This window comes from Massilia sp. CCM 8734, from assembly GCF_011682155.1.
Classification (GTDB): domain Bacteria; phylum Pseudomonadota; class Gammaproteobacteria; order Burkholderiales; family Burkholderiaceae_D; genus Telluria_A; species Telluria_A rubra.
Genome location: NZ_WHJI01000028.1, coordinates 1 through 55,925 on the forward strand (window position 1 = coordinate 1; position 55,925 = coordinate 55,925).

52 protein-coding genes and 1 pseudogene (1 of these 53 running past the window's edge) are annotated in these 55,925 nt (G+C 63.6%); 30 read left to right on the top strand and 23 right to left on the bottom strand.

Features of this window, described 5'->3' with window-relative positions; all coding sequences use genetic code 11:
- The first annotated feature begins 323 nt into the window (after window positions 1-323).
- The 5 genes from F2P46_RS22875 to F2P46_RS22895 all read left to right on the top strand — a co-directional run bounded on the left by F2P46_RS22875 (window position 324) and on the right by F2P46_RS22895 (window position 5,216).
- Window positions 324-965 carry a TetR/AcrR family transcriptional regulator gene (locus F2P46_RS22875; RefSeq protein WP_166894497.1) on the top strand — a complete coding sequence of 214 codons (642 nt, stop codon included), beginning with the start codon at window positions 324-326 and terminating at the stop codon, window positions 963-965.
- A gap of 173 nt (window positions 966-1,138) precedes the next feature.
- Window positions 1,139-1,792 (top strand): protein-L-isoaspartate O-methyltransferase, encoded by a 654-nt coding sequence (locus tag F2P46_RS22880; protein ID WP_166894499.1) that lies wholly within the window; start codon window positions 1,139-1,141, stop codon window positions 1,790-1,792.
- Window positions 1,793-1,804: 12 nt separating this feature from the next.
- Entirely contained in the window at window positions 1,805-2,128 is a 324-nt protein-coding gene (locus F2P46_RS22885) for a rhodanese-like domain-containing protein (protein WP_166894500.1), read from the top strand.
- 118 nt (window positions 2,129-2,246) lie between these two features.
- Window positions 2,247-3,605, top strand: coding sequence for a TolC family outer membrane protein (locus F2P46_RS22890; protein ID WP_166894503.1), 1,359 nt, complete (start codon window positions 2,247-2,249; stop codon window positions 3,603-3,605).
- Between the two features lie 66 nt (window positions 3,606-3,671).
- A complete protein-coding gene (locus F2P46_RS22895; RefSeq protein WP_166894506.1) occupies window positions 3,672-5,216 on the top strand; it encodes a hypothetical protein in 1,545 nt (514 codons plus the stop codon).
- 28 nt (window positions 5,217-5,244) lie between these two features.
- Here the strand turns inward: F2P46_RS22895 and F2P46_RS22900 are convergent, their stop codons facing one another.
- Window positions 5,245-5,703 (bottom strand): hypothetical protein, encoded by a 459-nt coding sequence (locus tag F2P46_RS22900; protein WP_166894508.1) that lies wholly within the window; start codon window positions 5,701-5,703, stop codon window positions 5,245-5,247.
- Between the two features lie 180 nt (window positions 5,704-5,883).
- Between F2P46_RS22900 and F2P46_RS22905 the strand changes: the two genes are divergently transcribed.
- Window positions 5,884-7,026, top strand: coding sequence for a sensor histidine kinase (locus tag F2P46_RS22905; protein WP_166894510.1), 1,143 nt, complete (start codon window positions 5,884-5,886; stop codon window positions 7,024-7,026).
- Window positions 7,027-7,079: 53 nt separating this feature from the next.
- On the opposite strand, the gene F2P46_RS22910 is transcribed toward F2P46_RS22905, so the two are convergent.
- From F2P46_RS22910 to F2P46_RS37095, 6 genes are all read right to left on the bottom strand, one after another.
- Window positions 7,080-8,213, bottom strand: a complete 1,134-nt coding sequence (locus F2P46_RS22910) for a HAMP domain-containing sensor histidine kinase (protein WP_208296739.1) — start codon at window positions 8,211-8,213, stop codon at window positions 7,080-7,082.
- A gap of 152 nt (window positions 8,214-8,365) precedes the next feature.
- The gene (gene gloA / locus F2P46_RS22915; protein WP_166894512.1) at window positions 8,366-8,779 is read right to left on the bottom strand and encodes a lactoylglutathione lyase; all 414 of its coding nucleotides are present in this window, start codon (window positions 8,777-8,779) and stop codon (window positions 8,366-8,368) included.
- A 257-nt stretch (window positions 8,780-9,036) separates the two neighbouring features.
- Complete coding sequence (locus F2P46_RS22920) at window positions 9,037-11,733, bottom strand: TonB-dependent receptor (RefSeq protein ID WP_166894514.1); 2,697 nt, start codon at window positions 11,731-11,733, stop codon at window positions 9,037-9,039.
- 199 nt (window positions 11,734-11,932) lie between these two features.
- Window positions 11,933-12,361, bottom strand: a complete 429-nt coding sequence (locus tag F2P46_RS22925; RefSeq protein WP_187362516.1) for an OsmC family protein — start codon at window positions 12,359-12,361, stop codon at window positions 11,933-11,935.
- Window positions 12,362-12,470: 109 nt separating this feature from the next.
- On the bottom strand, window positions 12,471-13,703 hold the full coding sequence (locus tag F2P46_RS22930; protein WP_229509419.1) for a sorbosone dehydrogenase family protein: 1,233 nt from the start codon (window positions 13,701-13,703) through the stop codon (window positions 12,471-12,473).
- 77 nt (window positions 13,704-13,780) lie between these two features.
- Window positions 13,781-14,125, bottom strand: coding sequence for a hypothetical protein (locus F2P46_RS37095; RefSeq protein WP_208296740.1), 345 nt, complete (start codon window positions 14,123-14,125; stop codon window positions 13,781-13,783).
- A 302-nt stretch (window positions 14,126-14,427) separates the two neighbouring features.
- Between F2P46_RS37095 and F2P46_RS22940 the strand changes: the two genes are divergently transcribed.
- The 3 genes from F2P46_RS22940 to hemH all read left to right on the top strand — a co-directional run bounded on the left by F2P46_RS22940 (window position 14,428) and on the right by hemH (window position 18,441).
- Window positions 14,428-15,330: an NAD kinase gene (locus tag F2P46_RS22940; protein ID WP_166894518.1), complete on the top strand. Its 903-nt coding sequence runs from the start codon at window positions 14,428-14,430 to the stop codon at window positions 15,328-15,330.
- Between the two features lie 52 nt (window positions 15,331-15,382).
- Window positions 15,383-17,053, top strand: a complete 1,671-nt coding sequence (gene recN, locus F2P46_RS22945) for a DNA repair protein RecN (RefSeq protein WP_166894520.1) — start codon at window positions 15,383-15,385, stop codon at window positions 17,051-17,053.
- 281 nt (window positions 17,054-17,334) lie between these two features.
- Entirely contained in the window at window positions 17,335-18,441 is a 1,107-nt protein-coding gene (hemH, locus tag F2P46_RS22950) for a ferrochelatase (RefSeq protein ID WP_166894522.1), read from the top strand.
- 64 nt (window positions 18,442-18,505) lie between these two features.
- Here the strand turns inward: hemH and F2P46_RS22955 are convergent, their stop codons facing one another.
- The gene (locus tag F2P46_RS22955) at window positions 18,506-18,652 is read right to left on the bottom strand and encodes a hypothetical protein (protein ID WP_166894493.1); all 147 of its coding nucleotides are present in this window, start codon (window positions 18,650-18,652) and stop codon (window positions 18,506-18,508) included.
- Between the two features lie 198 nt (window positions 18,653-18,850).
- Between F2P46_RS22955 and grpE the strand changes: the two genes are divergently transcribed.
- From grpE to can, 4 genes are all read left to right on the top strand, one after another.
- Window positions 18,851-19,387: a nucleotide exchange factor GrpE gene (gene grpE, locus F2P46_RS22960; RefSeq protein WP_166894524.1), complete on the top strand. Its 537-nt coding sequence runs from the start codon at window positions 18,851-18,853 to the stop codon at window positions 19,385-19,387.
- Between the two features lie 91 nt (window positions 19,388-19,478).
- Window positions 19,479-21,419, top strand: coding sequence for a molecular chaperone DnaK (gene dnaK, locus F2P46_RS22965; RefSeq protein ID WP_166894526.1), 1,941 nt, complete (start codon window positions 19,479-19,481; stop codon window positions 21,417-21,419).
- 154 nt (window positions 21,420-21,573) lie between these two features.
- Window positions 21,574-22,707: a molecular chaperone DnaJ gene (gene dnaJ / locus F2P46_RS22970; RefSeq protein WP_166894528.1), complete on the top strand. Its 1,134-nt coding sequence runs from the start codon at window positions 21,574-21,576 to the stop codon at window positions 22,705-22,707.
- A gap of 88 nt (window positions 22,708-22,795) precedes the next feature.
- Window positions 22,796-23,455, top strand: a complete 660-nt coding sequence (gene can, locus F2P46_RS22975; RefSeq protein ID WP_166894530.1) for a carbonate dehydratase — start codon at window positions 22,796-22,798, stop codon at window positions 23,453-23,455.
- Between the two features lie 312 nt (window positions 23,456-23,767).
- Here can and F2P46_RS22980 read toward each other — a convergent pair whose 3' ends face one another.
- Window positions 23,768-24,589, bottom strand: coding sequence for a carbonic anhydrase family protein (locus F2P46_RS22980; RefSeq protein ID WP_229509415.1), 822 nt, complete (start codon window positions 24,587-24,589; stop codon window positions 23,768-23,770).
- 226 nt (window positions 24,590-24,815) lie between these two features.
- On the opposite strand from F2P46_RS22980, the gene F2P46_RS22985 reads away from it, so the two are divergent.
- Window positions 24,816-25,184 (top strand): nucleotide pyrophosphohydrolase, encoded by a 369-nt coding sequence (locus F2P46_RS22985; protein WP_166894532.1) that lies wholly within the window; start codon window positions 24,816-24,818, stop codon window positions 25,182-25,184.
- A 30-nt stretch (window positions 25,185-25,214) separates the two neighbouring features.
- Here F2P46_RS22985 and gabD read toward each other — a convergent pair whose 3' ends face one another.
- On the bottom strand, window positions 25,215-26,669 hold the full coding sequence (gabD, locus tag F2P46_RS22990) for an NADP-dependent succinate-semialdehyde dehydrogenase (protein WP_166894534.1): 1,455 nt from the start codon (window positions 26,667-26,669) through the stop codon (window positions 25,215-25,217).
- Between the two features lie 287 nt (window positions 26,670-26,956).
- On the opposite strand from gabD, the gene F2P46_RS22995 reads away from it, so the two are divergent.
- From F2P46_RS22995 to F2P46_RS37860, 11 genes and pseudogenes are all read left to right on the top strand, one after another.
- Complete coding sequence (locus F2P46_RS22995; protein ID WP_166894536.1) at window positions 26,957-28,249, top strand: PEPxxWA-CTERM sorting domain-containing protein; 1,293 nt, start codon at window positions 26,957-26,959, stop codon at window positions 28,247-28,249.
- A gap of 394 nt (window positions 28,250-28,643) precedes the next feature.
- On the top strand, window positions 28,644-29,399 hold the full coding sequence (locus F2P46_RS23000; protein ID WP_166894538.1) for a gamma-glutamyl-gamma-aminobutyrate hydrolase family protein: 756 nt from the start codon (window positions 28,644-28,646) through the stop codon (window positions 29,397-29,399).
- A 162-nt stretch (window positions 29,400-29,561) separates the two neighbouring features.
- A complete protein-coding gene (locus F2P46_RS23005; RefSeq protein ID WP_166894540.1) occupies window positions 29,562-30,932 on the top strand; it encodes a glutamine synthetase family protein in 1,371 nt (456 codons plus the stop codon).
- Window positions 30,933-31,002: 70 nt separating this feature from the next.
- A complete protein-coding gene (locus tag F2P46_RS23010; protein ID WP_166894542.1) occupies window positions 31,003-32,451 on the top strand; it encodes an aspartate aminotransferase family protein in 1,449 nt (482 codons plus the stop codon).
- A 23-nt stretch (window positions 32,452-32,474) separates the two neighbouring features.
- Window positions 32,475-33,584, top strand: a complete 1,110-nt coding sequence (locus tag F2P46_RS23015; protein ID WP_166894544.1) for a polyamine ABC transporter substrate-binding protein — start codon at window positions 32,475-32,477, stop codon at window positions 33,582-33,584.
- 79 nt (window positions 33,585-33,663) lie between these two features.
- A complete protein-coding gene (locus F2P46_RS23020) occupies window positions 33,664-34,797 on the top strand; it encodes a polyamine ABC transporter ATP-binding protein (RefSeq protein WP_166894546.1) in 1,134 nt (377 codons plus the stop codon).
- Window positions 34,798-34,804: 7 nt separating this feature from the next.
- A complete protein-coding gene (locus F2P46_RS23025; RefSeq protein WP_166894547.1) occupies window positions 34,805-35,710 on the top strand; it encodes an ABC transporter permease subunit in 906 nt (301 codons plus the stop codon).
- On the top strand, window positions 35,707-36,570 hold the full coding sequence (locus F2P46_RS23030) for an ABC transporter permease subunit (protein ID WP_229509416.1): 864 nt from the start codon (window positions 35,707-35,709) through the stop codon (window positions 36,568-36,570). Before F2P46_RS23025 ends, F2P46_RS23030 begins: the two co-directional genes overlap by 4 nt.
- Window positions 36,571-36,643: 73 nt before the next feature.
- Complete coding sequence (locus F2P46_RS23035; protein WP_166894549.1) at window positions 36,644-38,023, top strand: DUF3138 family protein; 1,380 nt, start codon at window positions 36,644-36,646, stop codon at window positions 38,021-38,023.
- A 10-nt stretch (window positions 38,024-38,033) separates the two neighbouring features.
- Complete coding sequence (locus F2P46_RS23040) at window positions 38,034-39,533, top strand: aldehyde dehydrogenase (protein WP_166894551.1); 1,500 nt, start codon at window positions 38,034-38,036, stop codon at window positions 39,531-39,533.
- A pseudogene (locus tag F2P46_RS37860) lies at window positions 39,526-40,074 on the top strand (HAD hydrolase-like protein); the annotation flags it as partial. The gene F2P46_RS23040 and the pseudogene F2P46_RS37860, both read left to right, overlap by 8 nt.
- Window positions 40,075-40,192: 118 nt before the next feature.
- Here F2P46_RS37860 and F2P46_RS37865 read toward each other — a convergent pair.
- The 4 genes from F2P46_RS37865 to F2P46_RS23060 are packed head-to-tail and all read right to left on the bottom strand — an operon-like array spanning window position 40,193 to window position 42,884.
- A complete protein-coding gene (locus F2P46_RS37865; RefSeq protein ID WP_229509417.1) occupies window positions 40,193-41,074 on the bottom strand; it encodes a fatty acid desaturase in 882 nt (293 codons plus the stop codon).
- Between the two features lie 8 nt (window positions 41,075-41,082).
- The gene (locus F2P46_RS23050) at window positions 41,083-41,682 is read right to left on the bottom strand and encodes a hypothetical protein (protein WP_166894553.1); all 600 of its coding nucleotides are present in this window, start codon (window positions 41,680-41,682) and stop codon (window positions 41,083-41,085) included.
- Window positions 41,683-41,688: 6 nt separating this feature from the next.
- Entirely contained in the window at window positions 41,689-42,270 is a 582-nt protein-coding gene (locus F2P46_RS23055) for a hypothetical protein (RefSeq protein ID WP_166894556.1), read from the bottom strand.
- Between the two features lie 32 nt (window positions 42,271-42,302).
- Window positions 42,303-42,884, bottom strand: coding sequence for a hypothetical protein (locus F2P46_RS23060; protein WP_166894558.1), 582 nt, complete (start codon window positions 42,882-42,884; stop codon window positions 42,303-42,305).
- Between the two features lie 194 nt (window positions 42,885-43,078).
- Here F2P46_RS23060 and F2P46_RS23065 point away from each other — a divergent pair, with 194 nt between their 5' ends.
- Both F2P46_RS23065 and F2P46_RS23070 read left to right on the top strand, forming a co-directional pair.
- Window positions 43,079-44,941, top strand: a complete 1,863-nt coding sequence (locus F2P46_RS23065) for a sensor histidine kinase (RefSeq protein WP_166894560.1) — start codon at window positions 43,079-43,081, stop codon at window positions 44,939-44,941.
- Complete coding sequence (locus F2P46_RS23070; RefSeq protein WP_166894562.1) at window positions 44,938-46,281, top strand: sigma-54 dependent transcriptional regulator; 1,344 nt, start codon at window positions 44,938-44,940, stop codon at window positions 46,279-46,281. Before F2P46_RS23065 ends, F2P46_RS23070 begins: the two co-directional genes overlap by 4 nt.
- Before the next feature lie 70 nt (window positions 46,282-46,351).
- On the opposite strand, the gene panB is transcribed toward F2P46_RS23070, so the two are convergent.
- From panB to hda, 6 genes are all read right to left on the bottom strand, one after another.
- Window positions 46,352-47,212, bottom strand: a complete 861-nt coding sequence (panB, locus tag F2P46_RS23075) for a 3-methyl-2-oxobutanoate hydroxymethyltransferase (RefSeq protein ID WP_166894564.1) — start codon at window positions 47,210-47,212, stop codon at window positions 46,352-46,354.
- 174 nt (window positions 47,213-47,386) lie between these two features.
- Complete coding sequence (locus F2P46_RS23080) at window positions 47,387-47,734, bottom strand: DMT family protein (protein ID WP_166894566.1); 348 nt, start codon at window positions 47,732-47,734, stop codon at window positions 47,387-47,389.
- A gap of 1 nt (window position 47,735) precedes the next feature.
- Entirely contained in the window at window positions 47,736-48,209 is a 474-nt protein-coding gene (gene folK / locus F2P46_RS23085; RefSeq protein WP_166894568.1) for a 2-amino-4-hydroxy-6-hydroxymethyldihydropteridine diphosphokinase, read from the bottom strand.
- Window positions 48,206-49,606 (bottom strand): polynucleotide adenylyltransferase PcnB, encoded by a 1,401-nt coding sequence (gene pcnB, locus F2P46_RS23090; RefSeq protein WP_166894570.1) that lies wholly within the window; start codon window positions 49,604-49,606, stop codon window positions 48,206-48,208. The genes folK and pcnB overlap by 4 nt, the downstream gene beginning before the upstream one ends.
- Window positions 49,599-50,273 carry an HAD family hydrolase gene (locus tag F2P46_RS23095; protein ID WP_166894572.1) on the bottom strand — a complete coding sequence of 225 codons (675 nt, stop codon included), beginning with the start codon at window positions 50,271-50,273 and terminating at the stop codon, window positions 49,599-49,601. The genes pcnB and F2P46_RS23095 overlap by 8 nt, the downstream gene beginning before the upstream one ends.
- A complete protein-coding gene (gene hda, locus F2P46_RS23100; protein ID WP_166894574.1) occupies window positions 50,270-50,953 on the bottom strand; it encodes a DnaA regulatory inactivator Hda in 684 nt (227 codons plus the stop codon). Before hda ends, F2P46_RS23095 begins: the two co-directional genes overlap by 4 nt.
- Window positions 50,954-51,213: 260 nt before the next feature.
- Here hda and purM point away from each other — a divergent pair, with 260 nt between their 5' ends.
- The gene (gene purM / locus F2P46_RS23105) at window positions 51,214-52,257 is read left to right on the top strand and encodes a phosphoribosylformylglycinamidine cyclo-ligase (protein WP_166894576.1); all 1,044 of its coding nucleotides are present in this window, start codon (window positions 51,214-51,216) and stop codon (window positions 52,255-52,257) included.
- A 224-nt stretch (window positions 52,258-52,481) separates the two neighbouring features.
- Here the strand turns inward: purM and F2P46_RS23110 are convergent, their stop codons facing one another.
- A complete protein-coding gene (locus tag F2P46_RS23110) occupies window positions 52,482-52,712 on the bottom strand; it encodes a hypothetical protein (RefSeq protein WP_166894495.1) in 231 nt (76 codons plus the stop codon).
- Here F2P46_RS23110 and F2P46_RS37870 point away from each other — a divergent pair.
- Window positions 52,620-52,871, top strand: coding sequence for a hypothetical protein (locus F2P46_RS37870; RefSeq protein ID WP_166894578.1), 252 nt, complete (start codon window positions 52,620-52,622; stop codon window positions 52,869-52,871). The two genes, F2P46_RS23110 and F2P46_RS37870, sit on opposite strands and share 93 nt — an antisense overlap.
- A gap of 24 nt (window positions 52,872-52,895) precedes the next feature.
- Window positions 52,896-53,420, top strand: coding sequence for a DNA-binding protein (locus tag F2P46_RS23120; protein WP_166894580.1), 525 nt, complete (start codon window positions 52,896-52,898; stop codon window positions 53,418-53,420).
- Between the two features lie 21 nt (window positions 53,421-53,441).
- On the opposite strand, the gene F2P46_RS23125 is transcribed toward F2P46_RS23120, so the two are convergent.
- The gene (locus F2P46_RS23125) at window positions 53,442-53,699 is read right to left on the bottom strand and encodes a hypothetical protein (RefSeq protein WP_166894582.1); all 258 of its coding nucleotides are present in this window, start codon (window positions 53,697-53,699) and stop codon (window positions 53,442-53,444) included.
- Between the two features lie 107 nt (window positions 53,700-53,806).
- Window positions 53,807-55,925 carry the 3' portion of an acylase gene (locus tag F2P46_RS23130; RefSeq protein ID WP_166894584.1) on the bottom strand. It continues 311 nt past the right edge of the window, so the window shows 2,119 of its 2,430 coding nt (coding positions 312-2,430); its start codon lies beyond the right edge, outside the window; the stop codon is at window positions 53,807-53,809.

A 55,925-nucleotide genomic window follows, 5' to 3' on the forward strand; every position in this document is an offset into this window, starting at 1 on the left:
TAGCTGCTCTGAGGTAGAATTCATGCCGGGCAAGGTGCGTTCGTGTTGAAATTGTGTTTTATGGATAACTCACATTTTATCAATCACTTACGGCATTCTTGCCCTTTTTTATGCAAAATTCAGGCTAACACTGTGATGGATATCCGTCGACGGACGGCGAGCCGACGCGATTCAAGATTCTATTGTTTCGGGCAATCTCCTCATTCAAGTTTCTATTGTTATGTTCAAGGCTCTATTAGGACGCAACAACGACCGCTAAACTTGACGGGGTGAAACCATCGGTCTATATTAATGACTCGCAAGTAAGTTACGGAATAGACCCCATGCAATGTCCCCTTGAGATGAAGCCGCGCTGGGAACGCCGTAAAGACGCGCGTCCCCAGGAGTTGCTCGCCGCCGCCCTCGACCTGTTCGTCGAGCGCGGCTTCGCGTCCACGCGGCTGGAAGACGTGGCCAAGCGCGCCGGCGTGTCCAAGGGCACCCTGTACCTGTATTTCACCAACAAGGAAGAACTGTTCAAGGCCGTCGTGCGCGACACCATCGTGCCCGCCCTGGGCGCGGCCGAAGACATGATCGCCAGCTTCGACGGCAACAGCGCCGACCTGTTGCGCGCCGTCATGATGGCCTGGTGGGAAAACGCCGGCGCGACCAAGTCGTCCGGCATGATCAAGCTGGTTATGGCCGAATCGAACAACTTCCCCGATATTGCTGTCTTCTACCGCGAAGAAGTCATCCTGCGTGGCAGCAGCATGATCAGCGGCCTGCTTGAGCGCGCCGTCGAACGGGGCGAATTCCGCCCGCTCGACGTGTTCCTCACCACCCAGATCCTGATCGCCCCCATGCTCATGCTGATGCTGTGGAAGCACTCGGTCGGCCCCTGCGACATGTCCGAACTCGACCCGGTCGCCTTCATCGATTCCTTCCTCACCATGACGCTGCACGGCCTGCTGCCGCGCGCGCCGTGAGGGCGTCCCGTAGGGCGCCCAGCGCCCGGGCGCCGATTCGGGAGCTTCATTCCCTCTAAACTGCAGACTGTCGCAATTTCTCGCGATTGGGGGCGTCGGATCGTTAAGATGTGTGTTCCGAGGCCGTTCAACGATAAAATATCGGATTATTACTTTTCCTCACCGAGCACAAGATGAATATCGAACAAGCCCGTTTTAACATGATTGAACAGCAGATCCGCCCCTGGAACGTGCTGGACCAGGACGTGCTCGATCTGCTGGTGGTGGTCAAGCGCGAGGATTTCGTGCCGGCCACCTACAAGACGCTGGCCTTTGTCGATACCGAAATCCCCCTGCCGGGCGGTGAGGCGATGTTCACGCCGAAGATCGAAGCGCGCATCTTGCAAGAGGTAGCGGTCAAGAAGCACGAAAATGTGCTCGAAGTCGGCGCCGGCTCCGGCTACATGGCGGCCCTGCTGGCGCACAAGGCGCGCCACGTCACCACCGTCGAGATCAATCCGGAACTGAAGGAACTGGCCAGCAAGAACCTGGCCAAGGCCGGCGTGAGCAACGTCACGGTCGAACTGGGCAATGGCGCCGAAGGCTGGGACAAGGGCGCGCCGTTCGACGTCATCGTCATCTCGGGCGCGCTGGAATCCCTGCCGGAAGTGTTCTTGAAGCAGGTTAAGGTCGGCGGGCGCATCGCCGCGATCATTGGCCAGGCTCCGGTCATGTCAGCGCAGGTGATCACGCGCGTGTCCGAGACCGCGTACGACACGGTCAAGGTGTTCGAGACCAACGTCAAGATGCTGTCGACGTCGGTCAAGTCCTCGCATTTCACGTTTTAAGGCGGGGCCGGCATGCAGCAAATGACCGCCCCCGAGTTGGCCGCCTGGCTGGCCGACCCCGCGAGAGAGCGCCCGCTTTTGCTGGACGTGCGCGAGAACTGGGAATTTGAAACCTGCCAGATCGAGGGATCGACCCAGATCGCGATGAACACGATTCCGGCGCGCATCGAGGAACTCGACGAAGAAGCCGAGATCGTCTGCATCTGCCACCACGGCGCGCGCAGCATGCAGGTCGCGGCCTTTTTGGAGCGCAACGGTTTTACCAGGGTGACCAACCTGAGCGGTGGCATCCACGCCTGGGCGTTGCAGGTCGACAGCACCATGCCCCGGTATTGATGACGCGGTATTGAGCACGACGATTGATCGCGGATAGCGATCACGCGCGGCGGCGGTGTCGGCCACCACCGGGCTGCAAGTTTTTTTAACTTTTTTGATGACTCCAATGGAGAATGCAATGCAGAAACCCCTCATGGCCGTGCTGATCGCCAGCGCATTTTTTTCCTTGAATGCACAGGCGGCGGACCTGATCCAGGTCTACCAGCAAGCGCTGGCCAATGACGCCGCGTTCGCCAGCGCGCGTGCGGCCCTGGCCGCCGGCATGGAACGGGTTCCGCAAGGCCGTTCGACGCTCCTGCCCACTGTGGGCCTGAACGGCAGCATCGTCAAGAACGATGGCGAATCGACGCCGTGGAATATCGGCCAGACCGTCACCCGTCCCGATGGCGGCAAGACGCTGGTCACCACCGGCGGCGCCAACGAGCGCACTACCACCCACACGCTGTCGCTGACCCAGCCGCTGTTTCGCTGGGCTAACTGGCAAACCTACCAGCAGAGCAAGCTGCAGCAGGCCCAAGCCGAAGCGCAGTTCGCCCAGGCCCAGCAAGACCTGATCACGCGCGTCTCGCAAGCCTACTTCGACGTGCTGGCCGCGCAGGATACGCTGGAACTGAGCCGCGCCCAGAAAACCGCGACCACCGAGCAGCTCGCCTCCGCCAAGCGCAATTTCGAGGTCGGCACCCAGACCATCACCGACACTCACGAAGCCCAGGCCGCCTACGACCTGGTGGTGGCGCAGGAGTTTGCCGCCATCAACGACCTGGAAAACAAGCGCAGCGCGCTGCAGGCGATCATCGGCAGCGCGCCGACCGGCCTGGCCACGCTCAAGCCGGGCGTGCTGCTGGCCGCTCCCGAGCCGGCCGTGATCGATCCGTGGGTGGCCTCGGCCGAAACCCAGAACTATGGCGTCGTCGGCGCCCAGCTCGGCTACGAATTGTCCAAGCGCGAAATCGAGCGCACCCGCGCCGGCCATTATCCGACGCTGGACCTGACCGCCAACATCAGCCGCCAGAACGTGACGGGCCAGACCCAGCAGTCGGGCAGGAGCGACAACAAGGGCATCGGCATCGCCTACAACGTGCCGATCTTCAACGGCTTTGCCGTCACCAGCCGCGTGCGCGAAACCATCGCGCTCGAAGACAAGGCCCGCAACGACCTCGAAGCGACCCGCCGCAACGCCGCCAACGTCGCGCGCCAGGCCTTTTTGGGCGTGAACAGCGGGCTGGCGCAGGTCAGGGCGCTGCAGGCGGCGGAAGTGTCGGGCAATTCGGCGCTCGAATCGAACAAGCTCGGCTACCAGGTCGGCGTGCGCATCAATATCGACGTGCTCAATGCCCAGCGCCAGCTGTATTCGACCCGGCGCGACCTGTCGCGTGCGCGTTACGACACCATCCTCAACGGCCTGCGCCTGAAATCGGCGGCCGGTTCGCTGCGCGAAGCGGACCTGGTGCCGGTCAACGACTTGCTGGTCAAGTAAGCGCGCCGCAGGGCGCGGCAGCGGGGCGGAACGTCGTTCCGCACCCGCCTTTCGCACAGGACACGCATGACCGCACAGGATGTACACGCGCAGCGCCGCGTCGACAACTACGCCGCCCTGGTGCACAGCATCGATGCGCGCTTCAACGCCCTGGCCGGTCCCGTCTTCCGGACCGATGCCGCCGGCCTGTACGACGCTTACCTCGCCTCCTTCACCGATCCCGACGTACGCCAGCAGCACAGCTGCAGCTGCTGCCGCACCTTTATCGAGCGTTTCGGCGGCCTGGCGACGGTGGGCGACGACGGCGCGCTGGTGCCGGCCCTGTGGGATCCGGCCACGGCGCCGGCGCCTTACCGCGCCGTGGTGGCCGCCTTGCAGCAAAGAGTGAGCCAGGCGCGCATCACGATGCTGTTCCTGTCGGAACAGACCATGTATGGCATGCCGGCCAGCGGCCCCTGGCAGCACCTGGCCATTACCCCGGCCACGGTGTTCGAGAGTAGCGGCCTGCACAACGCCTGGCAGACGGCCTGCGCCAGGCGCGAAGCGTTCGCCTCGGTGCGGCGCGCCTTGCGCCAGTACAGCGCGCCGGTCTGTGCGACGGCGCTGCAGTTGCTCAAGGAGAATCTTCTGGACAACCCGGCGGCGGTGCTCGGCCAGGCCCAATTCCTGGTCGACCTGCATGCCGCGCACGCCGCCGGCCAGCAGCAACAGGACAATCTGCGCTACCGCATGGTGGCACGGGCGCCGATGGGTTTTTGCCATCCGCGCTCGAGCATGATCGCCACCTTGCTCGACGATATCGTCGCTGGCAAGCCGGTCGGGGAGGCTGCCGCCAGCTGGAACGCGAAGATGGATGGCTTGCGCTATCAGCGCCCGCAGGTGGCGCCGACACCGGGGGCCATCAAGGCGGCCAGGATTGCCTTTGCGAAGCTGGGCGCGTTTCCCGCGCTGCAACGCCGCTTCGCCACCATGGACGACATCCAGGAAGCCGTATGGCGGCCGCACCCGCACTACGCCGCCCGCGGCCGCGCCAGCGCCGCGCAGCACGGGCCGCACAGCATGACGCTCGACACCTTCCGCCGCACCGTGTTGCCGACGGCCGAGCGCATCGAAATGGCGGCGCTGGAAGGCCGGCAACCGTTCGTCGCGCTCACCTCGGCAGTGCATGCGGATGCCCGCCCGATCATGCAGTGGGATACGCTTGATCAGCGCAATCCGGTCGCCTGGTATTGCTACAACCGGTGCTCGCTGGCCAGCGAATTCAACCTCACGGGCAGCTTTTACGAGGTCATGGCCGTCATCCTGCCGCCCTGGGCATGGGCAGGGCGCAGCCATCCGCAGTATGGCGAACACCTGGCGTTCCTGCTCGAGGATGCGCGCGACCTGTGCGGATGCGAGGGCCATTCCGCGCTGTTTCCGGTGAACCTGAAAAGCGAGCTGCGCGAATTGCGCTCCACCATCGAAGCGTACAGCCAGGAGAACGCACTGGCAGGCCTGGGAAAAAATAGCGTGGCCGGCCTGGCGCTGACCAAGGGCCATCCGTGCAAGTTCGACCTGCGCGTGACAATCGACGGGCAGGTCGGCACGTACCGGATCGCGCGCTGGGACTGAGCCTGCGCCAGCGCGCCGGCCGGCCGCCTCAGGCCTCGCTCTGCGGCAGCGGGAACTCGAAGCAGATCGACCGCACCGGCATGCTGGCGTGCGCCGCCGTATCCCATTTTTTGCTGTAGTCGGCCGTGTCGGCCAGGCCGTCGACGACGACGGTGATTTCGGACGCGTGCCCGCCTTTGAACATGTCCAGCAGCGAGGCGAAGCGCTCGGGCGACTGATGGATGTCGATCACGCACAGCGACTTGTCGCCGACCGCCGTGTACTTGACCCAGCCGGGCGGCTCGGTGGAAGGCAGGTGGGCCGGATTGTGGCGCCGGATCGTCATGCTCCAGGCCGCATGGTTGATCATGAAGGAATCCGAGGCATACATGTTGGGGCCGCCCGTCAGCTCCAGTTGCAGTGCAATCACAGGATCGAGCTCGACGATGCCCTCCTGGCGCAACACGTGGTAGCTCAACCTGCTTTCGAACACTAACTCGGCCGTCATTGCGTCTCCTCTTGAACATGCATCCGGCCATCTTACTCGTTCCTGTTTCCCGCTGTAAGCAACAGTGTGAATAAGCCACACGCGGCGCCCGGGCCGGTCCATCGGTTCCCGTGCGCGGGACGGCGGCCATCGGAAAGCGTAGACTGATGGGAATGCTCTTTTGCGCTCCGTCAGGATCTTATGCGCCTTTCCAAATTCATCAGCGAACATACCGAAGTGATCTTGCAGGAGTGGGAAGATTTCGCCGGCTCCGTGCATGCGCTCACATCGGCCACCAAGGCGCAGTTGCGCGACCATGCCAAAGCCATCCTGGCGGCGATTTGCCTCGACCTCGATACCTACCAGAGCGTGCAGCAAGGGATCGACAAGTCGAAGGGAAATGCGCCTGACGTCGCCGACCAAACAGCGGCCGAGGCGCACGCCGGCGACCGGCTGCAGGCCGGTTTTACGGTCGAGGAACTGATGGCCGAATACCGGGCCTTGCGCGCCAGCGTGCTCAGGCTCTGGCAAAGCCGGGTCAAACATGCCGATGCGTCGGACCTGCAAGACATGCTGCGCTTTAACGAGGCCATCGATCAATCGCTGACCGAATCGCTGGCGCGCTTTTCCGCCATGGTGCGCGATTCCCAGAACGTCTTCCTCGCCATTCTCGGCCACGATGTGCGCAATCCGCTGGGGGCGATCAGCATGGGAACCCAGCTGATCCTGCAAGACACAGCCCTGGCGCCGCGCCACCTGAAGGTGGCGGCGCAAGTGTTGCGCAGCACGCAAAGGGTGAGCGATATCGTCTCCGACCTGCTCGACTATTCCACCAGCCACCTGGGGGGAGGCATTCCGGTCACGCCGGCGCAGTACGAGTTGTCGGCGGAATGCCGCTCCGTCGTGCAAGAGATGAAGCTGTTTCATCAGGAACGCGAGTTCAGGGTCGAGGTCGAGGACGACATCGAGGTATTTTGGGACCGCGCGCGCATGAGCCAGGCCCTGTCGAACCTGCTGGCCAACGCGGTGCAGCATGGCGCGGCGGCCAGTCCGGTCTGGGTGACGGTCAGCCGCCAGGGGAGCGATGTGCTGCTGGTGGTGCAGAACGAAGGCGAGATCATTTCGCCGCGCAGGCTGCGGGTCATGTTCGATCCCGCGAAAAGCTTTGCCATCAAGAGCACCAGCGAACGCAGCGCCAGCCAGATCGGCAATCTGGGCCTCGGTCTCTACATCACGCACGAGATCGTTCTAGCCCATGGCGGCAAGATCTGGGTGAGCTCGACCGAACTCGAAGGGACCACCATCAAGGTGCAGATTCCCTCGGCCGGCAAGGCGACGGTGTAGGTCCCGCTGGCGCGGGCTTGCACCGGGGCCATGCGGCCGCGCGCGGCACGCCATTACGTCGGCATGCTGTTGCGCGGCAGGCTGATGGTAAACACGCAGCCGATGCCGTTCAGGTTATGAACGGTCAGGGTGCCGCCATTCGAGGCCACCGTCTGTTTTGCGATGGTCAGGCCGAGGCCGATGCCGGTACGGTTGGCGCCGGACTGGGAAAACGGCAGGAACATGGTTTCTTCCACCCCGGGAGCCAGGCCGCCACAATGATCCTTGACATCGATCAGGATGCGGCCGCCCTGCGCATACGCGGTCAGCAACACTTCGGTGCCTGGCGCGGTGAATTTGAAGGCGTTCTGCACCAGGTTGGCCACCGCCGCCATGAGCAGCTCGCGCATGCCGCGCACGGCCAGTTCGGGCTCGACCGGAAGGATGCGGAAGGTGCAGCCATACATGACGGCCGACAGCGCGGCGGCGTCGTGAATCTCCTGGATAAACTTGGCCAGGGAAAAGGCGTCCAGGCTTTCCTCGCGCATCCCCAGCACGCGCACATCCTCGATCGAATTGGCGATCATCTTGTCCAGGCTCATCAGGCTGCGCTCGAGAATCGATCCGGTGGCGCCGGCCAGGTTGAGATTGCCCGCTTTTGCCGCGGCGAAGGCCAGCGAGGCGGTGCCCAGCAGATTGCGCAGTTCGTGGGCGAAAAAGCCCATTTGCCGGTTGCTGTGATCGGTATTGCGGGCGTCGTTGAGGCCGTCGCGTTGATAGCTGAATTCCGATACGGCGTCGGAAATGGCGTTGTCCAGGCAGCGGTTCAGGGTACGGAATTCATCGACCGCAAACGGCGCGTCGCGCTCGAAGGCCAGGTCGGTAATTGATTGGCACAGGTCGCCGTAGTCGTGCACCACCTGGTCGATCGACAGGCCCAGTTCCAGCAAATCCTTGCCGTGCTGGGCGGCCGATACGCTCACTTCGGACAGGGCCACACCGCCACCCGCCGGCCCGGAAATGAGTTCGCTCAGGTGCCGTTCGGACGACTGTTCGACGCGCAAGGTCCTGATCAATTGATCGAGAAACATGGGAACGCCGTTTTGCAGTTGCGTTTCCGTCGCTGAACGGCCGGGACGGTTCCCGACCTTGGCGCGGCAACGCGCCGCCAGTTCGTCCCGATGATTCGACAAAAATTCGTGCAACATGACTGTGCTCCATTCCGTACCTGGCTCAGGTAAGCGCCCATATGCGAAGCAATCTTGACGAACTTTTATCGTACAACGAAAACTACCCCGTTTCCATATACTCTAGGTAGCTACTTTCCTGTAACCATATTTGGATGGCGGCGAGGGCCGGCTTACTCGTTCAAGCCGTTCGCGCGCACGCCACCCTTGCGTTCGATCAGTTCGATCTTGTAGCCGTCCGGATCGGTCACGAAAGCGATCACGGTGCTGCCGCCCTTGACCGGTCCTGGCTCGCGCGTGACGTTGCCGCCGTTGGCGCGCGCCGCCTCGCAGGCGGCCACGATGTCGTCGGCCGAAATGGCGATGTGGCCGTAGGCGTTGCCCAGCTCATATTTGTCAACGCCCCAGTTGTAGGTCAGTTCCAGCTCCGCATGGTCCGGATTGCTGCCGTAGCCTACGAACGCCAGCGTGTACTTGTACTCCGGGTTCTCGCTGGTGCGCAGCAAGGTCATGCCCAGCACTTTGGTGTAAAAATCGATCGAGCGCTGCAGGTCGCCGACCCGTAACATGGTGTGCAAAATCCGCATCGTAGTCCTTGGTAATCGAATCAAGCCACGATTCTAAGCGCTCCACCGATTCTCTGCCGGCCGCGTCCGCGTATCAAGCTCAGGCGTTAATGTCGCTAACTTACGCTCCGTCATTCCTGCCATTGGCAGAAATGACTTCCCGCGCAGGAGGCTGTCTCAAAACACTAAAATCACCGCTAGGCGGTAGACTCTTATCCGTCATTCCCGCCAAGGGGGCCGCCCAGGCCGGGAATGACGGCTAAGTGTCTCGGCAAAAATCAGGAACCGAAGTGGTAATTGAACTCCAGCCAGATCTGGCGTCCGACCGGGCTGAAATTGCCGGTTGGGTAGTTCGGCCAGCCGTCGGTGGTGTCGCGCTTGATGCGGTTGTTGACGTTGTTGATCGCCACCGAGACCGTCGCGCGCGGGGTCACCTTGTACACGCTCGACAGGTTGACCAGGGTGGTCGGGGACAGGAATGCGGTCTGCCCCGCATTCGGCACCTTGCCAAAGCGCTGGGCGAACACGGTGTTCGACCAGTTGCCCAGGTTCCAGTTCAGGCTGACGTTGAGCTTGTCGCGCCAGTCGGAGTTGCTCAGTTCGTCCAACTCATCGACCAGTTCGTCGCCGGCAAACTGGCGCGAATTCTTGCTCAGGGACTTGGAGTAATTGCCCTTGAGCGTGAACTTGCCCCAGCTCTCAGTGCGCAGGGCGTAGCGCGCGCTCAGGTCGATCCCGTCGGCGTCCTGGTAGGCGGCGTTGATCGGGTTGACCCGGATTTCGCGGATCTCGCCCGGCTTGTTGAGCGCAGTCAATGGATTACGCGTGATGCGGTTGAGGGTGTCAAGACAGCTTGGCGACGTCAGGTCGCCCTTGACGCGGCAGGCCGCTTCGTCGCGCAGCAAGTTATCGGCGTTCAGGTTGGTGACCAGGTCGTCGATCTTGATGTTCCAGTAGTCGACCGAGACGTCGAAGTCCGCGCTCGGCGACCAGACCGCGCCCAGGCCGTACGATTTGCCTTTTTCGGAACGCAGGTCCTTGCTGCCGGTCTGCACGTAATCGCTGCCCGGCGACACGCTGGCGAACTCGCAGGTCTCGATCGGCTGGCCGGCCTGGGCGCAGCGGTAGTGATCGGTGGTCGAGGAGTAATAGCCGACGCCGCGTGCCTTGAAGATGTAGTTCATGTCGGGCGCGCGGAAGCTGGTGGCGTAATTGCCACGCACCAGCAGCGCCTTGGCCGGACGCCATTCCGCGCCCACGTTGTAGGTCAGCTTGCCTTCGTTGCGGCCGGCGTAGTTGTAGCGGTCGTAGCGGCCGGCCAGGGTCGAGTTCAGGTCGGCCAGCAGCGGCACGCTCGCTTCCACGCCCAGCGCGTAGCGGCGGCGCGAGCCTTCGGTGATATCGCTTTTGGCCAGGGTGTTGAAGACGCCCTGGTTGATGCGCGCATCCGGCTTGTTGGCAAAGCGCTGGTGGCCCGCCTCGGCAATCGTGGCCAGCTTGACCGGGCCGGCCGGCAGTGTGAACAGCTCGCCTGTGGCGACCAGGCTCAGGGTCTGGTTGCGCGAGGTGTCGTCGCTGTCGGCCTGGCCGGTGATGCTGTTGAACTCCTCTGGCGTGAGGCGCTGGGTCAGGCGTGCCTGGTTCGGTGCGTAGATGGCGATACCGTCCTCATCCACACCCAGTTTCGGTCCCAGGAAAAAGCTGTCGATGTTCGCCAGCGCGCGCTGCACATGGTTTTCGCTCTTGTAGAACGAGGCGCTGTAGCCGGCTTCATAGCGCCAGCCGGTCGCGCCGATGTCGCCCTTGGCGCCCAGGCTGACCGAGCTGGCCAGGTCGTCCCAGGTACGGTTGTAGCGCTCCACGCCGCCCATTTCCTCTGGCGAGATGTACTTGGTCCAGGCTTCGTATACGCCGGTATTTTTGTTGAAGAAGTAGCTGTTGTCGGCCGAGGACGAGGTCCAGGTCGGGCCGCGCGTGTTGTTGGCGGTCTTGTTCTGGCCCACCAGGAATTCGGCGAACAGCTCGGTCGTCGGCGAGAGCGCATAGTTCGCGCTGCCGAACAGATTGGTGCTGCGGTTCTTGGTCTGGGTGGTCCAGTAGGTCGGGCTGACCTTGTTGCTGGCGCAGTAGCTGCCTTTGGCGACGGTGTTCTTGAACTGGCTGCCGCCGAACAGGTCGCCCAGCGCGCTGCAGGTGTCGCCGAGGTCAACATATTTGCCGTTGTTGACGTTCTTGCGCGACAAGGTATTGGTCGGCGTGCCCTGGCGCACGGCCATGAAGTCGCGTTGCTTGCTCCACAGCGGTTCGCGGTCCAGCACTTCGAGGCTGAACACGGTGTTGAGCTGGTCGAAACTCTGTCCGCCGCTCACTTGCAGGCGGCTGTCGCCAGCGCCGCCGCGCGAGGTGGTGCCGCGCTTGAGGTTGACGTCGATGCCCTCGGCACGCTTTTTGAGGATGATGTTGACGACGCCTGCGATCGCATCCGAGCCGTACACGGCGGAGGCGCCGCCGCTCAGGATTTCCACCCGTTCCACGATGCTCGACGGAATATTGGCCAGGTTGGTGAAGTTGATCGCGCCTTCGTACGCGGTCGGGAAGTCGGCCAGGCGGCGGCCGTTGAGCAAGATCAATGTGTGGTTCGGACCGAGCCCGCGCAGGCTGATGGTATTGGCCGACGGCGTGAAGGTGTTGCCGGAGTCGGCGCCGGTGGTGACGCCGCTGTTCTGGGCCTGGTTGTTGAGGGCGTCGAACAGGTTCTTGTAACCTTGCTTGGTGATTTCTTCGCCGGTGATGACCACCACGGCGGACGGGCCTTCGAGGCTGGCGCGTGGAATGCGCGAGCCGGTGACCACGACCGAGGTGGGCGGGAACTGGGCGCCGGCCGTTGCGGTTTGCGCATGGGCTTGCTGCACCGGACCGCAGAGCAAGGTGATCGCCGCCGCCAGGGGCGTCAATGTCAAATTCGTGATTTTCATTGAGGTGCTTTATGGTAGTTAAAAATCAATGATACCAAGAAGCAAGCATGCGAAGAACGATTGTTTTTGTGTTTGTATATGCGCAAATGCACAGCGATGGTGCAGGCAGTGCGCAGGGGGAATAAGGTGAGGCGGGGAGTGATGCGGCGCCGTCATTCCCGCCGGGGTTCGCCCTGGCGCGGGAATGACGGGAATACCATTATTCTTCCAGGCGCGCGTCGAGCGTGATCGTCGCGTTCAGCAGCTTCGATACGGGGCAGTTGTTTTTCGCGCGCAGGACCGCCGCTTCAAACGCTTCCTGATTGGCGCCCGGAATGGTCGCCACCAGATTCAGGTGCACGGCCGAAATGGTGAAGCCGTCATCGGTCTTGTCCAGGGTCACGGTTGCCGTGGTCGCCAGTTTTTGCGCGGTCATGCCCGCTTCGCCCAGCTGTCCCGACAAGGCCATGGTGAAGCAGCCCGCATGCGCGGCGCCGATCAGCTCTTCCGGATTGGTGCCCGGGCCATTCTCGAAACGGGTGTTGAACCCGTACTGGGTATTGTCGAGCGCGCCGCTTTGGGTGGAAATATTGCCTTTGCCATCTTTGATGCCGCCACTCCAGACAGCACTTCCTGAACGTTTGATCATGGTGGTTCTCCTTCGATCTGTTTGAATTCAATCAAGCCATCATGCGCTGCCGGCCACGGTCCATCTGTTCGCCAGCGCACGATGCGGATGCGGAAATGCTGCGCCGCAGCTATTTGCCGGTCGGCGTGATGCGCCAGACCGTGTTGCCGACATCGTCGGCGACCAGGATGCCGCCACCCTGATCCACCGCCACGCCCACCGGACGCCCGTAAGCGTGGCCGTCGGCGCTTAAAAAGCCGGTCAGCACGTCTTGCGGCGGTCCGTTCGGCTTGCCATCGGTGAATGGCACGTAGATCAGCTTGTAACCGGAAAAGGGCTTGCGGTTCCACGAGCCATGCTGGCCGATCAGCGCGCCATTCTTGAACGCCGGCATCAGGTCGGCGTTGTAGAACGCCAGCCCGAGCGAGGCCGTGTGCGCGCCCAGCGCGTAATCGGGCGTGAGCGCCTTGGCCACCAGCTCGGGACGCGCCGGTTCGACCCGCGCGTCGACATGCTGGCCGTAGTAACTGTATGGCCAGCCGTAGAAGCCGCCATCTTTCACCGAGGTCATGTAATCCGGCACGAGGTCGTTGCCGAGTTCGTCGCGTTCATTGACGCTGGTCCACAGCGCCCCGCTTTGCGGCTGGAAGCCCATGCCGACCGGATTGCGCAAGCCGCTCGCGAACACGCGCGACTTGCCGTCGGCCGGGTTGAATTCCCAGATCGCGGCGCGGCCTTCCTCCTTGTCGAGCCCGTTTTCACCGGCGTTGCTGTTCGAGCCGACCGAGATATACAGGCGGGCGCCGTCGGGACTGGCCACGACGTTCTTGGTCCAGTGATGATTGATCCCGGCCGGCAAGTCCATCACCTTCACGCCACGGGCGGCGATGTGGGTTTGCCCTTCCTGGTAAGGGAAGCGCAGCAGCGCGTCGGCGTTGGCGACGTACAAGTCGTTGCCCACCAGCGCCATCCCGAACGGCGAGAACAGGCCGTCGAGAAACACCGAGCGGCTCGCCGCCTCGCCGTTGGGGCCGGCGCCGCGCAGCAGGGTGATGCGATTGGCCGACGGCACCGCCGCACCGGCCTTTTTCATCGCGTGCTTCATCACCATGCCGCGCAGGCTGAAGCCTTCGTCGGGCTGGGGCGGTCTATTCGTTTCGGCCACCAGCACGTCGCCGTTGGGCAGCACGTACAGCCAGCGCGGATGTTCCAGCCCGCTGGCGTAGGCCGCCACCGCCAGGCCCTGCGCCACGGCCGGTTTCGCGCCCTTGGGCCAGGGGTCGGCCGGGGCGATGTTCATGGTCGGCAGCATCGAGCGCGAGGGCGCCGGCAAGGCCGGATTCGGGCCGAAGCCCGCCGGCATGGCCTGGCCGTGGGCGCTCAGGGCGGCGCCGGCCAGGCCGATGGCCAGGCCGACTGGCAGGAGCAGGCGCGCACGCCTCATGCCTTGTCCTTGCCCTCTTGCTTGCCCTCGTGCTTGCCCTCGTCCTCGCCCTTGCTCAGGTCGGACGGTTCGTGATGGCGCATGCCGCTGCCGGCGTCGGCCTTGGGCCGGGCCTGGCCGGAACCGCTGGTGGGGGCGACTTCCTCGACGCCGCGCATGCCGTGCATGTCGGTATCGACCAGGCCCTGGGCCAGGTCGTCGGCGGCCTGCTTCATGACGCCGCGCGGTTCCTTGTCGTGGCCGTCCGGCGACTCGTCGCGCTCGTGCGGCAGGCGCTTGGCGTCGTCATCCTGGATCTTGGCGTCGGTGTTGATTTTGCGGTCGTGTGTTTCGGCTACCATGGTACGGCTCCCTGTGGGTGAACTCATTGTGCAAATGGTATCGCTTCGCAGGGGAAGTGGCCGTTCAATTGACTACTACCGTCGCTCCCGCCTGCGCGGGAGCGACGGTAGTGGTGCGGTGCCATGTTTTGGAGAAAGCCAGCTTGCACTTCCCTGCACGCGCGACTTGCCCGCGCGCCCAGTCGCACTTATACTGCGCCACTGTGAATGCATACAGTAGTGCCGCCGATGGCCCTTGTATGGCATCAGCAGGCATTATGGGGTAATCTCCTGCGTGTCGCCCCTCAACCGCCGAGAAGTCTATGCCCGCTACGCCTCAATTGCAAAAAACCATCGCGCTGGTCGTGCGGCCGAACACGGTCGGCATCGACGAGCCGGTCGGCCGCCTGCTGGCCTTTTTGCAGGGCGCCGGCTACCGCGTGGTGCTGGAAAGCGAAACCGCGGCCCATCTCGGCCTGCCCGGCATCGAGGCGATGAGCGTGGGCGGCATCGGCGCGGCGGCCTGCGCCGTCATCGTCATGGGCGGCGACGGCACCATGCTCGGCATCGCGCGCCAGCTCGCGCCCTTCGATGTGCCGCTGATCGGCATCAACCAGGGGCGCCTCGGCTTCATGACCGATATTCCCATCGAGCGCATGATCCCGGTCGTCGGCGACATTCTCAGCGGCAAGGCGCGCGCCGAAAAACGCACCCTGCTGGAGGGGCGCGTCCTGCGCGACGGCGCCATGATCGCCTGCGGGCTGGCGGTCAATGATGTGGTGGTGGCGCGCGGCGCCGGCGCCGGCATGGTCGAGCTGAAAGTGGCGGTGGACGGCAATTTCATGTACAACCAGCGCTCCGACGGCCTGATCATCTCCACCCCCACCGGATCAAGCGCGTACGCGCTCTCGGCCGGCGGCCCGCTGCTGCATCCGAGCCTGGGCGGCATCGTGCTGGTGCCGATCGCCCCGCACGCCTTGTCGAACCGGCCGATCGTGGTGCCCGACAGCAGCGAAATCGTGATCGAGATCGTCGGCGGGCGCGACACCAGCGTCAACTTCGACATGCAGACCTTCGCCAGCCTCGCGCATGGCGACCGGATCGTCATCTCGCGTTCGCCCAACCACATCACCTTCCTGCATCCGGAAGGCTGGAGCTATTACGACACCCTGCGCGAAAAATTGCACTGGAACGAATATCCGTCGGGCGAGGGCAAGCTGCGCTAAGGCGCTGTCCCGCACGCCATTCCCCATTCGAATACTGGACTGACACACCTTCATGCTGCGTACCCTTACCATCCGTGATTTCGTCATTGTCGATACCATCGAACTTGAATTTTCCAGCGGTTTTTCCGTCTTCACCGGCGAAACCGGGGCCGGCAAGTCGATCCTGATCGACGCGCTGCAGCTGGCGCTGGGCGGGCGCGGCGACGCCAGCGTGGTGCGCGAGGGCGCGGCCAAAGCCGACATCACGGCCGATTTTTCGGTCAGCGCCGCCGCACCAGCTTGTGAATGGCTGGAGCACAACGAATTCGCCGTCGAGGAGGGCGGGGCGCTGCTGCGCCGTGTGATCGACAACGCCGGCCGCTCCAAGGCATTTATCAACGGCATCGCCGCCACCGCCGCCCAGTTGCGCGACCTGGGCGACATGCTGGTCGATATCCACGGCCAGCACGCGCATCAGTCGCTGCTCAAAAGCGACGCCCAGCGCGCGCTGCTCGATAACCAGGCCGCCTTCAAGGATGCCGGCGCCGACGCCGATGCGCGCGCCGTGGCGGCCTCCCACAAGGCCTGGCGCGCCCTGGCCCGCCAGCGCGAGGAATTCGAAACCAACGCCAAGAACGTGCTGATCGAGCGCGAACGGCTCGAATGGCAGGTGGCCGAGCTGCAAAAGCTGGCCGTCAAACCGGGTGAATGGAGCGAGATCACCAACGAGCACAGCCGCCTGTCGCACGCCGCCAGCCTGCTCGAAGGCGCGCAGGAAGCGCTGGCCGCGATTTCCGAATCGGACCATCCGATCCTGTCGCAATTGTCGTCGCTTAACCAGAAGCTGGGCAAGCTGGTCGCGGTCGATGCGCAAATGCAGACCGTGCTCGACTGCATGGAACCGGCCCGCATCCAGTTGCAGGAAGCGGTGTACGCGCTCAATAACTACCTGGACAAGGTCGACCTCGATCCCGAGCGCCTGCGCACGGTGGACGCGCGCATGGAAGCGATCCATACCACGGCGCGCAAGTTCCGCGTGACCCCGGATGCGTTGCCGGAGGAGTTTGCCAGCCTGTCGGAGCGCCTCAAGCAACTGGCCGACGCCAGCGACCTGGATGGCCTGCGCCAGCAGGAAGAGAGAATCAAGGACAGCTATATGGCGGCGGCGGCGCGCCTGTCGGCCACGCGCACCAAGGCGGCGCGGCTGCTCGGTACGCAGGTGACGGCGGCCATGCAGGAGCTGAACATGACCGGCGGCAGTTTCGTGGTGGGATTGAATGCCTGCGAGCCGACCAGCAATGGGGTCGAGCAGGTGGAGTTTCTGGTGGCCGGTCACGCCGGCGTGGCGCCGCGTCCGCTGGCCAAGGTGGCCTCGGGCGGCGAGCTGGCGCGCATTGCGCTGGCCATTTCGGTGATTACCTCGAACGCCACGACCACGCCGACCCTGATTTTCGACGAGGTCGACAGCGGGATCGGCGGCGCCGTGGCCGAAGTGGTGGGGCGTTTGCTCAAGCGGCTGGGGCAGGAACGGCAAGTGCTGTGCGTGACCCACTTGCCGCAGGTGGCCAGCCAGGCCAACCAGCATTTCCAGGTGGCCAAGGGGACCACGGGGGAGGGCAAGACCGTGTCGCACATCGATGTGCTGGACAACAAGGCGCGGGTGGAGGAAGTGGCGCGCATGCTGGGTGGGGTGGAGATTACGGCGACCACGCGCAAGCATGCGCGCGAGTTGCTGGCGTTGTAAGGTCCGATGTACGACTTATTGCCGGTTGCGGACCGCGACTGCCGACTTTTGACCGCTGGCTGTCTAGCCGTCTAGCCGTCGTTCCCGCGCAGGCGGGAACCCAAGGCACCTTCGCTAAGCGGCGATGCCTTGGGTCCCCGCCTTCGCGGGGACGACGGAACTGATGCCGGTGGTCCTACCGGGTCACACCGTCTTAAAACCGGTTCAAAACACGTAAATAATGCTGGGTTTTAACCCGCAACCCTATAATATCGGCTCTCCCGCTCACGATCGCCGACCCCATGTCCTTCCGCAAAGAACCCCCCTTCACCCACGGCACGCCGACCCGCAACGCCGTGGTGCTGGTCAACCTGGGCACGCCGGACGCCCCGACCACCCCGGCCGTGCGGCGCTACCTGAAGGAATTCCTGTCCGACCCGCGCGTGGTCGAAATTCCGCGCGCTATCTGGTGGATGATCTTGCACCTCATCATACTGCCATTTCGCTCCAGCAAATCGGCCGCGAAATACGCGTCGATCTGGACCAAGGAAGGTTCCCCCCTCAAAGTCCACACCCGGAAGCAAGCCATCTTGCTGCGCGGCCTGCTGGGCGAGCGCGGTCATGATTCGGTGAACGTGGTGATGGCGATGCGCTACGGCTCGCCCTCGCTGCCGGAAGTGCTGGACCAGCTCAAGGCCGAGAACTGCGAGCGCGTCGCCATCCTGCCGGCCTACCCGCAGTACTCGGGCACCACCACCGGCTCGATCAGCGACGCCGTGTTCGCCCACTACGCGGGTGTGCGCAACGTGCCGGAACTGCGCATGATCAAGCACTACCACGACCACGATGGCTACATCGACGCCCTGCGCGATAGCGTGCTGGCGCACTGGAAAATCAACGGCCGTGGCGACAAGCTGGTGATGAGCTTCCACGGCGTGCCGAAACGCACCCTGATGCTGGGCGACCCTTACCACTGCGAATGCTACAAGACGGCGCGCCTGCTGGCGACCAAGCTGGGTCTGTCGTCCGAGCAATACCTGGTCACCTTCCAGTCGCGCTTCGGCAAGGCCGAGTGGCTGCAGCCGTACACGGCGCCGACCCTGGTGCAGATGGCGAAAGATGGCCTCAAGCGCGTCGACCTGATCTGCCCGGGTTTTACCAGCGACTGCCTGGAAACGCTGGAAGAGATCGCGATGGAAGCGAAGCACGACTTCGAAACCGCCGGCGGGCGCGAATTTCACTACATCGCCTGCCTGAACGAGTCGCCCAAATGGATCGCCGGCCTGGCCGACATCGCCGAGCAGCACATGCTGGGCTGGGATACCAAGACCACGCCGGCCCAGCGCGAGGCTGAAAAGCAGGATAAGGAAACGGGCCGCCGCAACGCCGTCAAACTGGGCGCAAGCTGACCTTCCGCCGTGCCTACCGCCGTGCCTACCGCCGTGCGGATTGACAGGCGCTATTTGCCGCCTGTTAAAATAGCGTTCCTTGCACACTCAGCTCTGCGTAGCAGATCCAGGCCAGCGCGAGCACGGTGTAGGCAACAACGCTGACGGCAATCAACGGCAACTTCATGTCGAACTCCCTGAAACAGCCCTCGCGCGGGCGATGCACGCGCATGCAGACTGGATGTCTTCATGGTAGTCCGGGCCGTCATGAAAAGTATCTCCTCATTGGTAAGATTTGTAACATTGCACAAAAAAGCAACGCTGTAGGATTCCCCTTGAAAATGTAGGTTATAGCCCCATCTGGGTGCCTATGTGGCTAGCAAGACACGTCAAACAATTAGTTAAGTCATTGATTCCAGGAGCTTTTCCGATGCAAGAGCAAGAAAATCCAGAAGTCTCGCAACCGTCCGACGAATCGGTTCAGGCCTCCGCGCCCGCCAATGGCGAACGCAGCCTCGAAGAGCAGCTCAGCGCCACCGAAGCCAAGCTGGCCGAGATGCACGACGCTTTCATGCGGGCCAAGGCCGAAGGCGAGAACATCCGCCGCCGCGCCCAGGAAGACGTCAACAAGGCGCATAAATTCGCTATCGAAAGCTTCGCCGAGGCCATGGTGCCGGTGCGCGACAGCCTCGAAATGGCGCTCAAGGTCGAGTCGCCATCGCTCGAGTCGCTGAAAGAAGGCGTCGAAATGACCCTCAAGCAGCTCACCTCGGCGTTCGAGAAAAACAAGCTGGTCGAGGTGATGCCGGCCCAGGGCGACAAGCTCGATCCGATGAAGCACCAGGCCGTCGCCGTGGTGCCGGCCGAGCAGGAAGCGAACACCGTGGTCAGCGTGCTGCAAAAAGGCTATATGATCGCCGACCGCTTGTTGCGTCCCGCCATCGTTACCGCAGCGCAAGCAAAATAAATACGGTGTGCTCTCTTGCAAGGTCTTGAAAGCACGCAGTTTTTCCACATATTCAAGTCATCTGAAACTAAGTAATTAAAAGGAAAAAATCATGGGCAGAATTATCGGTATTGACCTTGGCACGACGAACTCTTGCGTTGCCATCATGGAAAACGGTCAGCCAAAGGTAATCGAGAACGCAGAAGGCGCGCGTACGACGCCTTCCATTATTGCTTACCAAGAAGATGGCGAAATCCTCGTCGGCGCACCGGCCAAGCGCCAGGCCGTCACCAACCCGAAGAACACGCTGTTCGCGGTCAAGCGCCTGATCGGCCGTAAGTTCGACGAAAAAGAAGTGCAGAAAGATATCGGCCTGATGCCGTATTCGATCATCAAAGCCGACAACGGCGATGCATGGATCGGCGTGCGCGACAAAAAACTGGCGGCTCAGCAAATTTCCGCTGAAGTCCTGCGCAAAATGAAAAAAACCGCCGAAGATTACCTCGGCGAAGAAGTGACCGAAGCGGTCATCACCGTGCCTGCCTACTTCAACGATTCGCAGCGCCAGGCGACCAAAGACGCCGGCCGTATCGCTGGCCTCGATGTCAAGCGCATCATCAACGAGCCAACCGCGGCGGCGCTGGCGTTCGGCCTCGACAAAACCGACAAGGGCGACCGCAAGATCGCCGTGTATGACCTGGGCGGCGGCACGTTCGACGTCTCGATCATCGAAATCGCCGACGTCGATGGCGAAAAGCAGTTCGAAGTGCTGTCCACTAACGGCGACACCTTCCTCGGCGGCGAAGACTTCGACCAGCGCATCATCGATTACATCATCGACGAATTCAAGAAGATCAACGGCCTGGACCTGAAAAAAGATCCGATCGCCCTGCAGCGCATCAAGGCGTCGGCCGAGCGCGCGAAGATCGAACTGTCGTCGTCGCAGCAAACCGAAATCAACGAGCCGTACATCGCCATGGCGAACGGCGCGCCGGTCCACCTGAACCTGAAAATGACCCGCGCCAAGCTCGAGTCGCTGGTTGAGGAACTGATCGCGGCCACCATGGAGCCATGCAAGATGGCGATCAAGGATGCCGGCGTCAAAGTGTCCGACATCGACGACATCATCCTGGTCGGCGGCATGACCCGTATGCCGAAGGTGCAGGAAAAGGTCAAGGAATTCTTCGGCAAAGAGCCACGCAAGGACGTCAATCCGGATGAAGCCGTCGCTGTCGGCGCCGCCATCCAGGGCGCCGTGCTGTCGGGCGAGCGCAAGGACTTGCTGCTGCTGGACGTGACCCCGCTGTCGCTGGGTATCGAAACCATGGGCGGCGTGATGACCAAGATGATCCACAAGAACACCACGATCCCCACCAAGTTCAGCCAGGTGTTTTCGACCGCCGAAGACAACCAGCCTGCGGTGACGATCAAGGTGTTCCAGGGCGAGCGTGAAATCGCGGCCGGCAACAAGGGCCTGGGCGAATTCAACCTCGAAGGCATCCCGCCGGCATCGCGCGGCACGCCGCAGATCGAAGTGACCTTCGACATCGACGCCAACGGCATTTTGCACGTCGGCGCCAAGGACAAGGCCACCGGCAAGGAAAACAAGATCACGATCAAGGCCAACTCCGGCCTGACCGAGGCGGAAATCCAGAAAATGGTGAAAGACGCCGAAGTCAACGCCGAAGAAGACAAGAAGGTCAAGGAGCTGGCTGAATCGCGCAACCAGGCCGATAACCTGGTGCACTCGACCCGCAAGTCGCTGACCGAATACGGCGACAAGCTCGACGCTGGCGAGAAAGAAGCCATCGACACGGCGATCACCGACGTCGAAGGCGCGATCAAGTCCGGCGACAAGGCCGAGATCGACGCCAAGATCGAAAAACTGTCGGCTGCGTCGCAGAAGCTGGGCGAGAAGATGTATGCCGACCAGCAGGCGCAGCAAGCTGCCGGCGGCGCTGACGCCGGCCAGCAGGCAGGCGGCGCCGAGGGTAAACCTGCCCAGGACGACGTCATCGACGCCGACTTCAAGGAAGTCAAAGACGCCAAGTAATTGATGCCGGAGCAAGGTGCGGGCCGCCCACAAGCGGTGCGCACCGGTTAGAGGCGCTCCGGACAGAGCAAAGGCGACGACAAGCCGAGCCCTCCCGCGGCTCGGTTTTTTGCATAAACAGTAGCGTAGTAGCTAGACAGCAAGGTGCCGACAAATGGCAAAGCGTGATTTTTACCAGATCCTCGGGGTCGCCAAGAATGCTTCTGAAGAAGAAATCAAGAAGTCGTATCGCAAGCTTGCGATGAAATACCATCCGGACCGCAATCCGGACAGTAAGGAATCGGAAGAGAAGTTCAAGGAAGTCAAAGAAGCGTACGAAATGCTGACCAATCCGGAGAAGCGCGAAGCGTACGACCGCTATGGTCACGCCGGTGTCGATCCGAACATGGGTGGTGGCGGCGGCGGCGGTTTTGGCGGCGCCGGCGGCTTCCCGGACAGCTTCGGCGATATCTTCGGCGACATTTTCGGCGGCGGCGGTCGTGGGCGCAGTGCCGGTCCGCAAGTGTACCGGGGCGCCGACATGCGCATGGGCTTCGAGATCACGCTGGAGCAGGCGGCGCATGGCCACACCCAGGAATTGCGCATCCCGAGCTGGGACAAGTGCGAAACCTGCCACGGCAGCGGCGCCAAGCCGGGCACCTCGCCGGTCACTTGCACCCAGTGCGGCGGCCACGGCCAGACGCGCGTGCAGCAAGGCTTCTTCAGCATCCAGCAGACCTGCTCGCGTTGCCAGGGCAGCGGCAAGATCATTGCCGAACCGTGCGCTCCGTGCGGCGGCGAAGGCATGATCAAGCGCCAGAAGATCCAGGAAGTGAGTATTCCTGCCGGTATCGAAAGCGGCGTGAGCATCCGTTACAAGGGGCTCGGCCAACCGGGCACCAACGGCGGGCCACCGGGCGACCTGTTGATCGAAGTGCGGGTCAAACCGCACTCGGTGTTCAATCGCGAAGGCGATGACCTGCATTGCGAAATGCCGATCTCGTTCGTGAAGGCCACCCTTGGCGGCGAGATCGAAGTGCCTACCCTGTCCGGGAAGGTCTCGTTCACGATTCCTGAAGGCACCCAATCGGGCCGCACTTTCCGCCTGAAAGCGAAGGGCATCAAGGGCATGCGTTCCGGCTATCCGGGCGACCTGTTCTGCCACGTGGCGGTCGAAACGCCGGTCAAGCTGACCGACAAGCAAAAAGACCTGCTGCGCGAATTCGAGCGCCTGACGGTCGAAGGCGGCGGCAAGCACAGCCCGCAGAGCAAGGGCTGGATGGACAAGGTGAAAGATTTTTTCGAATAAGGCGGGCCTAGTTGCGCCTATTCATCCGAACCGCTGAACTTGGCCCATGGCTCTGTCAGCGGTTTTTTTTCGAACAGACAGGACTGACATGACTCAAGCACAATACGATATCGACGCGCTCTTCAAACGCAACCGTGACTGGGCTGCGGCGATGGTTGCCAAGGATGAGAACTTCTTCAAGGCATTGACCGCCCAGCAGTCGCCCGAGTATCTGTGGATCGGCTGTTCCGACAGCCGGGTGCCCGCCAACGAGTTGCTGGGACTGGCGCCGGGCGAACTGTTCGTCCACCGCAATATCGCCAACGTGGTCGTGCATTCGGACTTGAACTGCCTGACGGTGTTGCAGTTCGCCATCGACGTGCTCAAGGTCAAGCACGTCATCATTTGCGGGCACTATGGCTGCTCAGGCGTACACGCGGCCATGATCAACAAGCGCGTGGGCCTGGCCGACAACTGGCTGCGCCACGTGCAGGATGTGCAGCAAAAGCACGAGAAATACCTGGGCGACGTGTTGCCGTCGCGCGCCCGCGCCGACCGCTTGTGCGAGCTGAACGTGACCGAGCAGGTGGTCAACACGGCGCAGACCACGGTGGTGCAGGATGCCTGGGAACGCGGCCAGCCGCTGACGGTGCATGGCTGGGTGTACGGCCTGCACGACGGCTTGCTGCGCGACCTGGGAATGAGCGTCAGCGGCGCCGATGAGTTGGCGCCGAAAGTGGCGGCGCGCCTGTTGGAGTATCAGGAATAGCCGGAATTGGCCCTGTGATCGTCGCCCCCGCGCAGGAGGCTGTCTCAAAAGGGACGCGTTCAACGACTGCCACCTCCAGCACCGTCATTCCCGCGCAGGCGGGAATCCCATTCCGTGGCATAGCAGCGAACTTGGATTCCCGCCAAGGGGGCCGCCCAGGCCGGGAATGACGGATAAGAGTCTACCGCCTAGCGGTGATTTTAGCGTTTTGAGACAGCCTCGCAGGCGGGGACCCAAGGTGGTTCTTTCGCCTGTAACCGGGCATACAAAATTGGACCCCCCCGCCTGCGCGGGGGCGACGGTTTTGCGGTTTTAGTTGCTTTCCTTGATCACACGCCCGTTCAGGTGCTGGACCGGACGGGCGTTGTGCTTGTACAGCTTGTGAAACTGGGCCAGCTGCGCCTTCGACATTTCCACCGGCGTTTTCAGCACGAACCAGTTGGCTTCTTCGCTGCATGGCGGCGTGGTCAGCGAGCCGGGGAAGTTGTAGTAACCCTGGGTCGGCGGCAAAATGCCCATCATGTCGATGGTCACGCCATCGACCGCCTGCTCGACTTCGGCTTCCTTCGGCAGATTGTTGAAAATGTTGGTCAGTGCCGGGTTTTCCTTGCCCAGCTTGAACAATACCGCCACCACGGCCAGCTTGTTGTCGGCATTCTTGTGCACGAGGTGCAATCCCAAGGGATACTGCTTGCCGTTGATGCGCTCTTCGCTCGGCGTATGGAAATGGAATTGCAGCAATTCATGGCGCACGCCACTGATCGACATCCCGCTGCCCGGCGCATAATTGACCTGCACCGTGTGCCCGTTATCGATGATTTTCAGCGGCGACGGCTGGTACTCGAACACAATCGGATCGAGCTGGGATTTGGTGGTGGCGTCGGTGCGGATATCGATCGGCGACTGCGCGTGGCCGGTCTTGCAGATAACATAGTCGGACTTGAGGCCGCCCCATTTGGCCGGCCCGGTGGTGCCGTTATACGTCCACTCGTGTTGGGCATGCCTGGCATGCGCGGCTGGCGCCGCTGTTGGTGCGGCTGCTGGCGCTTGCGCCCCGGCCGGCGCCTGGGCGTGCGCCGGCAGCGGCAGGATGGCGGCCAGCGCCAGCGAAACGACGGTCATACGTAAAAACATGTGAGTTCCTTTGATCGAATGGGATACCGTATGGAGTGGCGTCGCGGCGGGGACATGGCTGCACAAACTGCACAGGGACGCGTCGTGGCGCTCGCTCTGTCCGGCAATAATATCTTGTCTTAGCGCAAGTAAATACAGCAAAGCTCGCGCTTGCTGCAAAGACGCAACACAAATGCTGGCGCAGCTCCGCTGACCCAAGTGTGGAAAATACTAATGGAGTAAAAATTTGAATCAGGAAAATGATCGGCTGGAAACCATTCGCACCCTGGTGCGCACCTTCGTCGAGGAGCGCGACTGGGGCCAGTTCCACACGCCCAAGAATTTATCGTCGGCGCTGTCGGTGGAAGCGGCCGAGCTGCTGGAACATTTCCAGTGGCTCAAGACCGGGACGCAGGAAGAATTGGGGGCGGACAAACTTGTGCAGGTGCGCCACGAAATGGCCGACGTGCTGGTCTACCTGGTGCTGTTGGCGGACCAGCTCGATATCGACCTGGGCGCGGCGGTGCAGGAAAAGATGGTGCTCAACCGGGCCAAATACCCGGCCGACAAGGTGCGCGGCGATGCCCGCAAATACCACGAATACCCGCCGGACTGAGCCGGCGGGCTTGCTTGACCAGACTGTGAGTTACAGCCCGCCCATGCAGATGTACTTGATCACCAGATAGTCGTCGATGCCATAGCGCGAGCCTTCGCGTCCCAGTCCCGATTGCTTGACGCCGCCGAACGGCGCCACCTCGGTCGACATCAGGCCGGTATTGACGCCGACCATGCCCGTTTCCAGGGCATCGGCCACGCGCCACACGCGCCCGATGTCGCGCGAGTAAAAATACGCCGCCAGCCCGAATTCGGTGTCGTTGGCCATGGCGATGACATCTTCCTCGGTATCGAAGCGGAACAGGGGCGCGAGCGGGCCGAAGGTTTCTTCGGTGGCCACCTGCATCTTGGATGTCACGTCGGCCAGCACGGTCGGCTCGAAAAAGCTGTGTCCCAGGGCGTGGCGCTTGCCGCCGGTCAGCAGGCGCGCGCCTTTCGACAGGGCGTCGGCGATGTGCTCCTCGACCTTGACGACGGCCTTTTCCTCGATCAGCGGGCCTTGGGTCACGCCCACATCCTGGCCGTTGCCGACTTTCAGTTTGGCCACCGCCGCCACCAGTTTTTCGGCGAAGCGCTCGTACACGCCATCCTGCACATACAGGCGGTTGGCGCACACGCAGGTCTGGCCGGCGTTGCGGTACTTGGACGCGATCGCCCCTTCCACCGCCGCATCGAGGTCGGCGTCGTCGAACACGATGAAAGGCGCGTTGCCGCCCAACTCCAGCGACAGCTTCTTGATGGTCGGCGCGCACTGCTCCATCAGCACGCGGCCGACCTGGGTCGAGCCGGTGAAGGTGAGTTTGCGCACCAGCGGATTGCCGGTCATTTCGGCGCCGATCGCTTTTGAATCGCCCGTGATGACGCTGAACACGCCCTTGGGCACGCCCGCGCGCTCGGCCAGTTCGGCCAGCGCCAGGGCCGAGAACGGGGTCAGCTCGGCCGGCTTGACCACCATCGGGCAGCCGGCCGCCAGCGCGGGGCCGACCTTGCGCGTGATCATCGCCGCCGGAAAATTCCACGGCGTAATCGCCGCGCATACGCCGATCGGCTCCTTGGTCACCACCAGGCGACGGTCGGGCCAGGGCGACTGCAGGGTGTCGCCCTCGATCCGCTTGCCTTCCTCGGCGAACCACTCGATGAACGACGCCGCGTAGGCGATTTCGCCTTTCGATTCGGAGAGCGGCTTGCCTTGTTCGGCGGTCATGATCAGGGCCAGGTCGTCGGCGTTCTCGATCATCAGGTCGTTCCATTTGCGCAGAATGACGCTGCGTTCGCGCGCGCTCTTCTTGCGCCAGGCCGGCCAGGCCGCGTTGGCCGCGCCAATCGCGCGCGCGGCGTCATCCTTGCCCATGCGCGGCACCGTGCCGAGGGTTTCGCCGGTGGCCGGATTGGTCACGGTGATGGTGGCCGCGTTGCCCGCATCGCACCATTCGCCGTCGATAAAACATTGCTGCCGCAGCAGCGCAGGGTCTTTGAGATTCAACATAACAGGGCTTTCGTGATCGGGCTTGGCGCGAGGCCGGGCAATCATCTTAGCGTTTTTTGCAACTGGTTGCCGGGCAGCGGAGCGCGCGTGCTGCGATGCTTGCCACCAAGCAGCATTCGGTCGCTGCCGTCTTGATCGCGCGCAGGCCGACTGCATTCTGCGGGGAACTTTTTGTGATGCCACAAACCCGGACGCCGCGCCGCGACCATCCTGAACGTTGGCGGCGCCGCTTCCGGCGTTGCCCGCTGTCCCTGTGGGAACCGTCACCGCTCACGATGAGGTGCCTTATGCGTCAAGCTGTCCGCTTTCTTCCCACATTGGTGCTGTGCGCCGCCTGCCTGCCGGCGCTGGCCGCGCCAGCGCCGCGCTACAGCATCACCACCATCCTGGCCGGCCAGTTCGACTATGTCGAAGCGACCGGCATCAACAACCGTGGCGACGTGGTCGGTGGCGCCTACGTGACCGGCCAGGAGTGGCGCGGCTACCTGTTCGCCGACGGGCGCACGACGCAGCTGGGCAGCCTGGGCGGCCAGTACACGCGCGTACAGGCGATCAACGAGGCGCGCCAGATCGTGGGCGAATCGCGCACGCCGGGCGGCATCAGCCACGCCGTCATGTTCAGCGGCGCCACGGTGACCAACCTGACGCCGTGGGCGCTCAGGGACAGCGCCGCCTCCGCCATCAACAACGCCGGCACGGCGGTTGGCGCGATTCCCTGCGACTGCCTGGAGTTCCACGCCGCCCGCTTCACGCGCGGCGGCGGCGTGTCCGACCTGGGCACGCTGGGCGGCAAGTCGAGTAACGCCGACGGCATCAACAACGCCGGGCAGATCGTCGGCTGGGCCGCGCTGGCCGGTCCCTACACCCCGCGCGCCTTCCTGTACGAGAAGGGCAAGATGCGCGACCTCGGCACCCTGGGCGGTGAATGGTCGAGCGCGAGCGCGATCAACGAGGCGGGGCATGTCGCCGGCAGTTCTGCGCTGGGCGGGCAAGGGGGAGACCACGCCTTTTTGTACGTGAACGGCGTGATGAGCGACCTGGGCGCCTTGTCCGGCATGGACAGCGCGGCGCGCGGCATGAACAATGCGGGGCAGGTGGTGGGGCTGTCCTACCAGGGCTGGGACATCAACGAGGCGGTGTTGTGGGAGGGCGGGGCGCTGTTCAATCTGAACAGCCTGATCGACCCGGCGTCCGGCTGGCACCTGACCGATGCCGGCGCGATCAACGACCTCGGGCAGATTGCGGCCAGCGGCTGTCATCAGGGGTTGGGCGTATGCGGCATGCTGCGGCTCGATCCGGCCAGCATGCTGCGGCTCGATCCGGCCAGCATGCTGCGGCTCGATCCGGCCAGCATGGCGCCGGTACCGGAACCGTCGACCTGGGCCATGCTGCTGGCCGGGCTGGCGCTGGTGGGCATGCGCGGCCGGCGCCGCAAAGTCCGTCATTCCCGCGCAGGCGGCTGTCTCAAAAGGGAAGCGTTCAACGACTACCACCGCCTCCAGCACCGTCATTCCCGCGCAGGCGGGAATCCAAGTTCGCTGCTATGCCACGGAATGGGATTCCCGCCTGCGCGGGAATGACGGATAAGAGTCTACCGCCTAGCGGTGATTTTAGCGTTTTGAGACAGCCTCGCAGGCGGGAATCCAAGGCATCTTAGCTGAGCGACAGTGCCTTGGATTTCCGCCTGCGCGGGAAGGACGGAACGGCATCGGGGTCTGACCTGAACGGCATCGGGGTCTGGCATCGGGGTCTGACCTCAATTAAGAAACTAGTTACATTTTTGCAATATCAAGGGCGGCGGCGGTTCGTGTTGGCATGTTTGACAACTTGCCGGTAAGCTCTAACCATGGCTTGGCGCATTGATCTGCGCCAAACCTATGTTGTCCATTTGAAATGGATCAAGCAGCACTCGCCATCAGGCCGATTAGCCATTATGATGAACCGGGTGCGTCATTCGTTCCTATACCGACAATCATGCGCCGTCCTATCGTCCTCGTTCCCGCTTGCACGCGCCAGATCGGCCCTCATCCGTATCACGCCGCGCAGCTTAAATATGTCGACGCCGTCGTCCTCGGCGCCGACTGCGCTCCCATGGTCCTGCCCGCGCTCGGCGCCGCGCTCGACCTCGAAGCATCGCTCTCCATATGCGACGGCATCATGCTGACCGGCTCGGCCTCGAACGTGCATCCGAGTTACTACGACCAGGACGTGCGCGACCCGAGCCTGCCGCAGGACCCGGCGCGCGACGCCACCACCTTGCCGCTGATCCGCGCCGCCCTCGAGCGCGGCATTCCCATCATCGCGGTGTGCCGCGGTTTCCAGGAGATGAACGTGGCCCTCGGCGGCAGCCTGTACCAGGCGGTGCAGGAAGTCGAAGGCAAGATGGACCACCGCGAAGACCCGGACGCCTCCATCGAAGACCAGTACGGCCCGGCCCACGATGTGACCGTCACACCCGGCGGCGCCTTCCAGCGCATGCTCGGCGGCTCGACGCGCATCGCCGTCAATTCGCTGCACGGGCAGGGCGTTGACCGGCTCGCACCCGGCATCGCCATCGAAGCGGTCTCGCACGACGGCCTGGTGGAAGCGTTTTCTGTGCCGTCCGCGCCCGGTTTTACCCTGGCCGTGCAGTGGCATCCGGAGTGGCAGATCCTCGACAACCCGGCTTCGATGGCCATGTTCGGCGCCTTCGGCCAGGCTTGCCGCGCTTTCCAGGCGAGGCGCGCATGAATACGCGCAGCGCCAGCCGCTACGAAAAGTGGGCCCTCTGCTGCGTGCCTTAGCGCCGCTTGCCATCCTCGGTTCCACAGCACGCCCGCGGCAACTGCCCGCGCGCGCAATGAGCAAACTACAGAGCGCAAATTACAGAGCGCAAACTACAGAGAGAACATCATGGCAATTCGCGAAAACTTCACCTACACCGACATGGACCTGTGGCTCAACGAGAAACGGGTCACCGAAATCGAATGCCTGATTCCCGACTTGACCGGGGTCGCACGCGGCAAGATCCTCCCGCGCGGTAAATTCACGCAGGAGCGCGGCATGCGCATCCCCGAGGCGGTGCTGGGCATGACCGTAACCGGCAATTACCCGGTCGACGACGAAGCCTACGACCGCGCCATCTCGGCCACCGACCGCGACATGATCCTGAAAGCCGATCCGACCACCATCACCATGGTGCCGTGGGCGGTCGATCCGACCGCGCAGGTGATCCACGACTGCTATTTCGCCGACGGCAAACTGGTCGACTTCGCGCCGCGCACGGTGCTGCGCCGCGTCCTGAAGCTGTACGCCGACAAGGGCTGGAAGCCGGTGGTCGCGCCCGAACTCGAGTTCTACCTGACCGCCAAGAACATCGACCCCGACCTGCCCCTGAAACCGCCGATCGGCCGCAGCGGCCGCGCCGAAACCAGCCGCCAGGTCTACAGCATCGACGCCGTCAACGAGTTCGATCCCCTGTTCGAAGACATCTACGACTACTGCGAACTGATGAACCTCGACGTCGACACCCTGATCCACGAGATCGGCGCCGGCCAGATGGAGATCAACTTCCTGCACGGCGATCCGCTGGGCCTGGCCGACAAGGTGTTCTTCTTCAAGCGCACCCTGCGCGAAGCGGCCCTCAAGCACGACATGTACGCCACCTTCATGGCCAAGCCGATGGCCGGCGAACCCGGTTCGGCCATGCACGTGCACCAGAGCGTGGTCGATACCAAGACCGGGCTGAATATCTTCAGCAGCGAAGACGGCTCGGCCTCGCCCCTGTTCAAGCAGTACATCGGCGGCCTGCAGCGCTACATGCCGTCGGCCATGGCGATCGTCGCGCCGTACGTCAATTCGTACCGCCGCATCGTGCGCCACACCGCCGCCCCGATCAACATCCAGTGGGGCCTGGACAACCGCACGGTGGGCTTTCGCGTGCCGGAATCGGGCGTGCAGGACCGCCGCGTGGAAAACCGCATCATCGGCGCCGACGCCAATCCCTACCTGGCGCTGGCCGTCACCCTGGCCTGCGGCTACCTCGGCATGACCGAGCAGTTGGAACCGACCGCGATGATGAACGGCAGCGCCTACGAAATGCCGTTCGAGCTGCCGCAAGGCCTGCCCGAAGCGCTGCACCTGCTGCGCGCCGAGGACAAGCTGCGCACGGTGCTGGGCGAGCGCTTCATCGATGTGTATGCGGCCATCAAGGACCTCGAACACCAGGAATTCATGACCGTCATCAGTCCGTGGGAACGCGAGCACCTGCTGTTGCACGTGTAAGCATACGCAGCACCGACAACAACGATAACAATAACAATAACAATAACAATAACGATAAACGAGGTCCATCATGACAGCCAACCCCATGGTCCCGAGCGCCGCGCTGGTCGCGTCGGTCAAGGCCGCCACGCACGACGTCTACGACACCGCCGAAATCCAGCGCCAGGACGCGGCGCACTATATGCATCCCTTCACCGACCACAAGGCGCTGGGCGAACGCGGCGCGCGCGTGATGGTGCGCGGCGACGGCATCTACCTGTGGGATTCCGAGGGCAACAAGATCCTCGATGGCATGTCCGGCCTGTGGTGCGTGAATGTCGGCTACGGGCGCACCAGCATCTCGGACGCGGTCTACCGCCAGATGCAGACGCTGCCCTTCTATAACAGCTTCTTCAACACCACCAACGTGCCGGCCACGCGCCTGGCCGCGCTGCTGGTGGAGATTTCGCCGCCCCAGTTCAATCACGTGTTCTTCACCGGCTCCGGCTCGGAAGCGAACGACACCAACCTGCGCATGGTGCGCCGCTACTGGGACCTCAAAGGCCAGCCGCAGCGCCACACCATCATCAGCCGCTACAACGCCTACCACGGCAGCACCGTGGCCGGCGCCGCGCTGGGCGGCATGGCGGGCATGCACGAGCAGGGCGGCATGATCCCGGGGATCGAGCATATCGGCCAGCCGAACTACCTGGAAAACGGCAGCGGCATGACGCTTGATGAATTCGGCATCGTGGCCGCCGGCTGGCTCGAGGCCAAAATCCTCGAGGTCGGCGCCGACAAAGTGGCCGCCTTCATCGGCGAACCGGTGCAGGGCGCCGGCGGCGTGATCATTCCACCGTCCACCTACTGGCCCGAAATCGGCCGCATCTGCGACAAATACGGCGTGCTCTTGATCGCCGACGAAGTCATTTGCGGGTTTGGCCGTCTTGGTACATGGTTTGGCTCCGAGTTGATGCAGATCAAACCTGACTTGATTACGTTCGCGAAGGGTGTGACCTCGGGATATGTTCCTCTGGGTGGCGTGCTGGTCGGTGACCGGGTTGCCAGCGTGCTGATTAACGAAGGCGGCGATTTCAATCACGGTTTTACGTATTCTGGCCATCCGGTGGCGTGTGCCGCGGCGCTCGAAAACATCCGCATCCTGATGGACGAGCGCCTGGTGCAGCAGGTGGCGCAAGACACCGGCCCGTACCTGAAAGAGAAGTTCGAAGCGCTGATGGACCATCCGCTGGTCGGTTACGCCGACACCTGCGGCTTCGTGGCGGGGCTGAACCTGGTGCGCAAGAAGGCCGCGGCGGTGCACGACTGCGAGTACTTCGATCCGGAGCAGGGCGTGGGCATGATCTGCCGCGGCTACATGTTCGCCAACGGGATCATCATGCGCGCCGTGGGCGACCGCATGATCATCGCGCCGCCGCTGGTGATGACGCGCGCGCAGATCGACGAAATGATTTTCAAGATCAGGTACTGCCTCGAGGCCACCCTGATCGACGTGCAGAAGCGGGGCTGGGTAGCTTGAACGAACCTTGATCGGGAGGCAGGATGAAGTCGATACGCCGCATCGCACAGAGCTTCATCCTCGGCCTCGCGGCCGCCGCCAGCGTGGCGGCCGCCGCCCCGCCGGAAGAGAAAGTCCTCAACATCTACAACTGGTCCGACTACATCGCCGACGACACGGTCCGCAACTTCGAAAAAGAAACCGGCATCAAGGTCCGCTACGATGTCTTCGACAGCAACGAAGTCCTGCACGCCAAGCTCACCGCCGGTAAAACCGGCTACGACATCGTGGTCCCCACCGCCCACTGGGCGCGCCTGCAGATCGACGGCGGCCTGCTGCGCCCCCTCGACAAGGCCAGCCTGCCTTACCTGGCCAACCTGGACCCGACACTGCAAGACCTGGTCAAGCGGGTCGACCCGGACAACAAGCACCTGGTGGTCTGGCTGTGGGGTTACACCACGCTCGGCATCAACGTCGACAAGGTCAAGGCGGCGCTGGGGTCTTTACCCATGCCCGACAATGTATGGGACCTGGTGTTCGATCCGCGCTACGCCAGCAAACTGACCTCGTGCGGCATTTCCTTTCTCGACTCGCCGTCCGAAGTGCTGCCCGCCGCGCTGCTCTACATCGGCAAGCCGGCCTACTCGAAGAACAGCGCCGACTACCAGGACGCCGGGCGCATGCTGCAGGCGATCCGGCCGTCGGTAACCCTGTTCAGCTCCTCCGGCTACATCAACGACCTGGCCAACGGCGCCCTGTGCGTCTCGCTCGGCTGGTCGGGCGACATCAACATCGCGCGCCAGCGCGCCATCGACAACAAGAATGGTCACAACATCGTGGCGCTGGTGCCGAAGACGGCCACCCTGATGTTCGACACCATGGCCATTCCGGCCGACGCCCCGCATCCGGGCAACGCCCACCTGTGGATCAACTATATTTTGCGCCCCGAGGTGCACGCGAGCCTGACCAACAAGGTTTTCTACGCCAACCCGAACAAGGCCGCCACCCCGATGGTGCGGCCCGACATCGCCGGCAACCGCACGGTCTACCTGCCAGACGCCGACAAGCAGCGCATGGTGGTGCCCGAGCCCTTGAGCGCCGAAGCGCGCCGCACCATGACGCGCGTGTTCACCCGTTTCAAGACCGGAATGTAAGCCGCATTCTAATCATTTTGCATGCAGACCGGCGTATGTCCGATAAAATTGCGGCTTTGCCTCATCTTTCATCATCCCTATGACGATTGCACAACCCGCAAGCTCGCAGCCCTTTCTCCTGATCCGCAACCTCGTCAAGGAATTCGACGGCGTGCGCGCCGTGAACGATATTTCGCTGGCCATCGACAAAGGCGAGATCTTCGCGCTGCTGGGCAGCTCCGGCTGCGGCAAGTCGACCCTGCTGCGCATGCTGGCCGGCTTCGAGACCCCGACCGCCGGCGCCATCGAACTGGCCGGCCAGGACCTGGTCGGCGTGCCGCCCTACGAGCGAGCGGTCAACATGATGTTCCAGTCGTACGCGCTGTTCCCGCACCTGACGGTGTGGGACAACGTCGCTTTCGGCCTGCGCCGCGACGGCTTGGCCAAGGCGGCCATCGCCGAACGGGTCGACCAGATGCTGGCGCTGGTGCAGCTCGGCCCCTACGCCAAACGCAAGCCGCACCAGCTCTCGGGCGGGCAGCAGCAGCGCGTGGCGCTGGCGCGCAGCCTGGCCAAGCGCCCGCAATTACTGCTGCTCGACGAGCCGCTCGGCGCGCTCGACAAAAAACTGCGCGAACAGACACAGATGGAACTGGTAAACATCATCGAGCAGGTCGGTGTGACCTGCGTGATGGTCACCCACGACCAGGACGAGGCCATGAGCATGGCCACCCGCATCGCCGTCATGAGCGAAGGGCGCATCCTGCAGGTGGGCGCGCCGGGCGAGATTTACGAAACCCCCAACTGCCGCTTCGTGGCCGACTTCATCGGCACCGCCAACATGTTCAACGGCCATGTGCGCATCGACCAGCCCGACCATGTCGTCGTCGAGACAGCCGAATGCCGCCACTACGTCAGCCACGGCATCAGCGGCACCAACAACATGCCGGTCAGCGTAGCGGTGCGGCCCGAAAAAATCGCCCTCCAGCGCGAGATGCCCGGCGTGGAGCAGCGCGCCTCGGCCGCCGAAGACGGCTACAACTGCGTGGCCGGCGAGATCGTCAACGTCTCCTACTTCGGCAGCGAGACGCACTACCAGGTGCGCATGGCGCAAGGCGGCATCCTCAAGGTGGCGCGCACCAACGCCGCGCGCCATGAAGAGGCGCGCATGGAACGCGGCCAGCATGTCGTCGCGTGGTGGGATGGCAGCGACATCGTGGTCCTGACCCATTGAGGCGGCCATGATCAAGCCTTTTCGACCACCAGCGGCCGGGCGCCGCTTCGTCATCGGCGTGCCGCTGGTGTGGCTTACCATCGCCTTCCTGATCCCGTTCCTGATCGTGCTGCGCATGAGTTTTTCGGAACTCGACGAGACCGGCAGCCCGTTCGGTCCCCTGGTCACGTTCAGCGACGGCGTCCTCTCCATCAAGGCCAAGGTGGTCAACTACGTCGCCCTGACCGAGGACTCCACCTACCTGTGGACTTTCATGCGCTCGCTCGGCTACGCCGGCCTGACCATGGTCCTGTGCCTGGCGACCGGCTACCCGTTCGCCTACTTCATGGCGCGCGCCAATCCGGCGCACCGCACGGTGCTCCTGATGATGGTGATGCTGCCGTTCTGGACCTCCTTCCTGCTGCGCATCTACGCCTGGAAGGGCATCCTGGCCAACCAGGGCCTGCTCAACAACCTGCTGCTGTGGCTCGGCGCGATCGACGAACCGCTGAAAATGATGAACACCCCATTCGCGCTGGTGCTGGGGATGTTCTACGCCTACCTGCCGTTCATGATCCTGCCGCTGTACGCCAACCTGGTCAAGCTGGACCTGCGCTACCTGGAAGCGGCGGCCGACCTGGGCGCGACACCCTGGCAGGCGTTCTGGCGCATCACCGTGCCGCTGTCCAAATCCGGCATCATCGCCGGCGCCATGCTGGTGTTCATTCCGGCGGTGGGCGAATTCGTCATTCCCGAACTGCTCGGTGGCCCCGAAACGCTGATGATCGGGCGCCTGCTGTGGGACGAATTTTTCGTCAACACCGACTGGCCGCGCGCGTCGGCGCTGGCGGTGGTGGCGATCCTGCTGATCCTGGTGCCGATGGCGATCTTCAATAAATACAAGGCCGAACAGGAAGCGGAGGACCGCGCATGAGCACCAACATGAGCGCGAAGGTGAACAAAATGACCTTGGCCCGCTGGTTCGGGCGCGGCTGGCTGTCGATGGGCTACCTGTTCCTGTACCTGCCGCTGCTGGTGCTGGTTGTGTTTTCGTTTAACAGCTCGCGCCAGGACATGGTGTGGAGCGGTTTTTCAACCCAGTGGTACCCGGAACTGTTCAAGGATGCGGAACTGGTCAGCGGCTTCGTGCTGTCGCTCAAAATCGCCCTGACCAGCGCCACCGCCGCCGTGCTGCTGGGGACCATGGCCGCCTTTGCCCTGAACCGCTACAAGCGCTTTCCGGGCCGCCTGCTGTTCTCCGGGATGGTCAGCGCGCCGCTGGTCATGCCCGAGGTGATCATCGGCCTGTCGCTGCTGCTGATGCTGGTCTCGGTGCAGAAGATCTTCGGCTTTCCCGAGCGCGGCGCGTTTACCATCTGGATCGGCCACACGCTGCTCGGCATGGCCTATGCGGCGGTGGTGGTGCAGTCGCGCCTGCGCGAAATGAACCGCTCGCTCGAAGAAGCGGCCATGGACCTGGGCTGCCGTCCCTACCAGGTGTTCTTCCTGGTGACCTTGCCGAACATTACGCAGTCGCTGGCCTCGGCCTGGCTGCTCACGTTTACGCTCTCGCTGGACGACGTGGTGCTGTCGAATTTCCTGTCCGGCCCCGGCTCGACGACCATGCCGCTGGTGATCATGTCGCGTGCGCGCCTGGGGCTGGACCCGCGCGTGAACGCGGTGGCGGCGTTGACAATCCTGGTGGTGTCGACCGGCGTGATCATCGCCGCCATCATGATGGCGCGCGCCGAGCGGCAGCGCCAGAAGCAGGTGGCGGCCGCAGTCAAGTCTTAACGCTCTTCGGCCGCTGTTTACGGTGGTGGGCAAGCATGCCCGCCACCCTCACCGTTGGCCCGAGGAGTGATTCATGCACGTCTACCGCAACGCCGTCATCGCATTGGCCGCAGCTTGTCCCGCCATCGCGCAAGCCCAGAGCACCCAGGAACTGAAGGCCGAACTCGACGCCCTCAAGGCGCACGTGCACAAGCTCGAAGCGATGATCGAGAAGTCGGAACAGGCCAAATCAAACGATCCTGACACCCCGGCCGAAGTGGCGCGCCTGCGCGTCAAGAGCGACGCGGCCGACGATGCGATGGAAACGAGCGGCTTGAAGGGCCTGAAAATTTCCGGCTACATCGACCCCACCTACATCGGCAACCGCAACGCCAGCACGTCGAGCTTCGTCTTTTTGAACAATAACAGTTCGGTCAACGGCTCCGGTGAGAGCTTCGGCTACGACAATACCTACTTCGGCAGCGCCATGCTCACTGTCGACAAGGAGCTCGATGGCGGCACCAGGCTGAAGATATCGCTCATGCCGAGCAAGAGCACGGCCGCCGGCTACAATTTCGGCAACCTGGTGCACGAAGCGTCGGTATCGATCCCGCTGGGCGACTTGTCGACGCGCCTGTTGGTCGGCCAGATTCCCGACTGGAGCGGCTACGAAGCGATTGCCTCGACCCAGAACAAGCTCATTACCCACAACCTGCTGTTCGATTTTTCGGCGGCCAACTTCTACACCGGGGCCGGCCTGCAATTCGTGCGCGGCAAATTCGACAGCAAAATCATGGCCGGCAATATGAACAGCGCCCGCATCGACCACGCGCGCGAGAAAACCCCGGGCCTGTTCTACCGGGTCGATTACGCCAGGAGCGAATTTAGTGGCCTGGGCCTGTCGGGCATCCATTCCGGTTTCGACGACGACAGCGCCTTCGGCCGGCTCGACCTGCTCGAAGTGGACGGCTTTCACACGCGTGGCGACTTCAATTTCCAGGGTCAGTTAAGCTATGGGCGCCAGCAGGCCACCGCCACCAATCGCTACAACGTGGCGCGCCAGCGCTGGTACGGCCTGTCGTCGCTGATGTCGTACAAAGTCATGCCGCGCCTCGAAGCGATCGCGCGGCTCGATTACATCCACAACAGCAGGGGCGGCGGTGGCGTGTTCGGCGCAACCCTGGGCAGCGGCTGCAAGGATTTGGGCGGGCAAGAAGCGAACTGCCCGGACGGGCGCAACGGCTTTGGCGCCGGCATGACCTGGAGCGGCGACGATTGGGTGGTGTTCGATCCCACCCGTGGCGCCAACCGCGCGGCGCTCTCGCTGGGCACGCAGTACCTGCTCATGCCGGGCGTGAGTGTCAAGGGCGAATACCGCTACGACCGCGCCAACAGCAGGGTATTCAAGACATCAAGCGACCAGTATCGCCGGGACAATCACGTTATCGGCGTATCGACAGTAGTGAGTTTTTAGGGAGCATGGCATGGGAAGCACGCAACAAAACAAGCAGTGGCACGAACGGGCGGCGGGCTTGAGCATCGACGGGCGCGCATTCATTGGCGGTGAACGCGTCTGGGCCAGGTCGGAGCAGCAGTTCGATAATCTCTCGCCGATCGATGGGCGCAAGCTTGGCCTGGTCGCGCGCTGCGACGGGCTTGATGTCGACATGGCCGTGGCGGCTGCGCGCGCCGCTTTTGAAGACCGGCGCTGGGCCGGCCAGGCCCCGGCGGCGAGAAAGCGCGTCATGATCAAGTTCGCGGACCTGATCCTGGCGCACGCCGAGGAACTGGCCCTGTTAGAGACGCTCGACATGGGCAAGCCGATCAGGTACAGCCAGAGCGTGGATGTGCCGGCCGCAGCCAACTGCATCCGCTGGTACGGCGAGGCGATCGACAAGATCTACGACGAAATCGCGCCCACCGGCGAAAACAGCCTGGCCCTGATCACGCGCGAGCCGGTCGGCGTGGTGGCGGCCATCGTGCCGTGGAACTACCCGATGATCATGGCCGCCTGGAAGATCGCCCCGGCGCTTGCCGCCGGCAACAGCGTGATTCTCAAACCGTCCGAAAAGTCGCCGCTCACGGCCCTGCGGCTGGCCGAAATCGCGCTCGAAGCCGGCCTGCCGGCGGGTGTATTCAACGTCGTTCCGGGCTACGGTTTTGAGGCCGGGGCGGCGCTGGCGCTGCACATGGATGTCGATTGCATCGGCTTTACCGGCTCGACCAAGGTCGGCAAGCAGATCTTGCAGATGGCCGGGCAATCGAACCTCAAGCGCGCCTGGACCGAATTGGGCGGCAAGTCGGCCAATATCGTCTGCGCCGACTGTCCCGACCTCGATGCGGCGGTGAGCGCGGCGATCGGCTCGATCTATTTTAACCAGGGCGAAAGCTGCAACGCGCCTTCGCGCCTGTTCGTGGAAGCGTCGATCAAGGACGCGTTTGTCGAAAAAGCGCTGGCGATGGTGCCCGATTTTGCTCCGGGCGACCCGCTCGACGAAGCCACCATCATGGGCGCCATTGTCGACGCGGCCCAGATGAAAACCGTGATGGGCTACATCGAAGAAGGCAAGCAGGCCGGCGCCAGGCTGCTCGCCGGTGGCGAGGCCGCGCGCACCGACACTGGCGGTTTTTACGTGGCGCCGACCCTGTTCGACCAGGTCGATGGCTCCATGAGCATCGCGCGCGAAGAAATCTTCGGGCCGGTGCTGTTGGTGCTCGGTTTTACCGACATCGACGACGCGGTACGGCAGGCCAATTCGACCCAGTACGGCTTGCAGGCGGCGGTGTGGACGGGTAACCTGAACAAGGCGATCAAGACCGCGCGCGCCCTGCGCGCCGGCACCGTGCACGTGAATCAGTACGACGGCGACGACATCACGGTGCCATTCGGCGGCGTCAAGCAGTCGGGCAACGGGCGCGATAAATCGCTGCACGCGTTCGATAAATACACCGAACTGAAAACCACATGGATCCAGATTGGATAACCGCTCCGGGCACCCGCGCCTGAAGTACCGGCTAGCCATTTTCGACTTCGACGGCACCTTGGCCGACTCGTTTCCGTTCTTTCAGAGCGTGTACAACGCTTTGGCTGACCAGCATGGCCTCAGGCGCATCGAGGGCGACCAGGTAGCGCACTTGCGCGGCATGAGCACGCGCGAGATCATGCGCCATATCGGCATGCCGGCCTGGAAAATGCCGGTGGTGTCGAAAAGCTTCATCGCGAAGATGAGCGAGAACGCGGCCAGCATCGCCCTGTTCGACGGCGTGGGCAACGCCTTGCGCGCGCTCTTCGACGCAGGCGTGATGCTGGCGGTGGTGTCGTCCAATTCGGAGCATAACGTACGCCGCGTACTGGGGCCGGAGTTAAGCAGCCTGTTCTTCCACTTCGAGTGCGGCATGTCGGTGTTCGGCAAGGCCTCGCGCATCCGCAAGGTGGTCAAGCGTAGCCAGGTCGACGCGGCCGATGCGCTGTATGTGGGGGACCAGGGCACCGACGCCGAGGCATCGGCCAAGGCCGGCGTGGCGTTCGGCGCCGTGGCGTGGGGCTATGCGCCGGCCGAGGCATTGCGCGCGCATGGCCCGGCCGAAGAGTTTGAATCGGTGCCGGCGATGCTGGCGACTTTGTCGGCCGCTGGCGCGACGTTCAGTACACCTGGGTCGGACGCAGTCCGCGCGCCGCAAAATGCGGGTCGAGCCGGCGCGACAGGCGCCGCAGGTTCAGGGTCGGCACTTGCGGATACAGGTGATGCTCGAGGTGATAGGTCAGGTTCATGAACAGCGCCGGCACGATCGCGCCGCGCATGGTGCGCGCCTGTTCGAGCGGTTTGCTGCCCGGTTTGTAGTGCGGCAGCCAGGCCGTCGCCAGCGGATAGAACCAGCCGCCGATCCAGGCCATGGCGCAGTACAGCAGCGGCCCGGTCGTCCAGCGCGTCAGCCACAGGGCCAGCAGCACCAGCGCCAGCGAGGTGGCCAGTTCGGCGACCATCCAGCGGCGCTCGCGCGCCGGCCGGATCTTGCGCAACGATTCGCGCCACAGGCGCGGCAGGTACAGCGGGCCGGCCAGCAAGGCCCCGAGCAGGCTTGCGCGCGCGGGCGCGCCTTCCAGGTCGTCTTCTTCCAGGCAGTGCGCGTGGTGGTGCAGGTGGGTGTAGCGGAACGAATGCCCGCTTTGCAGCACCAGCACGCTGACGATGAACAGCACCACGTGGGTGACGCGCGCGTCCAGGCCCGCCGAGCCGTGCGCCACGTCGTGCAGGTAGGCCACCGTGACCACGAAGTGCATCAGCATCACGACCGGCAGCGCCAGGTACAGGCCGTGCGCGTAGAGCGCGCCGAAGGCGGCCAGCGTCAGCAAGGGCAGGGCTGCGAGGACGATGCGCTGCCAGGCGGCGACCGTCAGCAGGTCGTCGTCGAGCGAGCCGAGTCCCGGCATGCCGGCATTGCGGCGCGTGAGCGCCAGGACCGGCGACGGCGCCATGACGGCGGTGGGCATGAAGTGGAAGATGACTGAGTTGAGAGCAAACATGGCGGCGGTCATTTAAGCAGGTTCACAGCGGACAAGACGAAGAAATGCGCGACGATCAAGGCGGCCAGGATGCTTGCGCCGTCGCGCACGCCCCAGCGTTGCAGGGCGTGGACAATGGCGGGATAGAGGTGCTGGACCAGCGTGAGCGGCGTGCGGAAAAGCGGCCAGAAAACGATCACGAGTACAGCCACGATCACGAGTCCGATAATCGGCAAACCCACGATCAAGTGCATGACAGCGAATGTCAGCCCCACTGGCAAGCACTGCGCCATCGGGAGAAGAATCAGCGACGTCAATCCGACCCGGTATCCGCCGAGCAGGAAGCGGTTACGCGCGTCGTGTCCAAGCGGGCGCCGTCCGAGCAGCAGCATCGCTGTGGTGGCTCTGCGGTTGGTCGCCTTGGGAAGTCCGAACAAAGCAAGCGACAGCGCCGCGTGCCCCAAAAAAATCGCCAGGTAGAGCGGCAGCCAGCTCACAAACGCGCTTCCAAGCGCCCATTGGGTACACGGCGCGACGATCAGCGCCCACGCCAGGATGCGGTTCGCACGTACCCACAGGATTTTTGGCGGCATCAGTGCGCGCAGTGGTGGAAAATGGAGGATGTTCATTGGCTTCTACTTGATCACGTTGATGAAAGACGTCAGGAAAAACACCCCGACAATCACGGCGGCGACGTCGTCCGCGTGCTCGCGCATGCCCCAGCGCCGCAGCGCCTGGACGATGTATGGATAGACGTGCTGGAACAGCGTCAATGGCATGCGCACCAGCGGCCAGCTCATGACCATCAACAGCAGGACATTCGGCCCCACGTAAATGAGAAAGCCGGGAAGGTCGAGCAGGGGCCGCGCCGCCAGGATCAGCAGTACGAACAGCAGCGTCAGTCCGACCCGGTGTCCGCTTAACAGATACTGGTTGCGCGGGCTCATGTCCTCCGGTTGCTGGCCGAAGACATGCAGCGCCACGCTGAAGCGGCGCGCCGCGTTGTTGGGCAGGCCGAACAAGGCCAGTGACAGCGCCGCATGCGCCAGCAGGATCACCAGGTCGAGCGCCAGGCCGCGCTTGAACGAGGTGCCGAGCGCGATCTGGGCCAGCGGCGAGGCGATCAAGGCCCATGCCAGCACGCGGTTGACCCGCATCCAGATGATCTTGGGCGGCATCAGCACGCGGGGGCGGAAGGTGGCGAGTGGATGGATCATGGCGAGTGCCTGTGCAGGGGTTGTGTGGGGATTTAGTTGAAGGTGTGTACGATGGCCGGTACGCAAAAGGACAGCAGCGCGACCGCAGCCAGGCCGCCCCCGTTGATCCCCCAGCGCCGGCCAGCCTGCCGCGCGGCGGCGTGGATGTGCAGCAGCACGAAGATCGCCATGAAGGAGATCGGCGCGCAATATGCCATCAGTACCCAGAACATGGCGGGGCCGAAAAACAGGTCTACCCGCGCGATCTGGTAGGCCAGGACGGCAATGAGCGGAACGATCATGCCGGCGCCCACGAGGACCAGGAAAATGCGATAACCGGTCATCAAAAATTCGATGCGCGCGCTCAGGTCCCAGGGACTGAATCCAAACACATGCATCGACACGCTGAACGTGCGCGACTTGCGCTCCGGTTTGCCGAACAGCGCCAGTGACAGCCCGGCATGCGCCAGCAACATCGCCAGGTCGATCCACAGGCAAAGCCAGAACGGCGCGTCCAGCACCCATTGAAGCAGTGGTGAGCCGATCAGCGCCCACGCCAGGATGCGGTTGAACCTGATCCAGACACGCTTCGCTGGTGCCTGCTTGAGCAGGCCGGGGAACTGGCGGGTTGTCATGCTGCGTCGATGCCTTTACCGAGTCGTTGTGGCTTGCGCCGTCCTACTCTTCAATACGCAAGCCGCATGCCACCCGTGCCGCGATCCTAAGCTGCTGTTTCTAAACATGAAATTGACGACGGGTACGCACGCGCTGTCAACTTGCTATATAGTTAGCCCGTTGCAACTATCAAGCTGCCTTACACCCGGACTGCATGGACATCTACCGCGTTTACTATTTTTCCTTGGTGGTCCAGGGCTGCATCAGCCTGGGACTGGCGGCCTGGCTGTGGGCCAAGGCCCCGCACCAGAGCGGCATCAAGCCGCTGGCGCTGTTTTGCGTCGGTATCGGCTGCTGGGCGCTGGGGCAGTTGGGCATGCATCTGGGCGAAGACGGCGTGGCGGCTTTGGGCAAGCGCCTGGTCAACTGCGGCCCGATCAACGCGGTGTTTTTCCTGCACTTCGTGTTCCGTTTCCTGCAGCGCGACCGCCCGCGCCAGCTGCTCGGTATCTATATCCTCGGCCTCGCCACCCTGCTGCTGGTGCAGGTGCTCGACATGGGCACGCTGGCGCCCTGGCTGGGCTTCGAACGCTATTACTTTTTCCCGGTCTGGGGCTGGATTCCCGGCGTGGTCGTCACCTCGATCAGCGTCTGGGCCTATTTGCTGCTGCTGGCGGCGTGGCCCAAGGCCGCGCCCAAACAGCGCGGCAAGATCCTGGCGATCTGGTTCGCCGGCGTGTGGGGCTCGGGCGCGTCGCTGATGTTCCTCAACGCCTCGCTCGGGATCGACATCTTCCCGTACAGCGTGATCCTGCTGCCCGGCTACGCGCTGCTGCTGGTGTTCGGCATCCTGCGCTACGACCTGATGGTGGTGAACCTGTGGGCCAACCGCCTGCTGGCCTGGCTGGTGCTGACGGCGATCACGGTGGCGCTGGCAAGCCTGCTCCTGAGCGTGGCCGCGCGCACCGGGTTTGCGTCGTTGGCGGCGGTGCCCCTGTGGCAGCTCTGGCTGCTCGGCACGGCCATGCTGGCCGTGATGCTGGTGCTGGAAGGCCCGTCGCGGCGCGCCATCGAACGGCTGGTATTTCCCGGCGCGCACCTGGAAGCGGGCGTGCTGGCCGATTGGCGGGTGCGCCTGGACGCGGCCAGCAGCTGGCACGATCTCGAACGGATCGCCGCGTCCACCCTCGGCGCGCACCTGCGCCAGCCGATGCGGGTGGTGCTGGGCGATGCGTCGCCGGGCGATGGCGCCGGCCAGCCGGGCGTGCATTGCTACCTCGCCCCAGGCAAGGATGGCGAAGCGCCGCACTGGCGCACCGACCTGATGGAGTGGGAAGGCGCAACGCCGAGCGTGACCCGCGTCGGCGAAGTATTCGGCGCCCTGCTGGCGGCGGCTGCGGCCCGCCTGGACCAGTTGCTGCGCTACGCGGAGCACGAGAAGGAGCGCCTGCAGCAGGCGCACCTGCTGGAACTGGGCGGGCTGGCGGCGACCGTGGCGCACGAACTGCGCAATCCCCTCAATATCATCAGCATGGCCGCGGTCATGTCGCCGCCGGAAACGCGCGCCGAGATCCGCGCCCAGATCGAGCGCGCCGACCACCTGATCCAGGACTTGCTCAGTTATTCGGGCGAGGTGCGCCTTAATCCCCAGCGCGTGGCGGTGGCCGAACTGGTGCAGCGGGTAGCGGCCGGCCATCCATCCCAGCGAATCGAACTCGATGTGGACGCGGCCCTGTGCCTGCACATCGACCCGATGCGCGGCGAACAAATCCTCGGCAACCTGATTGGCAACGCCATGGCCATGCTGCGCGGCCGTTCGGACCCGCGCATCCTGGTCGACGCGCGAGCGCAAGACGGCGGCCGGGTGCTGCTGCGCGTGTGCGACAACGGCCCGGGCGTGCCCGCCGACCTGGCGGCCGACCTGTTCCAGCCTTTCACCACGCGCCGTCCCGGCGGCACCGGCCTTGGCCTGGCCATCGTGCGGCGCCTGGTCGAGGCCCACGGCGGCAGCGTCAGGCTGGGCGAGCGGGCCGGCTGGAACTGCTGCTTCGAACTTCTTTTACCAGGTATGCCATGACCCAAGAACGCATTCTTCTCGTCGACGACGAACCCGCCTTCCAGCGCCTGTGCGGCAACTGGCTGGCCAGCCTTGGCTACGACGTCAAGGTGGCGGCATCAAGCGAACAGGTGCTGGCCTTGTGGGCCGAGCACACCTTCGACCTGGTGCTGCTCGACCTGGCGCTGCCGCCGTCCTTCCGCCCCGATGAAGGGCTGGCGCTGCTGCCCGGCCTTTCCTCGGCGCCGGTGGTGGTGATGACTGGTCACGCCGACCGCGAACTGGCGCTGCGCGCGATCGCCGCCGGCGCCTGGGACTTCCTGCCCAAGCCGCTCGACCCGGACCTGTTGCGCGTGGTGGTCGAGCGCGCGCTGACCAAGCGTCGCCTGGAGCGCGAGCTGGCCGACTGGCGCGCGCGCGCCGAGCCCGACGACGCCACCATGGGCCTGATCGGCATCAGCGCCGACCTGCGCGACCTGCGCGCGCTGATCCGCCGCATCGGGCCGACCGAAGTGCCGGTGATGATCACGGGGCCGAGCGGCACCGGCAAGGAACTGGTGGCGCGCGCGCTGCATGCCAACGGCAAGCGCGCCGCCAAGCCGTTCGTGGCGGTGCACTGCGGGGCGATTCCGGCGGAGCTGTTCGAGAGCGAATTGTTCGGCCATTGCAAGGGCAGTTTCACGGGAGCGGACCGCGACCGCATCGGCTTGATCGCCGCAAGCCATGGCGGCACCCTGTTCCTCGACGAGATCGGCGACATGCCGCTGTCGATGCAGGTCAAGCTGCTGCGTTTTTTGCAGGCGGGAAGTTTTTTCGCGGTGGGTGCGCGCAGCGAAACGCGGGTCGACGTGCGCGTGGTGGCCGCCACCAACCGCGACCTGGGGGCGATGGTGGAAGAAAAATCGTTTCGCGACGACTTGTTTTATCGCTTGAAGGGCATCCAGGTCAGGACCACGGCGCTGGCCGATCGGGCCGAGGATGTGGCGCTGATCGTGCAGGCGGTGGCGGCCAGGTTGTCGCCGCCCAAGCGGCTCGCGCCGGATGCGCTGGAGTGGGTGGTGTCGCGCAGTTGGCCCGGCAATGTGCGCGAGTTGCAGCATTCGGTGTCGACGGCGGCGGCGCTGGCGGGCAGTGCGGATGTGATCACGGTCGACGACCTGGCGCTCGCGTGCGGCGAGGCGGCCGCGCCGCTGGCGGTGGAGGGCGATGGCTTGCTCGACGCGCAGGTGGCGGCGCTGGAAAAGCGCTTGATCGTCGCCGCGCTCGACGAGACGGTGCACAATCACACCCACGCCGCGAAACAGCTGGGTATTTCGCGGGTGGGGCTGTTGAACAAGATGAAGCGCTACGGACTACGCTAGCCGCAAAACCGTCGTTCCCGGCCTCGGCGGCCCCCTTGGCGGGAACGACGGGTGGATGAACGGGACAGCATCAGAAGCAGTGCTCGACCCCCGGAAAACTGCCATCCTTGACCGCGTTCACATACGCGCTCACGGCGGCGTCGATGCTGGTCTGCCCTTCCATGAAGTTTTTCACGAAGCGCGCTTTGCGCCCCGGGAAAACCCCCAGGATATCGTGCATCACCAGCACCTGGCCCGAGCAGTCCGGCCCCGCGCCGATGCCGATCGTCGGCACTGTCAAAGCTTCGGTCAACTCCTTGCCCAATGCGCTTGGAATCGCCTCGAACAGGATGATCGCTGCTCCCGCCGCTTCCAGCGCCAGCGAGTCGGCCTTGAGCTGCGCCGCGCTTTCGATGGACTTGCCCTGCACCTTGTAGCCACCGAGCTGGTGCACCGACTGCGGCGTGAGCCCCAGGTGCGCGCACACCGGAATCGCGCGCTCGGTCAGGAAGCGGACCGTCTCGGCCAGCCACGCGCCGCCCTCGATCTTGATCATGTGCGCGCCGGCCTGCATCAGCTGCACCGCGTTGTTGAACGCCGCTTCCGGCGTGCCGTAGCTGCCGAAGGGCATATCGGCGATCACCATCGCGCTCTTGTTCCCGCGCGCGACGGCGGCGGTGTGGTACACAATCTCGGCCACCGTCACCGGCAAGGTCGAGTGATGTCCATTGCAGACCATGCCCAGCGAATCGCCGATCAGCAGTACTTCCACGCCGCAGCGGTCCATCAAGGTGGCGAAGCTGGCGTCGTAGCAGGTCAGCATCGTGATCTTGGCGCCCGCGGCGCGCATCGCGTTCAGCGAAGGAATCGTCACCGCCTTCGTCATCACCGGTTTGACCGGCGCCGGAGTATCGCCGCCCGCCATGTCCTTACCCTGCAGATAACCGCTCATAATAGTCCTTTGATATCAAAATGGTCGCAACGGCGCATAGTGTAATGCCATTGGGCCGAACGTGCCCATGATGGATCGAAAGCTCACCGGAGGTGGTCGCCGATGTTTCGCGTCGCGGCAAAAGCAGCGCCGGCCGTGGCGCTCAGCCCCGGAGGTAAGCGGCGCGACGCGCCCTCAGCTGCGGAAGATGAAGTAGACGGCGCCGACCAGGCACAGCCCGGCCCACACGTAATCGAGTTTGAACGGTTCGCCCATGTAGAACATCGCGAACGGGACGAACACGGTGAGGGTGATGGCTTCCTGCAGGATCTTCAACTGCGCCAGGCTGTATTGCGTGTGGCCGATACGGTTGGCCGGCACCTGCAGCAGGTATTCGAACAGGGCGATGGCCCAGCTGACCAGCGCCGCATACCACCACGCCTTGCTCGACATGTTCTTCAGGTGGCCGTACCAGGCGATCGTCATGAAAATGTTGGACAGTACCAGCAGGCCGGTGGTCTGCACAAAAACCGGAATTTGCATGTCAGTTCAGTCGTTCGATGGCCTGGCCGGCAACGCCTGCCAGGTAGTCGCGCGCCGGGCCATGTCCGGGCACGTCGATGGATGGCGCGATTTCCAGCAGCGGCGCCAGCACGAAGGCGCGCTCCAGCATGCGTGGATGCGGCACCTGCAAGGCGGCGCTGTCGATCCGTTCATCGTTGTAGAGCAGGATGTCGAGGTCCAGGGTGCGCGGGGCGTTGCGGTAGGGCCGTTCGCGCCCGTGCGCCAGTTCGATCGCCTGCAGCGCGGCCAGCAGGTCTGGTGCGCCCAGGGTCGTGTCGATGCAGGCCACCGCGTTGATGTAGTCGTCGCCCGAGGAATCGATGGGCGCGGTGCGCCAGGCCGACGACTGCGCCAGCAGGCGGCTGCCGGCGAGCGTGGCCAGGCGCACCAGGGCATCGGCCACGTTGGCGCGGGCGTCACCCAGGTTGGCGCCGATGCCGACGTACGCGATCATTCGTCGCCGCTGGTGCTGCCGGTCGTGCTGGTGGCGGCGGCGTTGTCGCCGCCCTCGCCATTGGCGCGGCTGCGCGGTGCGCGACGCGGCGCGCGCTTGCGCTTGGCGCCGGCCGGCGCGGCGCCGGCATTGGTGAGCAGGTTTTCGCGTTCGACGGCGTCGCCGTCATAGAAAGCGGTCCACCATTCGCCGATTTCCATCTCGATCTCGCCCGACTCGCAGCGCAGCAGCAGGAAGTCGTAGCCGGCCCGAAAGCGCGGGTGTTCCAGCAGCTTGTACGGGGCCTTGCCGTTGCGTCGCTCGAAGCGCGGCTGCATCGACCAGATGTCGCGCATATCCGAGCCGATCTTGCGCTGAAGCGCCAGTTTTTCGGTCTGCGAATCGAGCACGTCGTCGGCCGCCAGGTGCAGCGCCGGAATCGGCGACTCGCCCGCCGCGCGGTAGGCGGTCCATTTTTCCACCACCTGGTGCCACAGCAGCGAGGCAAACAGGAAGCCGGGCGAGACGCCCTTGCCGGCCTTGATGCGGTTGTCGGTCGACTCCAGCGCCAACGTCACGAACTTCATGCCGATGGGCTGCTCGAGCACCACGTCGAGCAGCGGCAGCAGGCCGTGGTGCAGGCCTTCCTTGCGCAACTGCTGCAGGCAGGCCAGCGCGTGCCCGCTCATGAGCAGCTTGAGCATTTCGTCGAACACGCGCGCGGCGGGCACGTTGTTGATCAACGGCGCCATGACCGGAATCGGTTCGCGCGTGTGCGGCTCGATCGTGAAACCGAGGCGCGCGGCGAAGCGCACCACGCGCAACAGGCGCACCGGATCTTCGCGGTAGCGCGCTTCGGGCTGGCCGATGATGCGCAAGGTCTTGTCTCGGATGTCGGCGATGCCGCCGTGGTAGTCCAGCACCACCTGGGTGGCCGGATCGTAGTACATGGCGTTGATGGTGAAGTCGCGCCGCATCGCATCTTCGTGCTGGGGGCCGAAGTTATTGTCGCGCAGGACCCGGCCATGTTCATCCTTGGGCGCGCTGGACTCGCCGGCGCCGCGGAAGGTGGTCACTTCCAGCAGGTCGGAGCCGAACATCACGTGCACGATCTGGAAGCGCTTGCCGATGATGAAGGCGCGCCGGAACAGGCGCTTGACCTGTTCGGGCGTGGCATCGGTGGCGATGTCGAAGTCCTTCGGTTTGACCGACAGCAGCAGGTCGCGCACGGCGCCGCCCACCACGAACGCCTTGAAGCCCGCCTCCTGCAATGTTTGCGTCACGCGGATCGCGTTCGACGACAGCAGTTTGGGGTCGATCCCGTGCTCCGCCGGTCCCAGGATCACGGGTTCGGTCAGGTCGCGTACTGGCTGCTTCTCTTTGACGCCGAGGATTTTGCGGATGAATTTTTTAATCATTGAATAGATGGAGTAAAGGCCAGCCAAGGCGTGTGGCATGGGTCGCCAGCACGGCGTTCGGGTTGGTCGCGACGGGATGGGTGACGACGGACAGAAGGGGGATATCGTTGTGCGAATCGCTGTAGAAGTGGCTGCGCCCGAAGCCATCGAGCGGCGTGCCCACTTGCGCCAGCCAGGCGTGGGTGTGGGTGACCTTGCCGGCGCCCGAGGTGGGCACGCCAACGAGCTTGCCGGTCAGGTTGCCGTCGGCGTCTTCTTCGGGGACGGCGGCGATCAGGTGTTCCACGCCCAGCGCCCTGGCGATCGGCGCGGTGACGAAGCGGTTGGTGGCGGTGATGATGGCCACCAGGTCGCCGGCGTCGATGTGCTGGCGCAGCAGTGCGCGCGCGCGCGGCAGGATGGCCGGCTCGATCACTTCGGCCATGAACTGCGCGTGCATGGCGTCGAGTTCCTTGCGCGGAAAGCGCGCCAGGGTGCCGAGCGCGAATTCGAGGTATTCGACCGGGTCGAGCGTGCCGGCCTTGTACTGTTCGAAAAATTCGTCGTTGCGGCGCTTGAATTCGACTGGGTCGACAGCGCCGGTGCGGACTAAAAATTCGCCCCATTCGTGGTCCGAATCGATCGGCAGCAGGGTGTGGTCCAGGTCAAACAGCGCCAGGTTCTTCATTCTTTGGTGTCCGCTTGCGGGTTCGCTTGTAATAGTAAATCGCGCAGCAACGGCAGGGTGACCGGTCGCTGGGTTTCGAGGGAATACTGATCGAGTGCGTCTAGCATCGTCGACAGGGAGCGCATGTCGCGCTTGAAATGGGACAGCAGATAGGGTAACACGCTGGCCGACAAGGTCAAACCGCGTGCTTCGGCGGCGTGCGTGAGTGCGGCGATCTTCTGTTCGTCGGCCAGGCCGTGGATCTGGTAGATCAGGCCCCAGCCCATGCGCGTGCGCAGGTCTTCGCGCACCGGCAGCACCACCGGCGGCACCGGCCCGGTGCTGACCATGTAGGCGCCGTGTTCGCGGATCTGGTTGAACAGCGCAAAAGCGTCGATCTGGGCCTGCGGCGAGAGCTGTTCGCAGTCGTCGAGCAGGTACAGGGTGGTGCCTTGCGTGTAGGTGAATTCGCACTCGGGGGCGTTGCAGGCGATGTAGCGCGAGCCGGGGGTGGCGGCCAGGGCTTGCAGCAGGTGGGTCTTGCCGGCGCCGGTTTCGCCCCACAGGTAAGCGAAATGTTCGCGCGAACGACGCTCCGCGAACTGGTGCATCAGATGCGCCAGTTCGGCATTTTGCCCTACCTCGAAGGTATCGAGGCTGTGCGCCTGCTCTGCGCCCAAATCGAGTACCAGCTGTTTCATGAGTTCATTCTTGCGCCGTCGTGTACATCAGGCATTATAGAAGCTGCCACGCGGATCGTGGGGGTGGCGATGGTGGCAGCTTGCCGGCCGTGTGCTGCGGTGCTTTGGCGGAGAGAAATAGCATCTTATTGTTGTAATGTGGGTTAAATCGGCTTTGGACGGGGCATTTTGATAAAATAGCGGATTGACCAGTTTTGGCCGCCCGCGGCTCGAATCGGTTCGCCGCCTTCTATTTTACCGCCTCCGCTGCCAAATACACCATGAGCCAACTTTCTAATGTTTCCCTCTCCTACCGCGACGCCGGTGTCGATATCGATGCGGGCGACGCCCTGGTCGAAGCGATCAAGCCGTTTGCCAAGAAAACCATGCGCGAAGGCGTCATGGGCGGCATCGGCGGTTTCGGCGCGCTGTTCGAGATCAGCAAGAAGTTCAAGGAGCCGGTGCTGGTGTCCGGCACCGACGGCGTGGGCACCAAGCTCAGGCTCGCGTTCGAACTGAACCGCCACGACACGGTCGGCATCGACCTGGTCGCCATGAGCGTGAACGACATCCTGGTGCAGGGCGCCGAGCCGCTGTTCTTCCTCGATTACTTCGCTTGCGGCAAGCTCGACGTGCCGACCGCCACCGCCGTCGTCAAGGGCATCGCCCAGGGTTGCGAGCAGGCCGGTTGCGCCCTGATCGGCGGCGAAACGGCCGAAATGCCGAGCATGTACCCGGCCGGCGAGTACGACCTGGCCGGTTTCGCGGTTGGCGCGGTGGAAAAATCGAAAATCATCGACGGTACCAAGATCACCCCGGGCGACGTGGTGCTGGGCCTGGCCTCGTCGGGCGTGCACTCGAACGGGTACTCGCTGGTGCGCAAGATTATTGAAGTAGCCAAGCCGGACCTGAACGCCGACTTCCACGGCCGTCCGCTGGCCGACGTGCTGATGGAGCCGACCCGTATTTACGTCAAGCCATTGCTGGCGCTGATGGAATCGATGGAAGTCAAAGGCATGGTGCACATCACCGGTGGCGGGCTGGTCGAAAACGTGCCGCGCGTGTTGCAGCCCGGGCTGACGGCGGTGCTCGATTCGAAGGCATGGACCATGCCGCCGCTGTTCCAGTGGTTGCAACAGCACGGCGGCGTGGCCGACGCCGAAATGCACCGCGTGTTCAACTGCGGCATCGGCATGATCGTCATCGTGTCGAAAGAAAATGCGGATGCGGCGTTTGCACAGTTGCAGGCGGCTGGCGAGAGCGTTTCGCGCATCGGCACGATCCGCGCGCGCGAGGGCGACGAGCACCAGACGATCGTCAGCTAAGTAAGTGTGCAGAAATTATTGTGATTTATAGCGAACAGAAGCGGATGCCTTGCAAGGCGCACGCCGCGACGCAGTGCGAGCACTGCTAGCGGCGGGCAACACAGCAAGGCGCCGCTTATGGAAGCTAGAAATGACAAGAATTTATGCGCACTTACTCAGGCGGCTTGCGGTTAATCAAAAAACGGACGGCGCCTTCGGGTCCCGTCCGTTTTTTTTGATCTTTCTCATGTCGAATCGAGCATGCCCACTGCCACCATCAGCGGCTGGTACTGACGCGCGCCAAGCACCCGGCGTTCGCAGTGAGTGACAATCAGGTTGTCACTTGACAACCGGATTGTCGGCGACGACAATTGGAGCGCGAGATGGCGCGTACGTCCCACCCCAGGAAAGAGATCGAGCAGGCCCTCAAATATGCTGAAGCAAATGGCTGGCGCATCAAGGTCGGTGGCAGTCATGCTTGGGGAAGCATGTTTTGTCCTTATGACGACGGCCAATGCAGAGGCGGTGAATACTGCAGGTCTCCCGTATTCAGCACTCCCAGGAGTACTGGCAACCATGCCAGATTTTTGAGGCGCGTAATCGATAATTGCACCATTCACAAAGCAAACTCATGATCAAAGTTCCCAGGAGGAGAAACGATGGATTTCATCTTTGAATTGCGGTATCGATTGTCCAGTGACGACGACAATCAGGATGAGATTGTAGGTCGTCTGGAGCGGGAGGATTGCACCGATGCCCTGATCGGTATCGGACGCCCGGGACGCATTGCGCTGGAGTTTTGTCGCGAGGCCGATGACGCACTTGCCGCGATCACCAGTGCACTTGCCGACGTCAGGCGCGCCATCCCCACGGCACGCCTCATCAACGTAGGCCCGGATCTGGTGGGCCTGACTGACATTGCGGAGTATTCCCATGTAAGCCGGCAAAACATGCATAAACTGGCCAATAACAACGTCGAGACGTTTCCCGTGCCAGTGTATGCGGGAAGTATTTGCTTGTGGCACCTTGAGAAGGTGTTGCGTTGGATGATGCCACGCGGGAATTACGCGATCGAGCCCGGCACCCTGGAGGTAGCGTCGATCGCCAGGCAACTCAATATTGCCATCCAAGCTCGAGAGATCGAACCCGAATTATTCCGTCAAGCTCAAGATTTGCTGGCCTGACGACGGCGGCGCCAGCAAAATTTACTTCTGCTTGCTGGCCAGTTCCTTGCGGCGCGCCGCGATGGCTTGCTTGACGGTCATCTTGTAATCGATGTCCTGGGCCATCGTGTGCTGCGCCACGTAAGACACCAGCAGCTCGGCTTCTTCAGGCGAGAGGACCTTTTTCAGCGCCTCGCCCTTGACCGGGTCGCCGCTGTCAGCCAGGGTGACGTCGAGCGGGCCGTTGCAGGCGGCCAGCAGCAGGGGAAAGCACACACACGCCAGAAGCAGATTTTTCATCATCGTTCCCCTCAAGGGCAGTAACCATAACTTAACACAGCCCTATCAAAAAATGCCTTTTTAAAAACGTTTTAGTTTTTATAAGCGGCGTGTGTGTTGCGCGCCCGTTACAGCGCTTGCTTGGCCTTGTGACTAATGGTGATGCGCTTGGTCGTCGCATCGGCCGCGATCTGCGCCTCGGTAAAGGGCAGGGTGTGCCAGGTCTTGCTCGAAAACAGCCCGGCCTGGTCGGCGTAGTGCGGCGAGGCCGGGTCGACCGACTGCGAGTAGGCGAGCACGGCTTGCGCTTGCGGGCCGTTGCGGTCGAACATCACGGTCTGCACGTAGCTGCCGCCTTCGGTCACCTCGCGCCCGCCCCCGGCCGCCGGCCTGCTGACGATGGCGTTGTAGATCCCGTAGTTGTAGGGCCCGCCGTGGATGGGAATCCGCTTGCCGTTACGCTCGGTGTGCTGGATCTCGCCCCAGGTGCTGTTCAGGCCCCAGCCGCCCGCTTCCATCTCGAGCACGGCGTTGGCCAGGGCCGTGCGCAGGGCGCCCACGCCGGCTGGATCGTCCACGCGCAAGCCGCGCGGCGTGCTAATCGGATCGGCCGCGTTGAAGGGCACGGCCCAGAACAGCGGTGAGCCGTACAACTGGTCCCATATGCTGGTGAAATAGCCGAAGCCGATATTGGCCTCCAGATTGGCCGTACGGTCCCAGGCGCGCAGTTTGGCGCAGGCTGGCGCCAGGTCGACCATGGCGCCGTTGGCGGCGCGGGCCTGGCGTTCGCCGTCGCAGGCGCGCAGCACGTCGTCCATGATCTGGCCGGCGTAGTAGGCGCGGTTGCTGAACAAGAGCCCTTGCAGCTGGGGCATCGAGATGCGCCGGCCTGGCAGGCCATCGGTGCCGGCCAGGCGCGCCTGCAACTGGGCAATGCCGATGCGGGTGCGCCCACTTTGTTCCTGCGCGTCGAGACTGACAATCGATGGGAAGCCGGTCAGCGGCGCGGCCGGATTGGTCATCCAGGCGCTGTCGTTCGAGTTCTGCACAAAATCGTCGCGTTCGAGGCGCGGCAGGCTGGCGCCGGCGAAGATGCCGCTCTGTGGCGCGGCCGGGTCGTTGCCGGGGCGGCAGGCGCTGGTCGAGCCGTCCAGCACCAGCACGCCGCTGGCCGCCGATGCGCGGAAGGCTTCCGGTACGCAGGCTTTTTCCTTGGCCAGCGGCACGTTCGGCACCACTGTCACGTCCATGTACATGGTCTTGCCTTCCTTGTCGGCGGCGATGGTGCCGACCCATGGCAGGCCGACGATGCGGTCGATGCCGTCGCGCAGCTCGTTCAGGCTGCGCGCGCTGTTCATGGCGCGCCATTGTTCCAGCATGCGGTGATTGCCCATGCTGGCGTCAAGCAGGGTATAGGCGACCTTGCGGTTCCAATCGAGCTGGTCGGATATGCGCATCACCACGCCCACGTCGGTCTGGTAGAAATCGTGGCTGCGCGTGGCCAGGCTGCCGTCGGGCTGGCGCACCTCGACTTCGACGCGCTTGCGCGTCATGGGCTGGGACTTGCCGTCGACCATATAGCTGGTCGGATCGCGCGGGTCGAGTTGCAACTGGTGTACCGTAAAGTGGCTGGACGTGTTGTTGGTGTGGGTCCACGCCACGTCCTTGTTGAAGCCGATGCTGACCATCGGCATGCCGCCGAGCGAGGCGCCCATCGCGTCGAGCTTGCCGGGAATGGTCAGGTGCAGCTGGTAAAAACGGAAATCGCCTTGCCAAAAGTTGTGGGGATTGGCCAGTAGCAGGCCCTGGCCGTTCTCGGTGGCATCCTTGCCCAAGGCCACGCCGTTGCTGCCGATGCGGGCATGCTGCTGTTGCCAGTATTGCGGATCGATCTTGCTTGGGCCGCCATGGCGCGGGGCAGCCGCCGGTGACGGTGGCGCGGGCGCGGCCGCGCCCGGTGGCGCGGCGCCCACGAGTTCTTCGATGAAATGGGTGCCCCCGCCTTCGGCGGCATAGCGGCGGATGATTTTCATCATGTCGGCGCTGGTCATGCTGCGCACCCAGGGGGCGTTCTTGCAGGCGTCGGGCAAGCCGCCCTTGCCGCGCTCGTCCAGGTACTGGTTGTAGCCGGCCACGTAGCCTTCGACCAGCGCGCGCATCGGCGCAGGTTGCTGTTGCCAGGCGTTGGCCACCGCCTCCGGTTCGTTGATCAGGCGATAGTAGAAGTCGGAAGCCAGGTTGGGCACC

Excerpts from the sequence above, each read along its gene's own strand:
- F2P46_RS23020 (WP_166894546.1), top strand. The coding sequence starts at position 33,664 with ATGACGATTGCACAACCCGCAAGCTCGCAGCCCTTTCTCCTGATCCGC.
- F2P46_RS22890 (WP_166894503.1), top strand. The coding sequence starts at position 2,247 with ATGCAGAAACCCCTCATGGCCGTGCTGATCGCCAGCGCATTTTTTTCC.
- F2P46_RS23065 (WP_166894560.1), top strand. The coding sequence starts at position 43,079 with ATGGACATCTACCGCGTTTACTATTTTTCCTTGGTGGTCCAGGGCTGC.
- F2P46_RS22940 (WP_166894518.1), top strand. The coding sequence starts at position 14,428 with ATGCCCGCTACGCCTCAATTGCAAAAAACCATCGCGCTGGTCGTGCGG.
- F2P46_RS23050 (WP_166894553.1), bottom strand. The coding sequence starts at position 41,682 with ATGAACATCCTCCATTTTCCACCACTGCGCGCACTGATGCCGCCAAAA.
- F2P46_RS23040 (WP_166894551.1), top strand. The coding sequence starts at position 38,034 with ATGGGAAGCACGCAACAAAACAAGCAGTGGCACGAACGGGCGGCGGGC.
- F2P46_RS37865 (WP_229509417.1), bottom strand. The coding sequence starts at position 41,074 with ATGTTTGCTCTCAACTCAGTCATCTTCCACTTCATGCCCACCGCCGTC.
- F2P46_RS23125 (WP_166894582.1), bottom strand. The coding sequence starts at position 53,699 with ATGAAAAATCTGCTTCTGGCGTGTGTGTGCTTTCCCCTGCTGCTGGCC.
- recN (WP_166894520.1), top strand. The coding sequence starts at position 15,383 with ATGCTGCGTACCCTTACCATCCGTGATTTCGTCATTGTCGATACCATC.
- F2P46_RS22920 (WP_166894514.1), bottom strand. The coding sequence starts at position 11,733 with ATGAAAATCACGAATTTGACATTGACGCCCCTGGCGGCGGCGATCACC.
- panB (WP_166894564.1), bottom strand. The coding sequence starts at position 47,212 with ATGAGCGGTTATCTGCAGGGTAAGGACATGGCGGGCGGCGATACTCCG.
- F2P46_RS23015 (WP_166894544.1), top strand. The coding sequence starts at position 32,475 with ATGAAGTCGATACGCCGCATCGCACAGAGCTTCATCCTCGGCCTCGCG.
- hda (WP_166894574.1), bottom strand. The coding sequence starts at position 50,953 with ATGAAACAGCTGGTACTCGATTTGGGCGCAGAGCAGGCGCACAGCCTC.
- pcnB (WP_166894570.1), bottom strand. The coding sequence starts at position 49,606 with ATGATTAAAAAATTCATCCGCAAAATCCTCGGCGTCAAAGAGAAGCAG.
- F2P46_RS23080 (WP_166894566.1), bottom strand. The coding sequence starts at position 47,734 with ATGCAAATTCCGGTTTTTGTGCAGACCACCGGCCTGCTGGTACTGTCC.
- F2P46_RS23095 (WP_166894572.1), bottom strand. The coding sequence starts at position 50,273 with ATGAAGAACCTGGCGCTGTTTGACCTGGACCACACCCTGCTGCCGATC.
- hemH (WP_166894522.1), top strand. The coding sequence starts at position 17,335 with ATGTCCTTCCGCAAAGAACCCCCCTTCACCCACGGCACGCCGACCCGC.
- F2P46_RS22925 (WP_187362516.1), bottom strand. The coding sequence starts at position 12,361 with ATGATCAAACGTTCAGGAAGTGCTGTCTGGAGTGGCGGCATCAAAGAT.
- F2P46_RS37870 (WP_166894578.1), top strand. The coding sequence starts at position 52,620 with ATGGCGCGTACGTCCCACCCCAGGAAAGAGATCGAGCAGGCCCTCAAA.
- F2P46_RS23070 (WP_166894562.1), top strand. The coding sequence starts at position 44,938 with ATGACCCAAGAACGCATTCTTCTCGTCGACGACGAACCCGCCTTCCAG.
- grpE (WP_166894524.1), top strand. The coding sequence starts at position 18,851 with ATGCAAGAGCAAGAAAATCCAGAAGTCTCGCAACCGTCCGACGAATCG.
- F2P46_RS22880 (WP_166894499.1), top strand. The coding sequence starts at position 1,139 with ATGAATATCGAACAAGCCCGTTTTAACATGATTGAACAGCAGATCCGC.
- F2P46_RS23030 (WP_229509416.1), top strand. The coding sequence starts at position 35,707 with ATGAGCACCAACATGAGCGCGAAGGTGAACAAAATGACCTTGGCCCGC.
- F2P46_RS37095 (WP_208296740.1), bottom strand. The coding sequence starts at position 14,125 with ATGGTAGCCGAAACACACGACCGCAAAATCAACACCGACGCCAAGATC.
- F2P46_RS23010 (WP_166894542.1), top strand. The coding sequence starts at position 31,003 with ATGACAGCCAACCCCATGGTCCCGAGCGCCGCGCTGGTCGCGTCGGTC.
- gabD (WP_166894534.1), bottom strand. The coding sequence starts at position 26,669 with ATGTTGAATCTCAAAGACCCTGCGCTGCTGCGGCAGCAATGTTTTATC.
- F2P46_RS23025 (WP_166894547.1), top strand. The coding sequence starts at position 34,805 with ATGATCAAGCCTTTTCGACCACCAGCGGCCGGGCGCCGCTTCGTCATC.
- can (WP_166894530.1), top strand. The coding sequence starts at position 22,796 with ATGACTCAAGCACAATACGATATCGACGCGCTCTTCAAACGCAACCGT.
- F2P46_RS23035 (WP_166894549.1), top strand. The coding sequence starts at position 36,644 with ATGCACGTCTACCGCAACGCCGTCATCGCATTGGCCGCAGCTTGTCCC.
- F2P46_RS23055 (WP_166894556.1), bottom strand. The coding sequence starts at position 42,270 with ATGATCCATCCACTCGCCACCTTCCGCCCCCGCGTGCTGATGCCGCCC.
- gloA (WP_166894512.1), bottom strand. The coding sequence starts at position 8,779 with ATGCGGATTTTGCACACCATGTTACGGGTCGGCGACCTGCAGCGCTCG.
- purM (WP_166894576.1), top strand. The coding sequence starts at position 51,214 with ATGAGCCAACTTTCTAATGTTTCCCTCTCCTACCGCGACGCCGGTGTC.
- F2P46_RS23120 (WP_166894580.1), top strand. The coding sequence starts at position 52,896 with ATGGATTTCATCTTTGAATTGCGGTATCGATTGTCCAGTGACGACGAC.
- dnaJ (WP_166894528.1), top strand. The coding sequence starts at position 21,574 with ATGGCAAAGCGTGATTTTTACCAGATCCTCGGGGTCGCCAAGAATGCT.
- F2P46_RS23000 (WP_166894538.1), top strand. The coding sequence starts at position 28,644 with ATGCGCCGTCCTATCGTCCTCGTTCCCGCTTGCACGCGCCAGATCGGC.
- F2P46_RS22905 (WP_166894510.1), top strand. The coding sequence starts at position 5,884 with ATGCGCCTTTCCAAATTCATCAGCGAACATACCGAAGTGATCTTGCAG.
- F2P46_RS22895 (WP_166894506.1), top strand. The coding sequence starts at position 3,672 with ATGACCGCACAGGATGTACACGCGCAGCGCCGCGTCGACAACTACGCC.
- F2P46_RS22875 (WP_166894497.1), top strand. The coding sequence starts at position 324 with ATGCAATGTCCCCTTGAGATGAAGCCGCGCTGGGAACGCCGTAAAGAC.
- F2P46_RS22955 (WP_166894493.1), bottom strand. The coding sequence starts at position 18,652 with ATGCGCGTGCATCGCCCGCGCGAGGGCTGTTTCAGGGAGTTCGACATG.
- F2P46_RS22900 (WP_166894508.1), bottom strand. The coding sequence starts at position 5,703 with ATGACGGCCGAGTTAGTGTTCGAAAGCAGGTTGAGCTACCACGTGTTG.
- dnaK (WP_166894526.1), top strand. The coding sequence starts at position 19,479 with ATGGGCAGAATTATCGGTATTGACCTTGGCACGACGAACTCTTGCGTT.
- F2P46_RS23005 (WP_166894540.1), top strand. The coding sequence starts at position 29,562 with ATGGCAATTCGCGAAAACTTCACCTACACCGACATGGACCTGTGGCTC.
- F2P46_RS22910 (WP_208296739.1), bottom strand. The coding sequence starts at position 8,213 with ATGTTGCACGAATTTTTGTCGAATCATCGGGACGAACTGGCGGCGCGT.
- F2P46_RS23060 (WP_166894558.1), bottom strand. The coding sequence starts at position 42,884 with ATGACAACCCGCCAGTTCCCCGGCCTGCTCAAGCAGGCACCAGCGAAG.
- F2P46_RS22930 (WP_229509419.1), bottom strand. The coding sequence starts at position 13,703 with ATGCCGGCGGGCTTCGGCCCGAATCCGGCCTTGCCGGCGCCCTCGCGC.
- F2P46_RS22885 (WP_166894500.1), top strand. The coding sequence starts at position 1,805 with ATGCAGCAAATGACCGCCCCCGAGTTGGCCGCCTGGCTGGCCGACCCC.
- folK (WP_166894568.1), bottom strand. The coding sequence starts at position 48,209 with ATGATCGCGTACGTCGGCATCGGCGCCAACCTGGGTGACGCCCGCGCC.
- F2P46_RS23110 (WP_166894495.1), bottom strand. The coding sequence starts at position 52,712 with ATGACTGCCACCGACCTTGATGCGCCAGCCATTTGCTTCAGCATATTT.
- F2P46_RS22980 (WP_229509415.1), bottom strand. The coding sequence starts at position 24,589 with ATGTTTTTACGTATGACCGTCGTTTCGCTGGCGCTGGCCGCCATCCTG.
- F2P46_RS22995 (WP_166894536.1), top strand. The coding sequence starts at position 26,957 with ATGCGTCAAGCTGTCCGCTTTCTTCCCACATTGGTGCTGTGCGCCGCC.